This is a genomic window from Sphaerisporangium sp. NPDC049003, assembly GCF_043197795.1.
Taxonomy (GTDB): Bacteria; Actinomycetota; Actinomycetes; order Streptosporangiales; family Streptosporangiaceae; genus Sphaerisporangium.
Genome location: NZ_JBICTU010000004.1, coordinates 114728 through 171665, shown reverse-complemented (window position 1 = coordinate 171665; position 56938 = coordinate 114728). Strand labels below are relative to the sequence as shown.

Below are 56938 nucleotides of genomic sequence, written 5' to 3'. Positions count from 1 at the left end.
ATCACGGCCGTGTCGCCGGCCGCGGGAACCCCGCCGGGCCACGGCCGCGTGCCGCCGGGGGTGACCACATGGGTCGGGCGCAACTCCTCCAGCGTCGCCCGAAGGGCGTGATCGGGAAGATCGGGCGCGAGGGGAAGCACCGCGGGACCCGCACCGAGAACCGCCTCGCGAACCATGCCGAACAGGGCGGGACCGGGAGGGAGAACCACCGCGTGCACAGGACGCTCACTCACGGTCGTAAGGTTAGTCCCGGTGAGAGGCGCCCCCCGCCCGTGACCTCGGCGGGGCGACGTGCAGGCGAGTGAGGAGCGAGTGTGACCGTGCGCACTGCCGGCCGGAAACGGCCGGGTGACTGCGAGGACGTCGTCGACGAGACCGCCGAGGGCATCGCGAAGATCACGGTCGGTCGTCCCGGCTTCTCCCGCCGCCCCTAGATGAAGGCTCTCCGCGTTCCGACGAGCACGCGCGCCCTGGAGGGCGCGTCCGAGGAGGGCAGGTGAACCCCGCCACCGCGCTCTCCGGCGTCCTTGTGGACGAGCTGGCCCGCTGCGGTCTCACCGACGTGGTGCTGGCCCCCGGCTCACGGTCGGCGCCGCTGGCCATCGCCGTCCACGGCGACTCGCGGCTCCGCCTGCACGTGCGCGTCGACGAGCGGTCGGCGTCCTTCCTCGCGCTCGGCCTCGCCCGCAGGTCCGAGCGACCGGTCGCCCTGGTGTGCACCTCCGGCACCGCCGCCGCCAACTTCCACCCCGCGGTGATCGAGGCCCACGAGTCGGGCGTGCCGCTGCTGGTGCTCACCGCCGACCGCCCACCGGAGCTGCGCGCCACCGGGGCCAGCCAGACGATCGACCAGATCAAGCTGTACGGCTCGTCGGTCCGCTGGTTCGCCGAGGTCGGCGCGCCCGAGGAGCGGCCCGGCCAGGTCGCCTACTGGCGCTCGCTCGCCGCCCGCGCCTACCAGCGCGCACTCGGTCCGGGCGACCCCGGCCCCGTCCACCTTAACCTCGCCTTCCGCGAGCCGCTCATCCCCGACGGCGACTCCTCCTGGTGCGAGTCCCTCGACGGCGACGCGAGCGGCCCCTGGGTACGGGCCCGCGTGGCCCCGCCCTCGGCCGGCCTGCACGTCGCCCCCACCCGGCGCGGCGTGCTGGTGGTCGGCGACGGAGCGGCCAACGTGCGGCGGTACGTCGCCGCCGCCGGCATGGCGGGCTGGCCGGTGCTCTCGGAGCCCACCGGCGGCGCCAGGTACGGCGACCACGCCGTCTCGGCGTACCACTTCCTGCTGGGCACCCCCGAGTTCGCCGACGCCCACCGCCCCGACGTCGTGGTGACCCTGGGCCGGCCGAGCCTCTCCCGGCCGCTGCTGTCGTGGCTCAAGCGCGCCGACGAGCACATCGTCGTCACCCCTGACCTGTCCCGCTGGCCCGACCCCACCCGGTCGGCCACCCAGGTCGCCGAGGCCGTCGAGATCGCCGCCGCGGCCGGGGACGACACCTGGCTGCGGTCCTGGAGGGCGGCCGACACGGCGGCCCGCGCGGCCGTCGACGCCGTCCTCGACGACTCGGGGATGAGCGAGCCGCGCCTTGCCAGGGACCTCACCGAGGTGCTCCCCAACAACACCCTGCTGTTCTGCGGCTCCTCCATGCCCATCAGGGATCTCGACCAGGCCATGCGGCCACGTCGCGGCCTGCGGCTGCTCGCCAACCGGGGCGCGTCCGGCATCGACGGCCTGGTGTCCACCGCCATCGGCGCGGCGCTCGCACACAACGGCCCCTCCTACGCCCTGCTCGGCGACCTGACCCTGCTGCACGACCAGAACGGCCTGATACTCGGCCCCCGCGAGCCCAGGCCCGACCTGTGCCTGGTCGTGGTCAACAACGACGGCGGCGGCATCTTCTCCCTTCTGCCGCAGGCGGGGCTGCCCGAGTCCTTCGAACGGGTCTTCGGCACCCCGCACGGGGTGGACCTCTCGTACGTCGCCGCCGCCACGGGCACGCCGCACACCCTGCTGTCGTCCATCGACGACCTGCCCAAGGCGATCAGGGGTGAGGGGGTGCGCATCGTGGAGGCCCGCACCGACCGCGAGGAGAACGCCCGCGTGCACATCGCCATGCGCGAAGCCGCCCACGAAGCGCTGCGCTCCCTCCCCTAGCCGGGAAGGAGCACTGTGCTCGCTTAAGTAAAATCGGGGGCATGCCACAACATAGGGTGTGAGCCATGCATGTGGAGGAATGGCTTCAGGCGATCCCCCCGGTCTGGATCTGCGTGATCGTGGGCCTGGTGATCGGCCTTGAGAGCCTCGGCATCCCGCTCCCAGGTGAGGTCGTCCTCGTCAGCGCCGCACTGCTGTCGGCACAGCATGTCGTGAACCCCCTGTGGGTCGGGGTCTGCGCGAGCGTGGGCGCCATCGTCGGCGACTCGATCGGGTACCTCATCGGCCGCAAGGGCGGGCAGCCGATGTTCGACCGCCTCGGCAGGCGCTTCCCCAAGCACTTCGGCCCCGCCCACCTCGCCAAGGCGAGGAGCGTCTTCGACCGGTGGGGCATGTGGGCGGTCTTCTTCGGCCGCTTCGTCGCCCTGCTGCGCATCCTCGCCGGGCCGCTGGCCGGCGCCCTGCACATGCCCTACTGGCGGTTCCTGGTCGCCAACGTGCTCGGCGGCATCGCCTGGGCGGGCGGCACGACCACCGTGATCTACTACCTGGGCATCGTGGCCGACAAGTGGCTCAAGGGCTTCTCGTGGGTCGGCCTGGTGGTGGCGGTGCTGTTCGGCATCGGCACCACGCTCTACATCAAGCGCCGCGCCTCGAAGATCGAGGAGCCCGCGACCGAAGAGGTGGCCGGTCAGCGCTCGATGAGCGTGACCTCCAGCGAGTAGTGCGAGGCACGGTAGACATGGGAGCCGTGCTCCACGGCCCTGCCCTGGTCGTCGTAGGTCGTACGGATCATCGTGAGCAGCGGCGCGCCCCTGCGCTCGTCCAGCAGTCGCGCCTCGGCCGGGGTGGCCGACCGCGCGCCGATGCGCTGGTTCGCCACGCGCATCCGCACGCCGGCGGACCTCAGCAGCTCATAGAGGCCGCGCTCCTCCAGGGACTGCGGCGTGATCGACCCGAGCGCGGCCGGCAGCCAGTTGTGCAGCAGGGCCAAGGGCTCGCCCGCGGCGTAGCGCACCCGCTCGACGTGCAGCACCTCCGTGCCCGCGGCCACGCCGAGGACCGCGGCGATCTCCTCGTCGGCGGTCACGGACCGCAGGGACAGCACCCGGGTGGTGGGCTCCTGGCCCGCGCGGCGCAGGTCGTCGTACAGGCTGGTCAGCTCGACCGAGCGCTTGACCTGGCCGTGCACCACCTGGGTGCCGACGCCGCGTTTGCGCACCAGCAGGCCCTTGTCCACGAGGTACTGGATGGCCTGGCGGATCGTGGGGCGCGAGAGCCCGAGCCGGTCGGCGAGCAGGATCTCGTTGTCGAGCCGGGCGCCGGGCGTCAGGTCGCCGCGCCTGATCGCCTCGGCGATCTGCTCGGCCACCTGGAAGTAGAGCGGCACCGGGCTGGAACGATCGAGATCGATGTCGAGTCGAGTGCCCAATGTGCCTTCTCCCGGCTCAGTTCTGATCGCTAAGGGTCCAGGGTAGCGGACGTCAATATGTCCGTACAAAGACCACCGTCCCCCTCCGATCCCCCTCGTGGAGGCGGACCGCCCGCCGGATGAAAAGGTTTCACTTCTCGTGTTGAACGCGGCACTCAGAGTCACCGGAGGCGATACTTTTTCTCCAGGAGGTAATGACGATGTCAACAACCGACGTTGAAGGGCGTATGACCGAGCTCGAGAACCGGCTCGGCGTGCTGCGGGACCAGACCGTCGCGGCGACCTACCTGGCCGGCGAGGCGAAGAAGGAGTCAGAGACGGGGAAGCTGTTCTACCGTTACGCGCTCGACGACCTCAAGAGCATCCGCGCGCAGCAGGACGTGCACACGATGATCCTGAGCGGCCACTCCCAGCTCCTGGACGGTCTCACGTCGACCGTTGAGGGTCACACCGTGAAGCTGGACGGTCTCACGTCGACCGTTGAGGGTCACACCGTGAAGCTGGACGGTCTCACGTCGACCGTTGAGGGTCACACCGTGAAGCTGGACGGCCTGGCGACGACCGTCGGGGACCTCGCGACGACGGTCGGCGATCTCGCGACGACCGTCGAAGGGCACACGGCGAAGCTGGAGGAGCATACGCGGATACTGGGCGAGCACTCGAAGAGGTTCGACGAGCACACCGACATCCTGAACGGTCACACGGTCGCGTTGGACGAGATCCTGCGGATCGTGCGCAAGCTGGACTAGACGCCGACGTCCCCCCAAGCCCGGTGAGCACTCTCTTGCCGGGCCTTTTCGTGTCCGGCCGCAGGTCAGGGTATGGCCGTGCCGGGCTCGGCGGTGCCCGGGCACATCGCTGTTGAAAGTGGCCTGTACATCAGCATGTCACGACAAACAATTGACAGGGGGGTTACCTGAGGTTACAAACCTGGCAGGCGGCCGATCCCGTCCTCCGGGGCGGTGTGGGAGGTATCCATGAGGCGAGTCACACGGTTGATCACAGTGACGGTGCTGGGAGCGCTGGCGCTGAGCGGATGTTCGGGCGGTGACGGCGCGACGCCCTCGGCGGGCACGTCCGTCTCGCCGGCGGCCGGGGGGCAGGGCGGCGGAGCCTACGCCGTCATCACGCACGGTGCGCCCGGAGACTCCTTCTGGGACGTCGTCAAGAACGGCGCGGAGGCGGCCGGCAGGCAGTACGGCGCGAAGGTGACCTACCAGGGCGACGGGGACCCCGCCAAGCAGGCCCAGCTCATCGACCAGGCGGTCAGCGAGAAGGTCGACGGTGTGGTGGTCTCGATGGCCAATCCCGACGCGCTGAAGGAGTCCGTCACCACGGCCGTGGCCGCCGGCATCCCGGTCGTCACCATCAACTCCGGCGCCGACAGGTCCAAGGAGTTCGGCGCGATCACCCACGTCGGCCAGTCCGAGGAGGTGGCCGGGCGCGGGGCGGGCGAGAAGCTCAGGGCCGAGGGTGTCACCAAGCTGCTCTGCGTCATCCACGAGGCGGGTAACGTCGGCCTGGACCAGCGGTGCGGCGGCGCCACGGCCACCCTTGGCGGCACCGTGGAGCGGCTGCAGGTGGACGTCAGCAATCTCGCCGACGCCACCTCCAAGATCAAGGCGAAGCTCCAGTCCGACCGCTCGGTCAACGGGGTGCTCACCCTGAACCCGGCGGTCGCCGCCCGCGACGCGATCGCCGACGGGGGCTCCAAGGCCAAGCTCGCCACCTTCGATCTGTCGGCCGACGTCGTCGACGCGATCGAGGCCGGGGAGATCCTGTTCGCGGTCGACCAGCAGCAGTACCTCCAGGGTTGGTTGCCCATCACGTTCCTCTACCTGTACAAGAGCAACCTCAACACGGTCGGCGGCGGGCTGCCGGTCAACACGGGCCCGGGCTTCGTGACCAAGGAGAACGCGGCGCAGGTGGCCAAGCTCGCGCAGGGCGGCACCCGGTGACCAGCGTCGCCGCCGACGAGCGCGTCGCGGGCGCCGGGTGGCCGCGGCGCCTGCTGATCCGCCCCGAGCTCGGCTCGGTGGTCGGGGCCGTCGCGGTCTTCGCGTTCTTCTCCTCGCAGTCGGAGGTCTTCCGGTCTGCGGACGGCGTGGCCAACTGGCTGGACCCGGCGTCCACGCTCGGCATCATGGCCGTCGCCATCGCCCTGCTCATGATCGGTGGCGAGTTCGACCTGTCCGCCGGGGTGCTGACGGGCACCACGGGGCTGGTAATGGTCACCCTCGCCACCAAGTACGGCTGGAACGTGTGGGCCGCCATGCTCGCGGGGCTCGTCCTCGCCCTGGCGATCGGCTTCGCCAACGGCCTGCTGGTGGTCCGCACGAAGCTGCCCAGCTTCATCGTCACGCTCGGCACGTTCCTGATGCTGCAGGGGCTCAACCTCGGCGTCACCAAGGCGCTGACCGGCACCGTGCAGGTCGGCGGCCTGAGGAGGGCCGAGGGCTACGAGGGCGCGCGGGCGGTGCTGGCCGGCTCGGTCACGGCCGGCGGGGTGGACTACCGCGTGGCGATCTTCTGGTGGCTCGGGGTCACGGCCCTTGCCACCTGGGTCCTGATGCGGTCGAGGGCCGGGAACTGGATCTTCGCGGTCGGAGGGAACGAGCGGGCGGCACGCGCGGCCGGCATCCCCGCCGCCCGTACGAAGATCGCGCTGTTCATGACCACCGCGACCGCCGCCTGGCTGGTCGGATCGATCATGGCGCTGCGCTTCACCTCGGTCCAGGCCAACTCCGGCATCGGGCAGGAGTTCATCTACATCATCGCCGCCGTGATCGGCGGCTGCCTGCTCACCGGCGGGTACGGCTCGGCGATCGGGGCGTCCATCGGCGCGGTGATCTTCGGGATGGCCGACAAGGGCATCGTCTTCGCCGGATGGGACGCCGACTGGTTCAAGTTCTTCCTGGGCGCGATGCTCCTGATGGCGACCCTCGCCAACCGCCTGGTCCGCCGCTACGCCGAGGAGGTGCGGCGATGACCCCGCCGCTACTCGAAGCCCGCGACGTGGGCAAGGTCTTCGGCAGCGTGATCGCCCTGCGGGGGGTCTCGATGCTCGTACGGCAGGGCGAGGTGGCCTGCGTGCTCGGCGACAACGGGGCCGGCAAGTCGACGCTCATCAAGATCCTCGCGGGGGTGCACGTCCAGGACAGCGGCGAGTATCTCCTCGACGGCGTCCCGGTGCGGTTCGGCGGCCCGCGCGAGGCCCTGGACCGGGGGATCGCCACGGTCTATCAGGACCTCGCGCTGATCCCGCTGATGTCGGTCTGGCGGAACTTCTTCCTCGGGTCGGAGCCGGTCACCGGGCCGTTGCGCCGCTTCGACGTGGCACGGGCCAAGAGGGTCGCGCGCGAGGAGCTGCGCGCCATGGGCATCGACATCCGCGACGTGGACCAGCCGGTCGGCACGCTGTCGGGCGGCGAGCGCCAGTCGGTGGCCATCGCCCGCGCCGTGTACTTCGGGGCCCGGGTGCTGATCCTGGACGAGCCGACCTCGGCGCTCGGGGTCAGGCAGGCGGGCGTGGTGCTCCGCTACATCGCCCGGGCGCGCGACCGGGGTCTCGGGGTGGTCTTCATCACCCACAACCCCCACCACGCCTTCCCCGTGGGTGACCGGTTCCTGCTGCTCAACCGGGGCGCCAGCCTGGGGCAGTTCGACAAGGACGACATCACCCGCGACGAGCTGACGTCCCTGATGGCAGGGGGCGCCGAGCTCGACGAGCTGGCCCACGAGCTCGGCCGCGAGATACCGGCCGGGTCCGGCCGCGAGGTCCCCGCTGGGTCCGGTCCCGAGGTCCCCGCTGGGTCCGGTCCTGGGGAGACCGGCGGGCCGCCCGCCTCGGGCGTTCCGTAGGGGCGCGCCGGGGGAGGGCCGGCAGGAGATCAGCCCTCCAGGGCGTACCTCATCACGCGGAACTTGGCCTGGGCCTCGGCCAGCTCGGCGGCCGGGTCGGAGCCGCCCATGATGCCGCACCCGGCGAACAGCCGGGCCCGCCGCCCCTCGACGTAGGCGCAGCGCAGGGCGATGCCCCACTCGCCGTCGCCCCGCGCGTCGATCCAGCCGACCGGACCGGCGTACCCGGCGCGGTCCATGCCCTCCAGTTCGCGGATCACATCCAGGGCCACCCCGGTGGGCGTGCCGCCGACGGCCGCGGTGGGATGCATGGCCGCGACCACGTCGAGCACCGACGCGCCGTCGGCCAGCCGCCCCTGGACCCGGCTGGCGAGGTGCTGCACGTTGGGAAGAACCAGCAGCTCGGGCTCGCCGGGCACCGTGAGCGAGGCGCACAGCGGCGTGAGTGCCTCGCGCACCGAGGCCACCGCGCACGCGTGCTCGTGGCGGTCCTTGGCCGAGGCGAACAGCGCCGCGGCCTTGGCCTTGTCGTCGGCCGGGCCGGCCCCCCGGTAGGTGGTGCCGGCCAGCACCAGGGACTCGATGGCCGTGCCGGTGTGCCGCACCAGCAGCTCGGGTGTGGCGCCGACCAGGCCCGCGCAGGAGAAGGTGTAGCAGTCGGGGTAGGCCCGGGCCAGGCGGTCGAGCAGGACCCGTACGTCGATGTCGCGCTCGGCCCTGGCGAGCAGGTCGCGCGCGAGCACGACCTTCTCCAGCCGCCCCGACCTGATCTCGCCCACGGCGCGGGCCACGGCGTGCTGCCACTCGAGCGCGGTCAGCGAGCCGTCGCCGTACACGATGCGGCCGGGGGACGCGGCGGGCGCCATCAGCTCGATGGGGGCGTCACCCACCGTGGTCAGCCACGCGCGGCCGTTCCTGCGGCCGAGCACCACCCGGGGGACCACCAGCACCGAGCCGGCGACGTCGGGGTCGAAGGTGAACGAGCCGAACGCGACCGGGCCCGAGCCGGGCACGTGCACGTCGTCGTCGATGTGGGCCTCGCCGAACTGGGCGGCCAGCCACCGCCTGGCCCAGTCGAAGCGCCCCGGCCCCGGGGGGACGCTCACCCGTGCGGCCTCACCCCAGGCCACCAGGCCTTCGCCCTGGTGGACCCAGGCGTACGGCGGGGCCTGCGGCAGTCGCGCGATCAGGTCTTCGGGGTGATGGATGGGGATGCTGCGAACCAGCGGGGGGCGGGTTATCCCGAGCGCGACACTCACTCTGCCCACCTTATGCGGAAACTGAACGCGTTCGACATCGGGTGGCCTCATCACAGCCCCGCGCGCTCAGGGTGATTCGCCGTCATGGGCGCCTGCACACGCTCCGTGACCTGTCAAGCCGCGATAGGAACTTGGTCAACGGTAGCAACGCCTCGCCCGGAGGTAATAGAGCCCACCCTTCCCGATCTCTACCTTGGGTTCTCGATCTCCAACCCGGGATCGATCGTCCCAGGTGGAGGTGACCATGGTCAGAAGGATCGCGCTCGTTCTCGCCGCATCGGCCGTGCTGGTGCCCGGCACGGCCGTCGCGGCGGCGGCCGAGCCGGTGCCCGCGGTGATGGCGGCGCTCGGCGACTCGATCAGCGCGGGCTTCAACGCCTGCGGCTGGTACGTCTCCTGCACCTCCCGGTCGTGGTCGGCGGGTGACGCGGCGGACGTCGACAGCCACTACCTCCGCCTGCTCGCCGTCGGCCCGGCCGTCAAGGGGCACAACCTCAACTTCGCCGTGCCCGGATCCACCAGCGCCGAGCTGGCCGCCCAGGCCGAGAAGGCCGTGGCCGCCAGGGCCTCCTATGTCACGATCCTGATCGGCGCGCAGGACGCCTGCGTCGCGAGCGAGTCGCGGATGACCCCCGTGGCGACCTACCGTGCCCGCATCGACCGGGCCTTCGCCGTGCTCGCTTCGGCGGGGGTGAAGGTCTTCGCCGCCAGCATCCCCGACCTCAAGCGGCTCTGGCGCATCGGCAGGGAGAGCGTGCTGGCCAAGTCGTTCTGGACGATCGGCGGCATCTGCCCGACCATGCTGGCCAACGCCTCCTCCGACGCCAAGAAGGACCAGGCCCGCAGGGACCGCGTCAGGGAGCGCGTGCGGGACTACAACACCGCGATGGCGCAGGCGTGCGCGGCGTACGGCCCGGACTGCCGGTCCGACGGCGGCGCGGTCTTCTCCTACCCCTACACCCTCGACCACATCAGCAAGTGGGACTTCTTCCACCCCAACGCCGACGGCCAGCGGGCGCTGGCCAAGGTGACGTTCCGGATGGGCTTCCGGTGGGAGCAGCCCCTGATCCCCGAGCCGCTCGCCGTCGCCCCCCAGTGACATCGGCTCGGCGACGCACGGTGCGGGCGGGGGTCGGAGCCGGCCGAGCAAGGCCGCGGTCCCGCCGTGGGGGATGTCGACGGCCCATCTCTTGATCTACAAAGTAAAGGCGGCCGGATCGTCCGGTACGGCCGAGCCGTACACCATGGTGTCGACGATGGCCTCGACGGCGGGCCGGGTGACACTGCTGGGGGGCGCGCTGACCAGGGCGAACAGGGCGCTGCCGTAGAGCGCGATGAGCGCGGGGACCTTCTCACGCGCGATCTTCAGTCCCAGCTGGTCGTGATGCCCGGCGGTGACGCGCACCGCGACCTCCTGCAGCCCCGCCAGCGCTGCGGCCAACGCCGGGCGGCGCACCGCCTCCAGCTGTAGCTCGAAGATCGCGAGGTAGCGGTGGCGCAGCGTGGTCGCCGCCGAGAGCAACGACTCGGTCAGCATCTCCACCAGGTCGGCGCCGCCCGCAGGTTGGTGCCCGGCCGCCTGGTCCATGTCCGCCAGGTGGAGCTCGACCACCCGCTCGGCGGCGGCGACCAGCAGCGCCTCGCGGCTGCGGAAGTAGTTGGACGCCGTACCAGCCGGCAGCCCCGCCTCCTTCTCCACCGCACGATGGGTCACCCCGTGCACCCCCGAGGCCGCCAGCAGGTCGATAGCGGCGTCCGTCAGGGCCTGGCGGCGGGCAGGGTTGGTGGGCGGCACCGGGCCATGCTATCAATAGCCGTAGTAGTACGATCGTAGTGAATGGAGGATCGCCATGCGTGTCGCCGTGGTCGGTGCCGGGCTGGGCGGGGTGGCGGCCGCGGTGGGCCTGCACCGCCAGGGGCATCAGGTGACCCTCTACGAACGGGGCGCCGAGCTCCGCGAGGCGGGCACCGGCGTGGTGATCATGCCCAACGGGCTCCGGGCGCTGGAGGAGCTCGGCTACGACACGTCAGGGCGGTCCACCCCCGCCCGCAGCGCCGGGCTGCGCGACTGGCGCGGGAGGCCGCTGCTGATCACCGACGCCGTGCGGGCACAGCGCGAGGTCGGGTCGATGATCGTGGCCGACCGGGCGGAGCTGCACCGCTCGCTGCGCGCCCCACTGCCCGCCGAGACGGTGCGGACCGCGACACCGGTGGAGCGGCTGGAGCACGGAGTCAACGGAGTGGCGGTGTTCAGCGGCGGCGAGCGCGTCGAGGAGGCGGACGCGGTGATCGTGGCCGACGGGATCGGCAGCAGGCTGCGCGGGCAGCTGTTCCCCGGCCACGGCGGGTCGCGCAGGATCGGCCGCATGGACCTACGCGGCACCCTGCCCCGCCCTGCGGACCTGGACGTGGAGGAGTTGCTGGCCGCCATCCTGATCGACCGGCGCACCGGAGCGATGTTCGGGCTGTTCCCCATCGACGCGGACGGGCTGTACTGGTTCACCGACTCCGTGCTGCCGGAACCCGTCCCGGGGCCGGAGGAGGCGCGCGAGCGGATGCTGGCGCTGATGTCCGACTGGCATCCGGCCGTCCCCGCGCTGCTGGCTGCCACGCCTGCCGAGGACGTCTACGTCGACCCGATCGCCTGCCTGGCCAAGCCGCTGCCGACGTTCGCGACCGGCAGGATCGCGCTGCTCGGCGACGCCGCGCACGCCATGACGCCCGACCTCGGGCAGGGCGCCAGCCAGGCCTTCGAGGACGCCGCCGCGCTCGCCCGACACCTGTCGGGGACCGGGGCCGCCGAGGTGGCCGAGCGGCTGCTGCGCTACGACGCGCAGCGCCGCCCGCGCGCCAACCGGCTGATGCGGGCCGCGGAGCGGCAGTCGCGGCTGACCTCGCAGACCGGGGCCGCCGCCTGGGCGCGCGACACCCTGCTGCGCGCGATCCCGGCCCGCCTGGCCACCCGGCAGCTCGCCGCCATCTGGCACGCCTAGTGCGGCCCTCGGGCATTCCAGGGCGGATCTTTCTCAGTCGTCGAGCAGCCGCCAGGGGGTGAGGGCGAGCCGTACGGCCACTTGCGCGGTCACCACGGTGGTCACCGGCGTGGGGGCAGCAGCGGGGCGCCCAGACGGGGACGGTCGGCGGGGTTGGGGGTGTGCGCGGGATACTGCGCCAGCCGTTCCAGGGCCAGGTCGATCGCCCGCTCAAGCTGGGTGTCGATCCCCCGCGCGTAGTCCTGCGGAGTGATGTCGACCTCGATGTCCGGATCGGTGCCGTAGTTCTCCACCCGCCACCCGACGTCGTCGAAGGTGAAGGAGAACTCCGGCTGGGTGGTCACCGTGCCGTCGGCCAGCCGGTGGCGCGGCCAGATGCCGATCACCCCGCCCCACGTGCGCTTGCCGATCAGCGGCCCGAGCCCGAGCAGCTTGAAGGTGTGGCTGAAGATGTCGCCGTCGGAACCGGCCCACTCGTTGGTGATCGCCACCAGCGCGCCGCGCGGCGACTCGGCGGGATAGGGCTCGGGCACACCCCAGCGCGGGAAGTCGTAGCCGATGCGCCGCCGGGCGAGCTTCTGCAGCAGCAGCCCCGAGACATGGCCGCCGCCGTTGAAGCGGACGTCCACGACCAGCCCCTCCCGGTCGTACTCGGCGAGGAACCCCCGGTGGAACTCGGCGTAGCCGTCGGGGCCCATATCGGGGATGTGGATGTAGCCGATCTTGCCGCCGGTGCGTTCGTGGGTGCGCGCGCGGTTGGCCTCCACCCAGTCGCGGTAGCGGCCCGGCTCCTCGTCCGACAGGGCCTTGACCGTCACCGTCCTGGCCGGCCCGTCTCCGCGCCTTACGGTCAGCTCGACCTCCTGGCCGGCCTGGTTGACCAGGAGCCTGGCCGGGCCCGCCACCGCCCCGGCCGGCTGGCCGTTGATGGCCACCACCGCGTCGCCCGGCCGTACGTCCAGTCCCGGACGGTTGAGCGGGGAAGTGGCGTCGGGGTCCCAGGGGTCACCGGCGACGATGCGTGCGATCGTGTGGACGCCGTCGGCGTAGGACCAGTCGACGCCCAGCTTGCCCTGCCAGTACTGGGGCCGGGTGCGGTACTCGCCGCCGCTCTCGTAGGCGTGGGAGGTGCCGAGCTCGCCCAGCAGCTCCCACAGCAGGTCGGAGAACTCGCCCCGGGTGCCCACCCGGTCGACCAGGGGGAGGTAGCGCTCGTAGACGCCCTCCCAGTCGATGCCGGCCATGTCCTGCACCCAGAAGTTCTCCCGCTGGAGCCGCCACGCCTCGCGGAACATCTGCCGCCACTCGGCCGCCGGGCGGACCGAGACCTTCACCCGGTCGAGGTCGATCCACCCGCCGGCCCTGCCGGGGGCCTCCTCCTCGGCGGGCGCCTCGCCCGCGCGGATCACCCGCAGCCGCTGCCCGGACCGGTAGAGCAGCGTCGTGGCGTCCCGGCCCAGGTGGAAGTCGGTGACGTCGGAGACGACGATCTCGGACTTCTGCTTGACGAAGTCGTAGGCATGCAGGGTGCCGGAGGTCGACTCGGCGAACTCGTCGCCGCGGCTGCCCTCGACCGGGAAGGAGGTGAACAGCGCCTTGCCCTTCATGCCGGCGACGCGCTCGTAGCGGCCCTCGGGCACCGGGAAGGCGACGACGCGGCGCTCGATGCCCTCGAACTCGATCTCCAGCCCGTCGATGTCATCCTCGCTCGCGGACTCGCCGGCCGCGTCGTCGCCACCGGGCGCCCGCGTCCCGGCCGCGCCCGCGCCCGCGCCTGTGCCCTCGCCTGAGCTCTGGGCGCTCTCGCCCGAGGCGGGGAGCTCGGCCTCGCCGGCGCGGACGCCGTCCTTGCCCGGGGCGGTCGCGTCGGAGGCCTCCTTACCGGGGGCGGCGTCGTCGGGGGCGTCCTTGGCGGGAGGGTCGTCGCCGGTCAGCGGCCTCGGCTCGGGCACGAACGGCGAGCCGACGCCGGACCGCAGCACGACGGCGTACGGCCGGGTGCCGAGCGGGAAGCCCAGGTCGAACTGCAGCGAGTCGTAGACCGGGTTGAAGACGCGCTGCCCGATGAAGTACAGGTACCTGCCCTCGGGGTCGAAGGCGGGCCTGCTGTCGCGCAGCACCGGGCGGGTGGCCCGGTAGGTCTCCCCGGTGGCGACCCTGCAGAGCTTGATGGCCGTGGTCTGCGCGGTGTCGGGGAAGGTGTAGGCGAGCCAGTCACCCTCGGGGGACCAGACGGCGTCCTCCACGCGGCCGAACCTGCTGCTGTCGGCGACCTTCAGCGTCGCCTGTCCGCCGGTGTCCTCGGCCCCCGGCTCGGGCAGGGTGACGATGAGGAGCTCGTTGCGGTGGTTGGTCACCGCGACGCGGTCGGCGCCCGGCGACACCGACAGGTCGATCGCCCGCCCGGTGTCCAGGGCGGACAGGCGTACCGGGGGTGCGCTGCCGTCGGCGGTCAGCACGACCAGGACCTCGCGGTCGCCGTCGTCGCTGGCCGCCGCCACCAGCCGCTCGCGGTCGTTGAGCCAGGTCAGCAGGCGGTAGCGCACGCCGTCGGGCTCACCGTGCTGGCGGACCGGCCCCTCCCAGTTTCCGAAGGAGTACGCCTTGCCGCGCGTGGTGATCGCCAGGCCGCTGCCGTCGGGGGTGAGGGTGGCGCTGTCGAGGTAGCGTCCGGCGGGGACGAAGCGGCGGTTGCGCTGGGTGCGCGAGCTGCCCAGGCGCACCTCGACCGGGCGCGCCTCGCCCTCGGCCGGGTCGAGCACGTACAATTCGGCCGCCGCGTGGTAGACCAGCCGCCGCCCGTCGCTCGCGAGGTTGCGGGCGTAGTAGTCGCCGTGGTCGGTGTGGCGCTGGAGGTCCTCACCGGCGGGGGTGCAGGAATAGACGTTGCCGATGCCCTCGTGGTCGGACAGGAAGTAGATGCGCTCGCCCACCCAGCAGGGCGAGGCGAGGTTGCCCGCCAGGGAGATCAGCCGGGCGAACTCGCCCCTGCCCTCCCGGTCGACCCACAGGTCGCCGACGGTGCCTCCCCGGTAGCGCTTCCACCGCGCCGGGTCGGCGGTGTTGCGGCCGAGCACGATCGCCCCGCCGGGGCCGTAGGAGATGGAGTTGGCCGGCCCGTACGGCAGGCGTTGGGAGACGCCGCCGGGGTCGACCCGGTGGAGCCATCGGCGGCGGCCGAAGGGCTGGCCCTCGTCGCTCGCGTAGACCACCGCGCCGCCCGGGTCCCAGCCGGTGACCGTGCACAGGGCGCCGTCGTAGGTCATCCGCTGTCCGGCGCCGCCCTCGGCCGGCATGACGTAGACCTCCTCGGGCCCCTCCTCGCGGCCGACGAAGGCGATCTTGGTGCCGTCGGGGGAGAAGCGGGGATACCCGGCCTCGGCGACCCCGGCGGTCAGGCGGAAGGCCCTCCCGCCGTCGGCGGAGACCATCCACAGGTCGTCCTCGGCGGCGAAGACGACGACCTCGCCGAAGATCGTGGGGAAACGGAGGTAAGCGGACATCGATCCTCGCGTTCGGGGGCCGGGGTCTCCATGATCAGGCACCCGGGCCGCCGCGTCGAGACCGTGAACGCCCCCTCTTCGGCGCCGCGAAGGCCCGAAGGACCGTCGAGCGGGCCATGGGGAGCGGTCGCCGTACTTGACGGGCCGGATCCACAAGTCCACGCGGTGGCCGGAGGGAGAGTGCCTGATCATGCGCTGTTGCCGAGGCCCGGTTCGCGGGCTATGACGGCCCCGTCACACAGCTCGCCGGGATCGTCGCGTCATGACCCGCGTCACCGGGCCTCTTCGCGCTCCGCGGGTCGCTTGTCGTCGTCCTCGCGTTTGGTCTGCTTGGTCTCGCGCGTGGCCTTGATGGCCGCCTTCTTGGCCTTTCCTGTGGCCTTGGTGGATTTCTTTCGTGTTCCCGCCATGATTCCCCCTGTTCTCATGGACCGACCATTGACTGACAATGCGCCATATTCGGCGCATCACTCGCGTTAAATACCCAACAGCGGAGCGAATCACCCATAAGCGTCTTTCGCGGCTCGCAGTAGCGTGAGCCGCCCCGGCCCGCCGCCACCCGGGGCCGGGACGGGCGGACGTGGCGCGCGGCGGCGGGGGAGGGGACCCCGTCGAAGGTCGTGGGTCACCGCGCCACGGGGCGAAGAGAGGCACGGCGGGTGCCGGTCGGGAGCGCGTCGTCCCAGCGCATAGAACGAAAGTTCGACAAAGATCGCAACCTCAAAACTGGCGGTAAAAAGGACGGCATGGTATGGCTAAAGATCTTGGGGGCGGGCAGAACGTCGGCACACCGCTTGCGTTGCCGGGAGGTGCGGCGTGCCTTGGTCGCAGGACGAGGAGCGAATGCTTGCCCAGATCGAGAGTTATCTCATTGATGCCGATCCACGACTCGCCGCCCGGCTTGAGTCGTTCAACGAGCGCGTGCAGCGCAAGGCGGCCGGAGAACAGAAGCGGGCCGCCCGCGAGGCCCGTGGCCGGCGGCGTCTGAGCAGGTCGTCGATCATCATCCTGGTGAGCTGGCTGCTGATCGCCACCCTGGTGGCGACACTGCTGATCATGGTGTTCCACCACGACGCGGCGGCCGCGCTGCCGATGTGAGAGCAAGGCCGCGCGCCACCGTCCGCGCCTTCCGCCCTCTGCCGCGGCGGGTCTCCCGTTGTACGTACGGGCCGGCTCGCCGCGGAAGCGTGCGATGTCCAGGCCCGCGACACGACCGAGCCTGCAAGGATGGGAGAAAGCGCTCTCTTGGGGTATGGGAGCGTGCCCACGGGTGGCCGGAGCGCTGTATTGGGTCCCCTCAGGGATGTGGGGGTCGGCGTGCTTTTCGACGAGGCGGCGGGGTCCGTCTCATGGATGCACCAACGATTGAAGGTTGCCGCGATGAGCGCGAGTATTCTCGCGGCAAAGTTTACACCGAAAGTTCAACGATACCGTTGAAGGTATGGATATCAAGGACACGGCCCGGCCGCTCGATGGCGCGGGCGTCTCGGCGTTCCTCCGGTCGCTTCCCGCCAAGCCCCTGCTGCTCGGCCTGGGCGAGGCCAGGCACTTCGTGGGAGAGCTGGGCGAGTTGCGCAACGAGATCTTCCGGCATCTGGTCGAGCACGAGGGCTACCGCTCCTTCGCCATCGAGAGCGACTGCCTCAGGGGCCTGGTGGTGGACGACTACGTCACGACGGGCGCGGGCACGCTCGATGACGTCATGGAGCGTGGCTTCAGCCACGGCTTCGGCGCGCCCCCCGCCAACCGCGAGCTCGTGCGCTGGATGCGCGCGTACAACGAGGAGCATGACGAAAGGCTCCGGTTCTTCGGCTTCGACGGCCCGCTGGAGTACTGGGCCGAGAGCCCGCGCCAGGCGCTCACCGCCCTCTACGCCCTCCTCGAAGGCCCCCTCCCCTGCACCAGGGAAACGCTGGACGCGCTGCTCGGCCCGGACGACCGGTGGACGAACGAGGCCACGGTCATGGACCCGTCCCAGTCGATCGGCCGGTCCGCCGACGCCCAGCGGCTGCGGCTGCTCGCCGACGATCTGGTGGCGCTGCTCGACACCCAGGTGCCGCGGCTGAGCGCCAAGGACAGGGAGCGGGCGGCGCTGTACGGGCGCACCGCCGTCGGCCTGCTCCGCTACCACTCCTGGATGGCCGACACCTCCCCGGCGCGGATGACGCGGCTGTCGGCCCAGCGGGACGCGATGATGGCCGCCAACCTGCGCGCCGTCGCCGGGCAGGGCCCGGCCCTGGTCTTCTGCCACAACCTCCACCTGCAGCGGAACAAGAGCCTCATGCCTTTCGGCGACCACTTCGTGGAGTGGTGGAGCGCGGGGGCGATCACCGAAGCGCACCTGGGCGACCGGTACGCCTTCCTGGCCTCCGCCTTCGGCACGGCCGGCGAGGACACCCCGCCCCCGGACACCGTCGAGGGCATCCTGTCCACGCTCCCGTGGGACCACTCTCTCGTCGACGCCCGCCGCCTGGCCGAGGCCGTCACCAAGCCCGCCCCGCGCGTCTCGCACGATTTCGCCTATTTCCCGCTGGACCCGGCCCAGCTCGCCGCGATCGACGGCGTCGTCTTCCTCAAGCGGGCGGTCAGGCTGGGCTGACACGCGCGTGCGTGACCGCCATGGACCGATGCGTCGTACACGCGGGGTTCAGGCCCGGGGTGCCCGGCCGCCGGTCAGCCGAGACCGCGCAGGAAGTCGGCGGCGACCGGGGCGGCGACCGCGCCGCCCATGCCTCCGGCCTCGACCACCACGGCGAACGCCACCTCGCCGCGGAAGCCGATGAACCACGCGTGGGAGTCGAGCTTCGGGCCGGTGCCGAACTCCGCGGTTCCCGTCTTGCCCGCGGTGCTCTTGGGCAGCCCGGCCTTCTTGGCCGTGCCCTTGCTCACCACGGCGGCCATCATCGTGCGCAGGTTCCGTGCCACCGGTTCCGGCAGTCGCTGCGGCTGGGCTTTCTGCTTGAGCGAGGGCACCAGGGTCGGCGGGCGCCAGGTGCCGTCGGCCACCGCCGCGGCGACCGAGGCCATCACCAGCGGGCTGGCGGTGATGCGGCCCTGGCCGAAGGACTCGGCGGCGAGGTCGGCGTCGCTGGTGGGCTTCGGCATGCTTCCCTTGGTGGCGGGGACGCCGATGGCCAGCGGCTGGTTGAACCCCATCTTGGTGGCGATCTCGTACAGCTTGCCGCCGCTGAGGTGCTGGGCGGCGAGCGGCGCGAAGGTCGTGTTGCAGGAGTGGGCGTAGGAGTCCAGGAACGACAGCGAGCCGAACGCCTCGTGGTCGGAGTTGCGGATCGGCAGGCCGCCGATGGTGGCCTTGGCGGGGCAGGTGACCTTCTGCTCGGGGGTGAGCCCCTCGGCGAGCAGCCCGGCGGCGGTGACGGTCTTGAACGTCGACCCGGGAGGGTAGCGCCCGTCGAGGGCGCGGTTGAACCCGCCGCGGTTGTTGACGACGGCGAGGATCTCGCCGGTGGAGGGGCGGATCGCCACCAGGGAGGTGGGCTTGTCCAGGGTGCGCACCGCCTCGACCGCGGCCTTCTGCACCAAGGGGTCCAGGCTGGTGCGCACGGCCACGCCGGGGGTCCCCTCGAAGGTCTTCAGCGTCTGGACGGTCTTCTTGGATCCGTCGACGACCGTGACGCGGGTGGCGGGGACGCCCGCCAGGTCCTTCTGGAACGTCTCCTGCAGCCCGCCCCTGCCGACGGGGTCGCCGGTCGTGTAGGACGAGCCGAGCTTGGCCACGTCCTTGGCGGTCGCCTTGTCGAGGTAGCCGACGAGCTGCTGCACCGACCCGCCGACGTCGCCCTGGTCGATGCGGCGGCCGGAGGAGTCCTCCACGGCGGCCCGCTGCGGCCAGGTGGTCTTCAGGGCCAGGTGGGTGGAGCCGGTCAGCGCGGGATGCACGGCCCCGGGAGTCCAGGCGACCTTCCAGTAGTGGTCCTTGACCACCAACTCCAGGGAGCCGGTGTAGGTCCACTGCCCGACGTCCTTCAGCGACAGCGTGGCGGTGTAGGCGGCCCTGGCCCGGTCGTCACCGGCCGGGCTGACCGCGCCCAGCCTGACCGAGGTCTTCTGGACGCCGAGATTCTTGGCCGTTTCGGCGTAGGCGTCCTCGAACCCGGCCACCGGCGAGGCGAGGTCGGACCGCATGGCGGCCAGGTCGCCCCGGCTCCAGGCGCCGGCGAAGTGGCTCGCGGTCTGCGCCGCGCTGCCCCTGGTGTGCAGGACGTAGTAGGCGCCACCGGCGGCGGCCTCCGCCACCAGCACGGTCGTGACAGACGTGATCGCGATGATACGGCCGCGCGGCACGTGTTACCCCCGGGTGTGTCGACGTCGCCACGAGCCTAGCGCGGGGTGTTCGCCGGTGTTCGCCGCTTCGCCGCCGTGTGACCGGCTCAGGCGGCCTCCTTGGCCCGTTCCTTGTGGCTGGAGGCGTACGCCGGGACGTACTCCTGGCCCGACAGGCGCTGGATGGCCCGCATCACCTCGTCGGTGACCACGCGCCGGTCCCTGGCCCTGCCGGGGTCGCCGGTGAAGCTCATCGGCTCGCCGATGCGCACGCCGATCTTGGCGATCCTCGGGACCGAGGCGCCGGGCGGCAGCACGCGCTCGGTGTTGACCATCGCGACCGGGATCACCGGCACGCCCGCCGTCAGCGCCAGCCAGGCGACGCCGATCTTGCCCCGGTAGAGCCGCCCGTCGGGGGAGCGGGTGCCCTCGGGGTAGATGCCGAACAGCTCGCCGCCCTTGAGCACCTGGATGGCCGAGTCGAGCATGGCCTGCGCCGCCGAGGCGCTCTCCCTGTCGATCGCCACCTGGCCGGTGCTCCGCATGAACATGGCCATCAGGCGGTTGCCGGTGAAGTACTCGGACTTGGCGACGAAGGTCACCTGCCGGGGGAGCATGAGCGGCAGGAACACCGAGTCCAGGATGGACAGGTGGTTGGAGGCCAGGATCGCCGCCCCCGACCTCGGGACGTTGCGCGCCCCGGTCACCTGAGGGCGCCACAGCACGCGCAGCACAGGACTGCTGATGATCTTCGTCATGCGATACAGCACGGACTCTCCCGGTGTGCGGACGGCCAATGCCAACCATACGGCGCTGAGTGGAAACCTTGTGTTACGGCAGCCCACAAAGTGTTACATCGTCGTACAACGGAGCGCCCCGCAAGACGAGCCTGCGGGGCGCTCCGTTTTAGGCCGATGTGGCGGTCGCCTCCTCGGCGAGAGGCACAACACGGCTCCAGCCGAACGGTATTCCGTGAAGGCGGTAATTGCGGCCCGGGGGACACAAACCACATCGGCTACTCGACTCTAACCCACTCCCAGAGGTTCTTATTCCAGACCTGCCGTTCCGGGCACTCCCGGGCCGGGATACAGGGGCGTACTGGGGCCGGTCAGGGGTCACAATGGGGAACCATGCTGGAGACCGAGCGGCTGATCCCGCGCCCGTGGCGCGAGGAGGACCTGGCGCCCTGCACGTCCTGGGCGGCTCAGGGCCCGCCGGGGCGCAGGGGGCGGGCGTCGGGCATCCGCAGCCGGTCGACGGCCTCCCTGCGGCGGCTCTCGGGACGGCGGTCGTAGCGCGCGGTGGTGACGGGGGAGGCGTGGCCGACCAGCGCCTGGGTGGTGGCCAGGTCGACTCCGGCGTCGAGCAGTTCGCCGATGAACGTGCGCCGGAAGTCGTGCGGGGTCCGCTTGGTGGCCCCGGCGGCGGCGAGGCGCCGGGCCAGGATGTCGGCGATCGCCTGCCCGGTCATCGCCGCCGGCCTCCCCCCGGGGGCCCGGAGGCGCCCGGCCCTGCTGATGGGGGCGAACAGCGCGCCCGCCTCCCGCCCCCGTACGGCCAGCCAGGCCTCGGTGCGGGCCACCGCCTCGGCCGTCAGGTAGACCAGGCGTTCCTTGTCGCGCTTGCCGCGCACGCGCAGGGAGCGCGCGGCGACGTCGTAGTCGCTCAGCGCGAGCGCCGCGACCTCGGCGCGCCGGCAGCCGGTGGAGTACAGCACGGCCAGCAGCGCGCCGTCGCGCACCCCGGCGGGGGAGTCGTCGCGGTCGCAGACGGCCAGGGCGGCGCCGACCACCTCCGGCGGGACGTGCTGCCCGGTGGGCAGGCGGGTGTGCCGCAGGGTGGGCAGGTCGGCGGCGCGCTGGTAGTCCTCGGCGCTCATCTTGCCGAGGCGCCAGGCTTCGCGCATCACCCGGCGCAGCGCGACCAGGTGCTTGTTGACGTAGGCGGGCGACCATCCCTGCTCGGTGAGGATCGTGCGGATGCGCACGGTGTGCTCGTAGCGCAGCAGGTGCCAGGGCTGCCCGGCGCCGGTCGCGGCGGGGTCGCCGGAGATGACGCGGGCGACCCTGTCGAGGCACCCGCGCATCGTGCGCCGGGACTCGGCGCTGGCCAGGGCGTCGAGGTAGACCACGTAGGGGTCGCCGGCGGGCGTGACGGCGCCCAGGCCGGGGTCGGGTACGGCGGGCACGTCCACGGTGCGATCTTAGGCCGGTCCCGCCCCGGCCGTTGTTAATCTACATTGTAAAGGCCTCAGGTTGGGTGCGGAACGTCATGGACAGGTCGCTCAGCCTGCGGCTCTCCGCCATCAGAGCGGCGACCAGGCCGAGGTCGTCACACCTGCGCCGGACCAGGGGGTACCAGGCCTCGCGCAGCTCCCGGAGGGCCGGTTCCACGCGGGCCCGGTGGGCGACGCGGTCGGGGTGGACCAGGATCCGGTGGCTGTCGGCCTCGCGACGGCGTGCGGCGTAGCCGTCGTGTTCCAGGTGGCAGACCACCTCGGTGGCCTCCTCGTCGGTGAGCCCGGCCAGCGCGGCCAGGCAGCGGACGGACATGGGGCCCTGGCGGCACAGCACAGAAAGGCACCGAAAGTGGGTCGCGTCCAGCCCGACGCGCGCGGCCAGCGCCTCCACGAGCCGGTTGGCCTGCGCGAACAGGGAGGCGGTCTGGCGTTCGACCGCCTCAAGGACGTCGACGGTCTCGTCGTGCGGCATGGTGGTCACTCCAATCGCGGCGGCGGGGCCCGGGCGGAGTGCCGCGGGCCCCGGCTCGGCGGAGCGGCGAGCGCCGGTTCCGCCTCCCGCGGCCGATGTCACAGCCGGGTGGGGTGGGTCTCGCTGGACGACTGCGTGACGCACCGCATCATCGAGTTGCGGAAGAACGCGGCGAACCCCTCGGAGGTGGCGGTGTCGCGGGCGTCGGCCAGGAACGGCACGATCTCGTCCTCGATGATGTGGACGTGCCGCTGGCCGGCCAGGTGGCGGGCGATCCCGGCGAAGTCGCCCTCGTAGTGCACCAGCCGCACCAGGACGTCGTCCTTGACGAACACCCCGGTCCCGAGCAGGCGGGCGGTCTCCTCGCCGTTGTCGTCGGTGACGATCGGCGACTCCAGGGGCGGGGCGCCGCCGAACAGCTCGGCGAGCTCGTCCTCGTGTCCGGGTTTGATCCGGAAAGTGATCATCGCGTAGGGCATCGGTTACCTCCGTCGTCGTTCCGGTGCGTTCGCACCGGCATGGTGGCGGCCCGGGGGTGTTCACCGGGCGGGCCGGGGAACACCCCCGGGCCGCCGGTGGCCTCCCCGGGCGGCCGGTGCCGTCCGGGGAGGCGGGCGGGCCGGTCAGTAGGCGGCCACGACCTCGTAGGAGCCGAAGATCCCAAGGCCCTTGTCGTGGTACCTGGCCAGCGGCGAGGTGGTCGGCAGGTGCTCGGGGCTGCGCTCCCACTCGCGGTAGGTGGGCACGTCGTCCCACTCGCTCAGCACGGCGAACCGGCGCGGGTCGCGCAGCGAGCGCAGGAGCTCGTTGCCGCGCAGCCCGGTCCTGCCCGCGAGGGTCGTGCTGATCTGGTGGTAGGCGTTCTCGATGGAGCCTCTGTCGTTCTCCGGCTCGTTCAGGTAGAGCGCGACGCGCACCCGGCCGGGGCTGGGCTGGGCTCCCAGGCGCGAGGCCACGATCATGGGGGTCATCGAGGTGCCGGCCGAGTCGCGGTAGGGGTCCAGCCGCATGCGGTTGGCGGCGTGCTCGGCGCTGTGCTCGAACTCGTGGAACCGTTCCTCGCTCTCCCAGTCGCTGACGATGTAGTAGATGCCGTCCTCGTCGGGGCTCTTGGCCATCGACTGGCCGACGTTCGCCGGGTGGCGGGCGATGGTGGCGGCGACTTCGCGCCAGGTCTTCTCGAAGTCGCGCTCCATGCCCGGGTGGATCCGCATCCTGACCATGACGCGGTACACGCTGTCCTTGTGGTTCATGCCCACTCTCTTCTTTCCGTCGGACTTGCTGTCATCGAAGGGGGTGGTGGTGCGGGGAGGCCGGTCCGGGCGGAGCCGGGCCCGGACGTGTGGTGGCCCGGAGTGGGGTCACATCCGGACGGGGGACTGGTCGGCGGCCTCCTCGACGATCTGCCGGATCCGGTTCATCTGGATCACGGTGTTGTCGTTGAGCCGCTTGGTCATCTGCTTGTCGCTGAGCGGGGCGTCCGGCTTCATCTCGAAGTCCTGGACCCAGCGCATGCGCACCGCGTCGGGCACCTGGGTGTACTCCCAGAACAGGTTCATGTACTTGAACCAGCCCGGTTCGACCCGGTGGGCGCGTACGGTCCTGGTCGCCGGGTCGGGCGTGCGCTCCGACACCCAGCTCCACTCGTTGCCGTCGGCGTCCGGGTGCATGGTGAGCCGGAACCTGATGGTGGGCCCGCGCTGCTCCAGGATCTGCGAGGCGGAGTACTCGCTGAACAGCGTGGGCCACGACTCGACGTCGTTGGTCATGTTCCACAGAAGGTCCATGGGACTGGCGATGATGATCTCGTTGTCCGCGTGTCCTGCCATGACGTTCCTCCGGTGTCAGGCCGCGAGCCGGCGGTTGACGTAGTCGACCGCGGCCTGCGGGGTCTTCATCTCATCGACGGCGTCGTCGGGGATGCGGACGCCGAGCTGCTGCTGGATGCGGGCGGCCATCTCCAGCACCGCGAGCGAGTCGTAGCCGAGGTCGACGAACGACATCTCGCCGATGTCGTCGGCCAGGTCGACGGCGTCGGGCACTCCCGCGCAGCCGCCCATGATGCGTCTCATGTCGTCGAGGGTGAATTCGGTCATGTCGGTTCTCCGTTGTCGCGAGGTCGGGTGGGCTAGACATCCGTGACGAGCAGGGCCGCGTTGAACCCTCCGTGGCCGCGTGCGAGCACCAGCGCCCTGCGCACGGGCCCGTCCCTGGCCGCGCTGCGCACCAGGTCCAGCTCGTAGGCGGGCGCGGCGGCGCGCACCCCCACGGTCGGCGGGATCACGCCGTCGCGGATGGCGAGCAGCGCGGTGGCCACGTCGAGCGCCGCGCCGCCGGCGTACAGCCGCCCGGTCATGGTCTTGGGCGCGGTGACCGGCACCCCGTAGGGGCCGAAGACCGCGGAGATGGCCCGTGCCTCGGCCAGGTCGCGCTCGGGCACGCCGAGGGCGTCGGCGAACACCACGTCCACCTGGCCGGGGCTCACCTCGGCCTCTCGCAGCGCCAGCGTGATCGCCCGTTGCAGGTTGGACCTGTTCTCCTCGCCCTGCACGGGGCGGGGGTCGAAGGTCGCGCCGTATCCGGCGATCGCGCCGTAGGGCCGGGCGCCCCGGGCCAGGGCCGCGTCGTGGTCCTCGACGATGAGCATCGCCCCGCCCTCGCCGGGCACGTATCCGCAGGCGTCGTCGTCGAAGGGCAGGTAGGCGCGCTCGGGGTCGTCGCGCGGGCTGAGCAGGCCGGTGGAGATCTGCGCGACGAGCCCGTACGGGCACAGCGAGGCGTCGGTCCCGCCCGTCACCACCATGGTGGCGTCCTGGCGGAGCAGCCGCCTGGCCTGCGCGACCACGTCCAGCCCGCCCGCCTGCTCGGTGCACACCACCCCGCAGGGCCCGCGCATGCCGTACCGGATGGAGATCTGGCCGGTGGTGGCCGCGTAGAACCAGGCGATGGACTGGTACACCCCGACGTACTCGGGGCCCTGGCTCCACAGCTTCTCGATCTCGCGCTGGCCGAACTCGGTGCCGCCGGAGGAGCCGGCGGTGACGACGGCCATCTCGTACTCGGGCAGTTCGCCGGGTTCGATCCGCGCGTCGCGCAGCGCCATGTCGGCGGCGGTGAGGCCGAGGTGGCTCCAGTGGTCGGTCTGCACGGCCAGGCGGCTCGGCACGTGCTCGGTGTCGTCGAACTCCGACACCTCGCCCGCGACGCGCACCGGGTACCGCTCGGAGTCGAAGCGGGTGATCCGGCCGATGCCGCTCTTGCCGTCCAGCGTGGCCGACCAGTAGGCCTGCGTGCCGAGGCCGTTGGGCGCCGCGACGCCGATGCCGGTCACCACCGGGCGGGCGCCGCCCGCGCCGGTCCGCTCAGTCATGGCGGTCACCTCCCGGGCCGGTGAGCCCGCCCCTGTCGCGGGCGAGCAGCATGGCGGTCTGGAACCCGCCGAACCCGCTGCCCACGCTGAGGACCACCTCGACGTCGCGCTCCCTGGCGGTGAGCGGCACGTAGTCGAGGTCGCACTCGGGGTCGGCGGTGTGCAGGTTCGCGGTCGGGGGGACGACGTTGTTCCTGATGGCCAGCGCGCAGGCGGCGACCTCGATGGATCCGATGGCGCCGAGCGAGTGCCCGATCATGGATTTGATCGAGCTGACAGGGATCCGGTAGGCCCGGTCGCCCAGTGCGCTCTTGAACGCCGCGGTCTCGTGGCGGTCGTTCTGCCGGGTGCCCGACCCGTGGGCGTTGATGTAGTCGACGTCCTCGGGCCGCAGCCGCGCCTGGCGCATGGCGGCCCCGATGGCCTCGGCCATCTCGCGGCCGTCCGGTTTCAGGCCGGTCATGTGGTAGGCGTTGCTGCGGCTGGCGAAGCCGACGATCTCGGCGTACACCTGCGCGCCGCGCCGCAGCGCGGCCTCGCGCTCCTCCAGGATGAGCACCGCCGAGCCCTCGCCGAGCACGAAGCCGTTGCGGTTCATGTCGAAGGGGCGTGAGGCGTGTTCGGGTTCGTCGTTGCTCGGCGAGGTGGCCTTGATGGCGTCGAAGCAGGCGACGGTGATCGGTGAGATCGGCGCGTCGGCGGCTCCGGCGATCACGGCGGCGGCGGTGCCCTCCTTGACGAGCTGGTAGCCGTGGCCGACCGAGTCGAGTCCGGCCGTGCATCCGGTGGAGATGAGCGCGACCGGGCCTTCCGCTCCGCCGGCCCAGGCGATCTCGGTGGCGATGGTGCTCGGCACCATGTACCCGTATAGCTGGGGCACTCCGTAGGCCGGGTCGACGAGCCAGTTCCTGCCTCCGTCGCTGAGGACGACGTACTCCTCCTCCAGGCCCATGGTGCAGCCGACCGCGCTGCCGATGGTGACCCCGAGGCGCTCGGGCGGCACGTCCTGGCCGGTCAGGCCGCTGTCGGCCAGGGCCTCCCGCGCAGCGACCACGCCGAGCTGGGCGGCGCGGTCCATGCGGCGGATCTCCTGCGGGGACAGTCCGTGCGCGCCCGGGTCGAAGTCGCATTCGGCGGCGATCCGGGAGCGGAATCCGGTCGCGTCGAACAGTGTGATGGCGCGCGTCGCGGTGCGCCCGGCGGTGAGCAGGTCCCAGAAGGACTTCACTCCGATGCCGCCGGGTGCCGTGACGCCGATCCCGGTGATGACGACCCGGCGGTCGTGGCGCGTGCGCGAGGAGCGCCTGGCGCCACCTCGCGCCCGGGTGCGGCGCCGGGTGGTCGGACGGGTGTCCACGATGTTCACCGCGGGCTCCCTGCCGCGGCGTCGTTCGCTGCCGGCTCGGTGTCCACGTGGCCGAGGTCGGGCCGCGGGGCCAGGGGACTGGCGTGGAAGACCATGCAGGCCTCCTCCTCGCCGGTGTTCTGGATCCGGTGCCTGACCGTCTTGGGCACCATGAGCGCGTCGCCGGCGTGCAGGACGATCTCCTGCTCGCCGTCGACGCGGGCGAGGACCGTGCCGCGTACGAGGTACATGAACTCCTCGGAGTACGGGTGGTAGTGCTCGACGAAGTGCTCTCCGGGTTGCAGGAAGGCGACGCCCATGAAGCCGGAGGTGGAGCCGGTGGTCTTCGGGCTGAGCAGGACGCGGATGTCGCCGCCGCGGCGCCGGTTGGGCGCGACCTCGCTGACGGTGACCTTGGTGAGGCGGTTCTCAGTCATGGCCGTCCGCCTCCCAGGTGTAGAACGGTTCGGCCATGGCGTCCTTGGGCTCGCGCCAGTTCGGGTCGTAGGGCCGGATGTGCTCGCCGAGCCGCTGGTTGATCTCCCCGTACAGCGGGTGGCTGCGCGCCTTGTACAGGTTGGGCGTGATGTCGTGGTCGGCCTCGACCAGGTGGAAGTACAGGTCGTGGAAGCGGAACAGCGTTCGCCTCGACACCCCGATGAGATGCGGCAGGTCGCTCGCGTCCGAGTCGGCGAAGATCTTGGCAACCGCCTCCGTCTCGGAGGGTTCCATCTTCGCCACGATTAGCGTCCGATGCACCACACGTCTCCTTTCGTCCGTAGACGCAATGGTGTCCGGAACGCCTGGATTGCTGCTGATGCAGCGCTAGTGCCGGAATGAGGCCGCGCCGCACCACCGCGACCTCCCGCCGCGGCGCCCTTACGGGCCGAGCACGCGGGCCGCGCTCCCGTTGACGCACTCGGCGGGCGCCATCAGCAGCGAGAAGGACCGCTCCCCGGCGTCGTGGTCCTCGCGGGCGCCCACGTCGTGGTCGTCGCCGGACCCGGCGGGCGGCGGGGTCCCGGTGCCGGAGGGGATCCGCGCGGGCGCGGGGACGCTGGCCTGCGCGGGGGGCTCGGGCGTGAACTCGCCGCAGGTGTCCAGCTCCTTTTCCAGGCATTCCCTGGCGTACAGCCTGACCAGCTCGTGGATCGCGTACCGCAGCTCGCCGAGCGACCCGGCCCGCGCCTTCAGCAGCGAGCAGTCGGCGAGCCGGGCGAGCAGCCGTTCGGCGTGGTCGACCTCGCAGCCGAGCAGCGCGCACGCCTGCCGTACGGTGACGTAGGGCGTCTGCAGCAGCCCGAGTAGCCGGAACAGGCTGCGCTCCGGCTCGCCGAGCCGCTCGTAGGTGCCGCAGAAGGCCGCGCGCACGTCCAGGTCCGCGACCGACAGGTGGGAGAGGCGGGCGCGGGGGTCCTCCAGCCGTTCGGCGAACTTCGCCAGCGTCAGCCCCTGGCCGGCGGCCAGCCGGGAACCGGCGCACCTCAGGGCCAGGGGCAGCCGCCCGCACAGGCCGACGATCCGCTCGCCGGCCGCGCGCTCGCCGTCCAGTCGGGCCCGGCCGATGATCCTGGCGAGCAGTTCGAGGCCCTCGGCGGGGCTGAGCGGGTCCAGTTCGACCATCTGCGCGCCGGCGAACCCGTGCAGCCCGAACCGGCTGGTGACGATGACCGCGCACCCGGCCGACCCCGGCAGCAGTGGCTGGATCTGCGCGGGGCTGCTCGCGTCGTCGAGCACGATGAGGACCTGCCGGTCGCTGCACCAGGTGCGGAACAGCTTGCTGCGCTCGTCGCGGTCGGCGGGGATGTCGCCGGAGGGCACCCCGGCGGCGCGCAGGAACCCCGCGAGCACTTCGCCGGGGTCGGCCGGGGCGCTCGCGCCGCCGAGCTCGGCGAACAACTGGCCCGAGGGGAAGCCGCCCCGGGCGCGGTGCGCGGCGTGGACGGCCAGCGCCGTCTCGCCGACCCCGGGCATCCCGCTGACGCAGATCACCCGTACGGCGGTGCCGGACTCGGCGGGTCGCGACAGCACCGCGGCGATCCGCTCGCCCACCTCTTCGCGCCCGACGAAGTCGGCGATGTCGGCGGGCAGCTGCGCGGGTTTGACGGTGCCCGCCCGCGCGGCCGGCCGGGGCGGGTTCTCCGGCCCGGGTTCCAGGCCGGGCTGTTCCAGTCCCGGCTGCTCCAGGCCGGGGTCGGCCGACAGCAGGCGCCGCTGCAGGCGGCACAGGGCGGGGGAGGGCTCCAGCCCGAGCTGGCCTACCAGGATCTGGCGCAGGTTCTGGTACACCTCCAGTGCCTCGCCGCGCCGTCCGACCTGGTAGAGCGCGGTCATGAGCTTGGCGTAGAAGTCCTCGTCGAGGGGGTAGGTGGCGATGAGCTCCTTGAGCTCGCTGATCAGCTCGCGGTGCCTGCCCAGCCGCAGGTCGGCCGACAGGCGCAGCTGCAGGGCGCGCAGGCGGCTCTCCTCCAGCCGGGTGATCTGCGCCGACAGCAGCTCGCCCGCCGCCAGGTTGACCAGGGCGGGCCCCCGCCACAGGGCCAGGGCCTGGGAGAGGGCCTCGGTGGCGTGCTCGGGGTCCTGGCGCTCCAGCGCGTTCCATCCGTCGGCGACCAGCCGTTCGAAGCGGAACACGTCGATGGTCTCCGGCGAGGTCGCGAGCAGGTACCCGTACGGCTTGGTGACCACCGTGGCGGGGCCGGTGGTGCCGAGCATCTTGCGCAGCTTGTACACGTAGGTGTGCAGGGTGGGAAGGGCGGTCGCCGGCGGGCGCTCGCCCCACAGTTCGTCGATCAGCTCGCGGGTGGACACGATCTGGTTGTGGCGCAGGACGAGCATCGCCAGGACCGCCCGCACCTTGGCGGCGCTCGGCGTCAGGTCGGTGGTGTCGTCGACGACTTGCAGCGAACCCAGAACCCGGAATTCCATGTGATCTCCGCAGATGATCGGCAACGTCGTCCGAGCTGGCCGGCGCTCGGCGTCGGCGTGACCTCGACGCCTGGTGGACTTCTCGAATTTAGATGAACCCGCTTATCGGAACTTCCGGAAAAATGGCTCCTCAGGACAAAATCTCCGAAAAAGTCCTGGTCTAGTACTGTATTCTTTACCTCGCGTAGGATTTCCGAATGGTGAGTTCCCTTGTGTGGCCGGGGAATCCCGGTGCAGCCCCCGTCCGATTTGATATGAAATAGCACATAATTTCGGCATAAGGACGTTAGTTAGTGGGCGGGGAGCACCCCTCCACCCCGCCCCGACCAGAACGCCTCCAGCGCCCCTCAAGCGATCGACCAGCGCCCCGAGGGATGGTTCCGGACAGGGGGCCCGCCGCGCGTCGTGAACGGCCGGCGCACCTGCCGGGAGTCACAGGAGGAATGCCATGCGATCAGACGCCCGCCACGCGGCCACCCGGAAGGCCGCCGCGTGACCGCGACCACCGCCGTCCCCGCCTCCTCGCTGTGGATCCGCTGTCCCGGCTGCGAGGGGCCGACGTACGGCGAGCACTACCGGCGGAGACTGCGGGTGTGCCCCGGCTGCGGGCACCACGCCCGGCTCACCGCGCCCGAACGGCTGCGCCAGCTCCTGGACCCCGGCTCCACGACCCCGATCGGCGCCTCGCCCACCGTGGTCGACCCGCTCGGCTTCACCGACACCCGCCCCTACCTCGCCCGGCTGGAGCAGGCCCGCCGCGCCACCGGCCTGCGGGAGGCCGTCGTGTGCGCGACCGCCACCGTCCGCGGCCACCCGGTCGTCGCCGCCGTCATGGACTTCGGGTTCATGGGCGGCAGCCTCGGCTCCGCAGTCGGCGAGAGCATCACCGCCGCGGCCGAGCACGCCCTGGCCACCGCCACCCCCCTGGTCGTCGTCACCGCCTCGGGAGGCGCCCGCATGCAGGAGGGCGCCCTGGCCCTGATGCAGATGGCCAAGACCAGCCAGGCCCTGGCCGACCTGGACGACGCGGGCCTGCTCACCGTCTCGCTGGTCACCGACCCCACCTACGGAGGCGTCGCCGCCTCCTACGCCACCCTGGCCGACGTCATCGTCGCCGAGGCGGGCGCCCACATGGGCTTCGCCGGGCCCCGCGTCATCGCCGGCACCATCAAGCAGACCCTCCCCGAGGGCTTCCAGACCGCCGAGACGCTCCTCGCGGGCGGCCTGGTCGACGCCGTGCGCCGCCGCGCCGAGCTCAGGCCCCTGCTGGCCCACCTGCTGTCGGCCGCCGCCTGGGCCACCGGCGGCCGGGCCGTACCCGCCGCCTGGCGGGGCAGCGCGCCCCCGCTGGTGCTCGGCGCCGAACGCCTGCCCGAGCGCGACGCCTGGCAGACCGTCGCCCTGGCCCGAGACCCTGGACGCCCCACCACCCTGGACTACGCCTGCTACCTGCTGGAGGACTTCCAGGAACTGCACGGCGACCGCGTCTTTGGGGACTGCCCGGCGATCGTCGGCGGCATCGGGCGCCTCGACGACGTGCCCATCATGCTCATCGGCCACCAAAAGGGCCACGACACCCGCGAACTCGTCGCCCACGACTTCGGCATGGGCTCCCCGGCCGGATTCCGCAAGGCCGCCAGGCTGATGCGCCTGGCCGGCAAGCTCGGCCTGCCGATCCTCACCCTCATCGACACCCCCGGCGCGTACGCCGGCGTCGAGGCCGAGGCGGGCGGGCAGGCCCACGCCATCGCCGAGAACCTGCGCCTGATGTCCCGGCTGCGCGTCCCGGTGCTCGCCGTCGTGACCGGCGAGGGCGGCGAGGGCGGCAGCGGGGGAGCGCTCGCCCTGGGCGTCGCCGACCGGGTGCTCGCCCTCGGCAACGCCGTCTACTCGGTGATCAGCCCCGAAGGATGCGCGGCCATCCTGTGGCGCGACGCCGCCGCGGCCCCGCGGGCCGCCGCCGCCCTGCGCCTGGGCGCGCGCGAGCTGCTGCGCCACGGCATCGTCGACGCCGTCATCCCCGAACCGGACGGCGGCGCGCACCGCGACCCCTCGCTCACCGTCCGGCTGGTCAGGCAGGCCGTCACCGCGACGCTGTACGAGCTCGCGCGGACCGATCCCGACCGGCTGGTGGCCGAGCGCAGGCGGCGCTTCCGCCGCTTCGGAGCCCGCGCCTAGGCCCCTGCCGCCGACCACGCCGGCAGCCGTAGGAGGAACCCGTATGACAGCCGAACCCGCACACCTGGACGAGCGCGAGCAGGTACTGGACTGGGTCGTCCGGCACGCCGCCCGGCTCGGGCAGGCCGGCGCCGCCCCGCTGCGCAGGATCACCGTCTCGACCGCCACCCTGGCCGTCGACGTCGAGTGGTCGCCCACCGCGCCGCGCGACCCCGAGCCGCGCCCGCCCGGCACCGAGCTCCAACGGCGCGACGACCCGCCCGGCATCGACGCCGGTGTCGACGCCGGCACACCGGGCGCGGTCGTCGTCACCGCACCCATGGTCGGCACGTTCTACAGGTCCCAGGAGCCCGGCGCGCCGCCGTTCGTCGAGATCGGCGACGTCGTCGAGGCCGGCCAGCAGGTGGGCATCATCGAGGCCATGAAACTCATGAACGCCGTCCAGGCCGAGCACCCCGGCCGCGTCTGCGAGATCGTCGCCACCGACGGCTCACCGGTCCAGTACGAGGAGCCGCTGCTGGCACTCGTGCCCTGCGACGGCCACTGATCCTTTCTTCCTCGGAGCTTGGAGCCTGGCGCGATGTTCACCACAGTTCTGGTCGCCAACCGGGGCGAGATCGCCCTGCGCGTGCTTCGGACGTGCCGCGAGATGGGAATCCGCACGGTCGTCGCCCACTCCACGGCGGACCGCGACTCCGCCGCGGTGCGCCTGGCCGACGAGTCCGTCCAGATCGGACCCGCGGCACCCAGGCACAGCTACCTCAACGCGGCCGCGATCGTCACCGCCGCCCTGCAGACCGGAGCCGACGCCATCCACCCCGGATACGGCTTTCTGTCGGAGAGCGCGGAGTTCGCCGAGATCTGCGAGGCGCACGGGCTGACCCTGATCGGCCCGCCGTCGCACGTGATCGCCCGGCTCGGCGACAAGGTGTCCGCGCGCGAGTTCGCCGCCGAGGCCGGGCTGCCCGTGCTTCCCGGCGGCTCGGGTCCCGCCGCGGGGCCGGTCGAGGCCGCTCGTACGGCGGACGCGGTCGGCTACCCCGTCGTGATCAAGTCGTCGGCGGGGGGCGGCGGGAGGGCCATGACGGTGGTGCACGAGCCGGGCGACTTCGCCCGCGCGTTCGCCGCCACCCGGCGCGAGGCGGTCACCCTGTTCGGCGACCCCCGGGTGTACGTGGAGAAGTACCTGGACGCCGCCAGGCACGTCGAGGTGCAGATCCTCGCCGACGGCCACGGCAACGTCGTCCACCTGGGCGCCCGGGACTGCTCGGTGCAGCGGCGCCGGCAGAAGCTGATCGAGGAGACGCCTCCGCCCAACCTCCCCGAGGCGACGATCGAGCACCTCGGGGAGATCACCGTGCGCGCGGCCCTGCGGGCCGGGTACGTCGGCGCGGGCACGTTCGAGTACGTCCTGGACGAGCGCGGCGCGTGCCACTTCATCGAGGTCAACTGCCGGTTGCAGGTCGAGCACCCCATCACCGAGATGGTGACCGGGATCGACCTGGTGCGCGAGCAGCTGGTCATCGCCGCCGGGCGGCCCCTGGCCCACCGCCAGTGCGACATCGTGCCCACGGGGGTGTCGATCGAGTGCCGCGTGAACGCCGAGGACCCGGCGCGGGGGTTCGTGCCCACGCCGGGGATCATCGAGGAGTTCGTCCCGCCGGGCGGCCCGTTCACGCGGGTCGACACCCATGCCGCCGCCGGCCTTCGCATCACGGCCGACTACGACCCGCTGATCGCGAAGGTGTCGGTCTGGGCGCCGACCCGCGCGCAGGCCGTGGCCAGGGCGCACCGCGCGCTGGAGGAGTTCACCGTCAGGGGAGCGGGGCTCTGCACCGACCTGGCCTTCCTGCAGGAGGTGCTGACCCATCCGCTCTTCCGGTACGCCAAGCACACCACCTCGCTCGTCGACCAGATGATGTCCACCCCGATCACCTGACCCGGCCACCTTGGCCCCGCCCGTCCGACTTATGAATCTACAAAGTAAAGGTGTTGGGTGGATGAAGACCATAATCACCCACCCAACAAACCCTTCCTCAGGCAAGGTCAGCTGGCGGGCTTGCCGAACCAGCGGGAGAGGTGGTCGTCCAGGTCCTGCTGTTCGTCGCCGATCCAGGCGACGTGGCCGTCGGGGCGTAGCAGGACGCACGGAACATCCAGTGCCGCAGTGGGATCCGCGAGGTAATCGACCCGGTCCGACCAGCCGCCGACGGTCAGGCGTTCGGTGCGGTCCAGCAGCAGGCCGCGGCCGCGATGCAGCAGACCGTACAGGTGGCCCTGTTTCACGTCGATGTCGCGCAGGCGGCGGCCGAGCAGGTCGGGGCCTTCGCCGAAGTCGTAGCGGATGCCGATCGCGGTGATCTTCTCGATCAGATAGCGGTTCACCTCGTCGAAGTCCATCAGTTCGGTGAGCAGCCTGCGCACGGCCTGCGGGCCCGGTTCGGTGGACAGCAGTTCCATCTGGGCGCGGGTGTTGTCCAGCACGTCCTCGGCGACCGGATGACGTTCGGCCTGGTAGGTGTCCAGCAGTGTCTCCGGAGCCCAGCCGCGGATCTGTGCGGCCAGTTTCCAGCCGAGGTTGAAGGCGTCCTGAACGCCCAGGTTGAGGCCCTGTCCGCCGGTGGGTGGATGGATGTGTGCCGCATCGCCGGCCAGTAGCACCCGCCCGACCCGATAACGTTCGGCCAGCCGGGTGGCATCCCCGAAGCGGGACAACCAGCGCGGGGAGTGAACGCCGAAATCGGTTCCGGCGATGGTGCGCAACTGTTGTCTGAAATCTTCGAGGGTGGGCGGTTCCGCGCGGTCGCTGACTCCCGCGGCGGGGACTACGACGCTATAGACCCCTTCACCGAAGGGCCGGAGCCAGAATCGCTGATGGGTCTCGCTGATTTCGGTCATCTTGGTGGCGATCTCCTCCTGCGGTACACCCACTTTCATCTCGCCCATGAGCGTGTCGGTCCGTGAGGGCTCGCCGGGGAAGCCGACGCCGAGCAGTTTGCGCACCGTACTGCGCCCGCCGTCACAGCCGACGAGATAGCGCGAACGCAGTTGTTCCCCGTCGGCCAGCTCGACGGTCACGCCCTCGTCGTCCTGCTCGAAGCCTGTGACCGTGCAACCGCGCCGGACCTGCGCACCCAGTTCGATCGCGTGTTCTCCGAGCAGGTGATCGATGACCGGCTGTGGGATGCCCAGCAGATAGGCGTACGCGGAGTCCAGGCCCTTGGGCGCGGGTTTGGGGATGGCGGCGAAGAAACCGCCGGCCGGACGTTGTCTTCCATGCTGGAGAATGCGATCCAGCAGTCCGCGCATCGCCATCAGTTCGAGACTGCGAATATGCAGACCGACTATGCGGACGAACGACGCGGGCTCGGTTTCCTTCTCCAGAACGAGTACCCGCACATTGTGCAGCCGTAGTTCGGCGGCCAGCATCGCGCCGGTCGGCCCGCACCCGGCGATGATCACGTCGAAGATGAGGGGCGCGCGATCGGCGCCGGAGGCCGGCGACCAGGGCCTGGGGGCGTCGCCCACGGTGACGTGGCTCTCGACCCTGTCGTTCGGCGACGGCTCGGCGGTGGACTGCAGAGAGTGCATAGGTGTTGCCTTTCGGGAGTGCCTTGTTGGCGGGGCGCTCCCGGCGACACCTACGTCAATCGCCCGATCGTGACGGGAAGGGGGAGCACCCACATCGATACAGCGTTCATGGGTCTCACCTCCTTGGGCGGTGTCACGGTCAACTGCAAGCTACAAGCCCGAGCATCACCCCGTCCAACCCTTTTCCAGCCATGTGATTGCCCCGGCCCGTGGTCGCGGGCCGTGTTCGGGTTGCCAGGGAGTCGAGGAAGGCGTCGGGCGGCGGCTCGGGCGGAGTGTTGCGAGCTCACCGCAGGAGGTGCTCTGATAGGTGGCCGTGACGGCTACCGATGCACGTGGCGCGATCGACGCGGTCTGGAGGATCGAGTCGGCCAGGGTGATCGCCGGTCTCGCACGCATCGTGCGCGATGTCGGCCTCGCCGAGGAGCTCGCGCAGGACGCCCTGGTCGCCGCGCTGGAGCAGTGGCCCGAGTCCGGCGTCCCCCGCAATCCGGGCGCCTGGCTCATGACCGTCGGCAGACGCCGCGCCGTCGACCTCATCCGCCGCGAGCAGCGGTTCGAACGCAAGATCGAGGAGCTCGGTCACGAGTTGCTGACCGGCGGGGAGGGCGCCGAGCCGGATCTTCCCGCTGGCCTGGACGGCGACATCGAGGACGATCTGTTGCGCCTGGTGTTCACCGCCTGCCACCCGGTGCTGTCCACCGAGGCACGGGTGGCGCTCACGCTGAGGCTGCTCGGGGGGCTGAAGACCGAGGAGATCGCGCGGGCGTTCCTGGTGGGGGAGCCGACCGTCGCGCAGCGCATCGTGCGGGCCAAGCGCACGCTGGCCAAGGCGCGCGTGCCCTTCGAGGTGCCGGAGGCCGATGAGCTGGCCGAACGCCTGTCGTCGGTGCTGGAGGTCATCTACCTGGTGTTCAACGAGGGGTACACCGCGACCGCCGGGGACGACTGGATGCGGCCGGCGTTGTGCGAGGAGGCGCTGCGCCTGGGGCGGATCCTGGCCGAGCTGATGCCTGGGGAGCCGGAGGTGCATGGCCTGGTCGCGCTGCTGGAGATCCAGGCGTCTCGGTCGGCCGCGCGGGTGGGCCCGTCGGGGAAGCCGGTGCTGCTGCTCGACCAGGACCGCGCACGCTGGGATCAGCTGCTCATCCGCCGTGGCCTGGCGGCGCTTGCGCGCGCGGAGGTGCTGGGCGGGCCGGCCGGGCCGTACGAGGTGCAGGCGGCGATCGCGGCCTGTCACGCGCGGGCGCGCACCCCCGAGGAGACCGACTGGGAGCGCATCGCGGTGCTGTACGAGGGGTTGGCCCGGCTGGTGCCCTCTCCGGTCGTGGAGCTGAACCGGGCGGTCGCGCTGGGAATGGCGTTCGGGCCTGCGGCGGGGTTGCGGCTGGTGGACGAGCTGACCTCCGAGCCGTCGCTGAGGGGGTATCACCTGTTGCCGAGTGTGCGGGGTGATCTGCTGGCCAAGCTGGGGCGGTTCGACGAGGCGCGTGGGGAGTTCGAGCGCGCGGCGTCGCTCACGCGCAACGAGCGGGAGCGTGCGTTGCTGCTCGATCGGGCCGCGGCGTGCGTTACTGCTGTGACAGGGCCAGGCGCAGCCCGAAAGTGATCAGGATCGCTCCGGTGAGCCGGTCCACGGCCTGGCGTACCCGTGCTTTGGAGAGCCAGCCGCGTGCGAGCTCGGTGCCGAAGATGAGCAGTGTGAACCAGGCCATGCCCTCGATGTTGTGCACCAGTGCCAGCAGCACGCCTGTGAGCAGGTGGGGGGCGCCGTCGGGGATGAACTGGGGGAGCAGGGCGACGTAGAAGACGCCGACTTTCGGGTTGAGCAGGTTGGTGGCCAGGCCGCGGATCCAGGCTCGCCCCGCGCCGCTCGCCGTCTCGGGTTGCGGGGTGGGGTCTGTGGCCTGTCCCGCGCGGGCTCGCCACAGCATGGACGCTCCGAGCCACAGCATGTAGGCCGCGCCGATGTAGCGCAGGAGGGTGTAGGCGAGCGCGGAGGCGGTGAGCAGGGCGGAGATCCCCACTGCGGCGGCGGCTCCCCAGATCAGGACGCCGGTGTTGATCCCTAGGGCGGTGGCGAACGCCTGCCGCCGTCCGCCGGTGACGGCTGCCCGTAGGACCAGGGCGGTGTCGAGCCCGGGGATGATCGTCATCAATCCGGCCACCACCGCAAAAGACGCAAATGAGGAAATCACCCCCCTATCATCCACACCCACCACACCACCGAACGACCGGCCCTCACGCGGCGCGGCAGGGGTCACTCGCCGGAGGCGGGGCGGCGCAGCAGGGGATGGGCGCGCATCGCGACCTCCAGCTCACCGGGCAGCTCGTCACGGTAGCGGCCGAGGGTGGACAGGTCGCTGTGACCGAGCACCCTGCGCACGGCGTCCATGTCGACCGCGTCGGCGAGCAGGTGGGTGGCGGTGGTGTGCCGCAGCCCGTGCGGGGTCACCGAACGCCGCTGGGCGGGGTCGACCCGCCGCTGGACCCGGTCGATCACCGCCTGCACGTCACCCCGCGCCAGCCGCCTTCCGCGCCACGACAACAGCAGGGCCTTCTCGGAGGTGGCGGGCCGGCCACCCGACAGGTAGGCGTCGAGCACCTCGGCCACGTCGTGGGGGAGCGGCACGTCGCGTGTCTTGCCGCCTTTGCCGAAGATGCGCCAGTAGCGGACGCCGTCATTGGTGTAGAAGTCTTCGACGTTCGCCCGCACCAGCTCCGACACCCTCGGGCCGAGGGTGGACAGCAGGAGCACGATCAGCGCGTCGCGGACCTCGGTGCGCTGGTCGCGCCGCCCGCCCTCGGGCTCGGCCGCGGTCAGGGAGCGGGCGGCTCCGACGAGCCCCTGGGCCTGCTCGCGGGTCAGCGCCCGCCGCTCGGCTCGCAGCCCGCCGCGCTCCTTGGCGGTGACCGTCGCCGCCGTCATCGGGTCGACCTGCACCCAGCCGGCCACGGTGGCGTACTTGAAGAACGCCGACACCGACCGGCGGAACCGCGACTGCGAGGAGGGGCTCTGCGACTCGCCGCCGGGGGAGGACCGCCGCCCGTCGGGTTTGCGGGCGAACGCCAGCAGCACCGCGTCGACGTCCTCGCCGGTCAGGTCGTCGAGCACTCCCTCGGCCCCGGCCAGCCGCACGAACGTCGCCACGTCGCGCGCGTACACCTCGGCCGTCGCCGGGGACAGGGCCCCGGTGACGGTCTTGGCGCGGACCAGTTCGAGGTAACGGTCGGCGGACTCCTGGACGGTGAGTCGCTTCAGCTCAGCGGGTCGCATCGATCAGCTCAGTCCCTTCGGCCATGATCCTGCCGACCGTACCGGGTCCCACCGACATTTCCGCGGGGCCGTCCACGGCCCGGGTCCGCGGGACGTACCTCACCGGGCGCCGCGACCGGGCGGCGGCGGCGGCGGAAAACCATGTGACACCCGGCGACCGGCGTCGTCATGATGACCGGTCGTAGGAGACCCGTATCGTGAGGAGTTCACCGATGGTCCAGCGAACGACCGTGCCGAACCTGGTGCCGCCGCCCGGATACGCTCACGCGGCGGTGGTCGAGGCGGGGGAGAGGCTGGTGTTCATGGCGGGCGCCGTGCCCGTCGACGCCGACGGTGACCTCGTCGGACCGGGGGACCCGGTCGCCCAGGCGCGGCAGGTGCTGGCCAACCTGACCACGGCTCTGCGCGCGGTCGGCAGCGACCTGCGGCACGTGGTCGCCAGCACCGTCTATGTCGCGGCGTCCGAGCACCAGGATCTGATCCGGGTGTGGGATGTCGTGCGCGCTTCGGAGTTGTCGGACGGCCCGCACACCTCGACCCTGCTCGGGGTCTCCTACCTTGGGTATTCCGGGCAGCTCGTCGAGATCACCGCCACCGCCGTCGTCCCCTGAGGGGGGGGGCTGCCGGAAAACGCGGGGAAGGACGACCGCGGCGGGGTGGTCGATCACCTCGGCCGGCGTCACCAGGACCGGCTCAGAGCGGTCGTACTGGAACCCGATCGCCCGCTACGGGATCTTGCGCTTCACCACCGAACTGGCCGACGCGGGCGGGGCGGGCTGCATCCTGTCCGACCTGCCCGTCCAGGAATCCGCGACGTGGCGCGGCCATGCCGGCAGGCAGGGCCTGGCGACCGTCTTCATCGTCGCGCCCAGCACCAGGGACGAACGGCTGAGGCGGATCACCGCCGCCGGTTCCGGTTTCGTCTACGCGGCCTCGACCATGGGTCACCGGTGTCCGTGACACCGTCGGCGCCTCGGCCGCCGATCTCGTGCGGCGGACCAGGGCGACGACCGATCTGCCGGTCTGCGTCGGCGTGTCCACCCCCGACCAGGCCGCCGAGGTGGCGGGCTACGCCGACGGCGTGGCCGTCGGCACCGCTTTCGTCCAAGCCCTCCTCGACGCCCCCGACGAGACCACCGGCCTGGCGTCCCTGCGCGCCCTCACCACCGCGCTGGCCAGGGGCGTCCGCGGACTACCCGCCGCCCCGGCCGCCGGGTTATCGTGGACGTCACGCACGTAGATCTCCGCGATCTTTCAGATTTTCTGAAAGGTCACCTGCAGAACTCCTCGATGGACGCGTGCTCTCGCCCGCCAACAGACTCCCTTCCTGAGATCCAAGCAGCGGACCCGACCGATCGGGACCGCCTCACAGGAAGCGCGATCTATGGCGAACCGATCCCGGAGAGTGGTGCCCGCAGGGCTCGCGCTCGTCCTGGCCCTCGTGATGGCGGGCTGTAACGCGAACTCGCGGTCCACCGAGCCGGCGAAGGACAACAACACGACGGCGCTGGAGTCCCTGCCCCAGGGCGGGACCCTGCACTACCTCTCGCGGCGCGCGAACGAGTCCTTCGAGACCGCCAACGCGCAGATGGTGCCGACCAGCCGGCTGCGGTGGGTGCACCGCGGGCTGACGTCGTGGCAGACGCACCCGGACAAGGACACGGTCCTCGTGCCGGACCTCGCCACCGACACCGGTACGACGGACGACGGCGGCAAGACGTGGACCTTCACGCTGCGGGAGGGCCTGAAGTTCTCCGACGGCAACCCGATCACCGCGCAGGACGTGAAGTACGGCATCGAGCGGTCGTTCGCGCCGATGTTCCAAGGTGGCCTCGGCTACCACAAGACGCTGCTGGTCGGCGGCACCCACTACGACGGCCCGTACGACGGCAAGGAGCTCGACTCCATCGAGGTCGTCGGCGACCACAAGATCGTCTTCCACCTGACGCGTTCGTTCGGCAACTGGCCGTGGATCGTCAGCATGCCGGCGTTCGCGCCGGTGCCGGCCGCGGCCGACACCGAGCCGGAGACCTACGGCGAGCACCCGGTCGCCAGCGGCCCGTACCAGGTGACGAGCTTCCGCAAGGGCTCGCAGGCGGTACTGGACCGCAACCCGAACTGGAAGGCCGACACCGACCAGGCGCGGTCCGCCGGCCCGGACAAGATCGTCCTCGACATGGGCCTGAACAACGACACGATCGTGCAGCGCCTCATCGACGACAAGGGCGAGGACCAGACCGCGATCAGCAACGCGCTCATCTCCCCGTCGCAGTTCCAGCGGATCGAATCCGACCCGTCGATCTCCGGCCGCATGGCCAACAGCCCGTCGGGCTACTTCCGCTACCTCGCCATGAACGTCAAGCGCCCGGGCCTCTCCGACGTCCGCGTGCGGCAGGCGATCAACTACGCGATCAACAAGGCCGAGCTGCAGAGCGTGTACGGCGGCCCGAAATTCGGCGCCCAGATCACCTCGACCATCATGACGCCCGGCATCCCCGGCTACACCAAGTACAACCTGTACGACGGCGGTGACACCGGCAACGCCGACAAGGCGAAGCAGCTGCTCGCCGACGCCGGCGTCTCCGGCCTGAAGCTCACCCTGACCTACCCGACCGACGTGAGTGCGATCGAGGAGAAGGAAGCCCAGAGCATCAAGAACTCGCTGGCGCGGGCCGGCGTCAAGGTCGAGCTCAAGGGCCTCGACGGCGACACCTGGTACGAGCTCATCTCCTCCGCCGACGGCGACTACGACATGACGACGAACGGCTGGGGAGCGGACTTCCCGAGCGGCATGAGCACCGTCCAGCCGCTGTTCGCCTCAAGCGAGATCGGCAACGGCGGCGGCAACGCCTCGAAGTTCTCCAACCCCGAGGTGGACGCCGCGATCGACGCCGCGAGCGCGGAGCCGGACCTCGACAAGGCCGCCGAGATGTGGGCCGCGATCGACAAGCAGATCATGAAGGACGCCCCGGTCGTGCCGATCCTCGTGCAGCGCACGCAGGCCCTGGCCGGTTCGAAGATCCGGAACTACTTCATCCCCTCCTACCCTCCGTTCGCGAACGAGCTGGTCGTCGGTGTCGATCGCTGAGATCCAGCAGGCGGAGGGCCGGGGTACGCCGGTCCTCCGCCGCTTCCTGCGGAGGCGGTCCGGCGTCGCCGGCCTGCTCATGCTGGTCGTACCGCTCATCGCGGGGCTTTGCGCCCCGCTGCTCGTGCCGATCGAGGGACAGGACCCGAGCACCTTGCACACCGACCTGCTCGACCCGGACGGCGGCCGTCCGCTGGGCGCCTTCGGCGGCGTCAGCGCCGACCACTGGTTCGGCGTCGTCCCGGTGACGGGCGTCGACCTGTTCGCCCAGATCGTCTACGGCATCCGCTCCTCGCTGTTCATCGCGTTCGGGGCGAGCATCCTGTCGATCGCCTTCGCCGCCGTCCTCGGTACGGCGATCGGGTACTTCGGCGGCTGGCTCAACGCCGTCGCGGGGCGGGTGATCGACTTCATGTTCGGCTTCCCGGGCCTGATGTTCGTCATCGCGATCATGGCGATCGTGCCGCCGGAGATGCCCAGGGGCCTGGTCCTGGTGCTGGTACTGGCCTTCTTCGGCTGGACCGTCCCGGCCCGGATCATCGGCGTCCAGGCCGGCGCCATCAACGCCCGCGCCTTCGTCGAGGCGGCGCGCGCGACCGGGGCCCCGCCCTGGCAGATCATCCGCCGCGAGATGCTGCCGCACCTCTTCGGCCTGGTCGTCGTCCTGTTCGCGATGTCACTGCCCGGCAACGTCAGCGTCGTCGCGGGACTGTCGTTCCTCGGCGTCGGCCTGCGAGGCGACGTCCCCGACCTCGGCAAGCTGCTCTCGGACTCGCTGCCGTGGATCTACAGCGGCGCGGACGTCTGGTACATGCTCTTCCCGGGCGCCGTGGTGTTCCTGATCGTATTCGGCGCCACACTCGCAGGCGACGCGCTCCGCGACGTCCTCGACGTGCGCACGGAGGATGCCACATGATCGTCTACATCGCCCGCCGCATGGTCACCGCGGTGCTGATGCTCCTCGCGATCGCCTTCGTGACGATAGCCCTCTTCTTCGGGGCCTCCAAGGACCCGGCCCGCGCCATGTGCGGCAAGCCGTGCCCGCCCGAGACCCGGGCCAAGGTCAGCGCCTACATGCAGACCGACCAGAGCGCGGTGTGGCAGTACACCGAGTTCGTGAAGGGACTCTTCGTCGGCCGTACGTACGGCCAGGGCGCCCAGCAGGTCCACTGCAACGCACCCTGCTTCGGCTACTCGTTCCCCAACCGCAGCGACGTCACGACGCTCATCGCCGAGCGGCTGCCCGTCACGTTGTCGCTCGCGTTCGGCGCGGCCGTCCTGTGCCTCGTCGTGGGCATCGGCCTCGGCGCGTTGTCGGCGATACGCAAGGGCGGCACCCTCGACCGGTTCTCGACCGGCTTCGCGATGTTCGGGCTGTCGGTGCCGACCTTCCTCGTCGGCCTGCTCGTCGTCCAGGTCTTCGGCTTCATGCTCAACGCGCTGCCGTACTCCGGCTTCGTGTCCTTCTCGGAGTCACCGGCGAACTGGGCCTGGCACCTGATCGGCCCGTGGATGGTGCTGTCGTTCATCCTCGCCGCCGGCTACATCCGGGTCACCCGCACCCAGCTCCTCAACGAGCTCTCGGCCGACCACCTCGTCGCGATGACCGCGCGCGGCGCGTCGACCCGGCAGGTGAACCGGCACGCCGTCCGCGGCGTGATGGTGCCGGTCGTGGCCATGTTCGCGCTCGACGTCACCGCGCTTTTGGGCGGGTCGGTGATCGCGGAGAAGGTGTTCAGCCTGCACGGGCTCGGCGACCTGCTGCTGGCCGGGGTGAACGAGTCCGACCTGAGCATCGTCGTCGGGGTGACGCTCTTCTCCGCCTTCCTCATCATCATCGGCAACCTGATCGTCGACCTGCTGATGCCGCTTCTCGATCCGAGGATCCGCCGTGCCTGACCCCGTACTCCAGGTCGAGGACCTGTGCGTCTCGTTCACCAGCGGCGGCGTCACCGCCGATGTCGTCCAGGACCTGTCCATGAGGCTGGACGGCGGCCGCACGCTCGCCGTGGTCGGCGAGTCGGGGTCGGGCAAGACGATCACCGGCCGGGCGATCATGCGGCTGCTGCCGCGCGGGGCGAGCGCCCGGGGCCGGATCGTCGTCGCCGGCCGCGACATGCTCTGCGCCGACGATCGCGAGCTGCGCCGGGCCCGTGGCTCCGACGTGGCCATGGTGTTCCAGGACTCGATGTCCGCCCTCAGCCCGTACCTCGACATCGGCGCGCACATCGCCCAGGCGGTCCGCCTGCACGACCCGTCGGTCACCCGCCGCGCCGCGCGGGCCCGGGCGGTCGACATGCTCGACCGGGTCGGCATCCCCGAGCCCGCGGACGCCGTACGCCGCTTCCCGCACGAGTTCTCCGGCGGCATGCGGCAACGCGCGGTGATCGCGATGGCCCTGGTGAACCGGCCCGCGCTCCTCATCGCCGACGAGCCGACCACCGCGCTCGACGTGACGGTGCAGGCGCAGATCCTGGCCCTGCTCCGCGAACTCCAGCAGGAGTACGGCATGGCGATGCTCCTGATCAGCCACGACTTCGGGGTGGTGGGGAGCGCGGCGGACGAGGTCCTGGTGCTGTACGCCGGCCGCCAGGCCGAGTACGGCAGCCTCCGCGACATCTTCGATCAGCCCGCCCACCCGTACACCGCCGGTCTCCGCGCGGCCACGCCGCGGCTGGACGCCCGGCTCGACACGGCAGGGGAGCGGACCCGGCTCCGCGCCATCCCCGGCGCGCCCACGTCGCTGCGCGACGCCGGACCGGGTTGCGCCTTCGCGCCGCGTTGCGGCCTCGCCGACCAGGTCGGCGAGCGCTGTGTCGTGGAGGCACCGCTGCCCACCGTCCGCCCGACCAGCCAGGGCGGCGGGCCGCACCTGGCGGCCTGCCACCTCGATCGTCTCCCCGCACTGCAGGAGGTCACCCGGTGAGCGAGCCGATCCTGGAGATGACCGACGTCAGCAAGCGCTACCGCACCGCCGGTGGCTTCGGCCGCGGGCGCAAGGGCTTCCTGGCCGTCGACGGCGTCTCGCTCCACCTGGAGCGGGGCGAGGCGCTCGGCCTGGTCGGCGAGTCCGGCTCGGGCAAGTCCACGCTGGCGCGCATGGCCAACGGCCTGGTGGTGGCCACGTCCGGCACCGTCCGCACCGACGGGCAGGACGTCGCCCGCCTCAGCCGGCGAGGACTGCGGCGGCTGAGGCGCAACGTCGCCATGGTCTTCCAGGACCCGCTGGCGTCGCTGAACCCGCTGCAGACCGTGCGGCAGACGCTGGAGAACGTCTTTCGCGCGCACGGCGAGACGACGTCGACCGCCGAGCTGGTCGCGCTGCTGGAGTCGGTCGGCCTCGGCGCCGACTACCTGGGGCGTTACCCGCACGAGGCGTCCGGCGGGCAGCTCCAGCGCGTCGCCGTGGCGCGCGCGCTCGCCCTCAAGCCGGACCTGATCATCGCCGACGAGCCGACTTCGGCGCTCGACGTGTCGGTGCGTGCCCAGATCCTCAACCTGCTGGCCGACCTGCAGCGCGACCAGGGGATCTCGTTCCTCCACGTCAGCCACGACCTGGCGGTGATCCGCCTCTACAGCGACCGCGTCGCCGTCATGCAGCGCGGCCGCGTCGTCGAGACCGGCCCGTCCGATGAGATCTTCCGCTCTCCGCGGCACCCCTGCACGCGCGCGCTGGTCGAGGCGACACCGGAGGCGGAGCTGCCGGCCTGACCCGCGGGAGCGTTGCGCGACGCCGATCAGGCGTGTCACGATCATGACCATGACTCACCGAACGACCACCCCGTCGTGAGCCGGCCGGAGGCCGGCGCGACAGAGTACTGAATGAGGACACGTGGGAACCGACCTGTTCGTCCGAGAGTACGGGCGGGACGCAGCAGATGCGCCCGCCATCCTCATCCTGCACGGCGCCGTGGAGTCCGGCGCGTGCTACGGCGACGCCGTCGACCGCTGGTGCGGCGACTACCACATCGTGGCGCCGGACGCCCGGGGCCACGGGAAGTCGCCCAGCCGCCTGCCCGAGCACGCGGGCGTTCCGTCCACCGACGTGATGGTGCAGGACGCGATCGACATCCTCAAGGACATGCTCGACCAGACCGGGCGCAAGACGCTCGTCGTCGGGCACTCCATGGGCGCGCGGATCGCCGCCTTCGTCGCCGCCGACGCCCCGCACCTCGTGGCCGGCGTCGTGCTGGAGGACCCGCCGTGGTGGGTGCCGGAGGCCGGTCCCAACCCGTGGCTCAGCGTCGAGCAGACCGTCAAGGACCCCTTCGACTACGCCGACACCGCGTCGGTCGAGGAGCTCATGGACATGCAGCGCGAGCTCAAGCCCCACTGGGCGGAGCAGGAACTGCGCCCGCTCGCCGAGGCGATGAAGGCCGTCGACATCAACTACATGGAACAGCGGGTCCACGAAAAACGCCGGATCTGGACGCCGACCGCGCGGCAGATCACGGTCGGCCCGGCCGGCGTGCCGGCGCTGCTCATCACCGGCACCGGCGACGTCATCGTCGACAAACACTCCCGTGAGCGCCTCACGGCCGTCGCGCCCGGCTTCGACGTCGTCGTGATCGAGGGCGCCCACCACTGCGTGCGCCGCGACAAGCCGGAGGAGTACCACCGGCACGTCGACGCCTTCCTCCGCGAGAACGCGCCGTCGGCCCGAGCCGTCACTCGACGCTGAAGGTGTCGGACCGCGCGAGCGGGCCGTAGACCTCCGAGTCCGGCTCGGCGACCGCGGACCGCATCGCCTCCAGCCCCGCGCGTACGACGGGGTGGCCCTGGTTGTCGCGCCGCGTCGTCATGATCACCTTGCGCAGCGGCGCGATGCCGCGCGTCGGCAGGATCGTCACCCAGTCGGCGTCGCGGGCGGAGAGCGCGGACTCCGGCACCAGGCAGATCCCCGCCTCGGCGGCGACCAGCGCCAGCGCGGCGCGGTAGTCGTCGGAGACATGGGCGATCGGCGGGTGGAAGCCGAGCTCGGCGCACGCCTGCAGCACCATCGTGCGGCACGGGTTACCGGGCGAGGGCATGATCCAGCCCTCCTCGGTGAGCTGGGTGAGCCCGATGCCCTCCTCGCCGGACAGCGGGTGCGCGTGGGGCAGGACGGCCTTGAACCGCTCGATGTAAAGCGGGAACTTCACGATGTCGGGGGAGTCGCGCTCAGGGTCGGACTCGTACTCCAGGCTGACGGTCACGTCGATATCGCCGCGCATCAGCATCCGGTGGCTCATGTGCGCCTCCGCGTCGACGACCGTGACGTCGACGCCCGGCGCCTGGCGGCGCATCTCGACGATGGCGGGTGCCACCAACCAGCTGATCGCCGTGGGGAAGGCGCCGATCCGGAGCTGCCCGAGGACACCACCCGCGTGCGCGGCCAGATCGGCCTCGGCGATCTTCAGCCGGGAGCTGATCTCCTCGGCGTGCCCCGCGAGGATGCGCCCGGCCGGCGTGAGCGCCAGCTTGCGCCCCGTTCGTACGACCAGCGCGTGGCCGACCTCCCGCTCGAGGGCCGCGAGCTGCTGCGACACCGCGGACGGCGTCAGGTGCAGCGCCGCCGCGGTCGCGGTGACCGAGTCGGACAGCACGAAGGCACGGAGGACGAGGAGACGTCGGGGGTCGATCGTGGGCACGCGGGCTCCGTCGCGAGTCGGCCGGGCGTCCGTCGCGGTACGGGCATCCGCGAGGCGGGACCGGGGGACCCCGATGCTAGCGGGCGCCTCCGGATGCAAAGCACCCCGGCATGGGGTGACCTGCTCGCGGCATGCGGCGTCACTGATCGCCGCCGGCGACGCTCCTGCCGGGATGAGAGGTGCGGGGAGCCTGATATTCGGCGTCGGTGACCTTCTCGCCCCACACCGTCTCAGGGCCCGCGTCCGGGCCGGTGTCGAGCGTGGATCACGGTCCGGCGCGGCGGTCCCGGCCGCGGCACGGCGAGGGCCCGGCCGGCCCGGCGTTCTACGGGCGGACGAGGACCTTGAGCGCCTCACGGCGGTCCATGGCGCGGTAGCCGTCGGGCACCTGCTCCAGGCCGATCTCGCGGTCGAACACCTTGCCCGGCTGGACAGAGCCGTCAAGGACGGCGGGCATGAGCTCCTCGACGTAGGCGCGCGCCGGGGCGGGACCGCCGGTCAGGGTGATGTTCGGGCCGAACAGGGCGGCGAACCCGACCGGCGCCGCCTCGTACTGCGGCACCCCGACCCGCGAGATCACCCCGCCGGCCCGGACCACGCCGATCGCCTGCTCGTAGGCGGGCATGTGACCGACCGCCTCCAGCACCTTGCGGGCGCCGTGGCCGCCGGTCAGTTCCCGGACCTTCGCGATCCCCTCCTGGCCGCGCTCGGGCACCACGTCGGTGGCGCCGAACTCCCGGCCCAGGTCGGTGCGGTCCTTGTGCCGCCCCATCAACACGATGCGCTCGGCGCCCAGCCGCTTGGCCGACAGCACCGCCATCAGGCCCACCGCGCCGTCACCGATCACCACGACCGTGTCTCCCGGGCCGACGTGCGCCCTCCTGGCGGCGTGGTAGCCGGTCCCGTACACATCCGACAGCGTCAGCAGGTGCGGAAGGAGCTCGGAATCCTCGCCGACGGGCGCCTTGACCAGCGTCCCGTCCGCCAGCGGCACCCGGACGGCCTCGGCCTGGCCGCCGCCGATCCCGCCCGCGGCCCAGAAACCGCCGTGCAGGCATGAGGTCTGCAGGCCTTCCCGGCAGAACTCGCACGTGCCGTCCGACCACGCGAACGGCGCGATCACCAGATCACCCCGCCGTACGGTCGACACCTGCGCGCCGATCTCCTCCACCACGCCGACGAACTCGTGCCCCATCGGGGTGGCCTCGCCGGCGGGCATCGAGTGGTAGGGGTGCAGGTCCGACCCGCAGATGCAGGCCGTCACCACCCGCACCAGCGCGTCCGTCGGCCGCTGGAGCACCGGGTCCGGGACCGTGTCGATCCGCACATCACCCGCCCCGTACATGAATGCCGCTCGCATATCACTGTCCTCACGTCATCGCCGCTGGTCAGAGCCCTACCCGGCCCGGCCGGCCAGGGCCTGGCAGGGGGCTCACCCCCAGCAAACGCGCTTTCGTCCAGACGCGGCAGTGCCTGCCGTTCCAGGTAACGCCAGTACCTGCTTCAGCCGCACGGCGTCGCATACCGTGAGGTCCATGGACGACCGCTCCGAGATCCAGGAATTCCTCGCCTCCCGCCGCGCCCGCATCACCCCCGAACAGGCCGGGCTGCCCGCCTACGGCGGCAACCGGCGCGTCAAGGGGCTGCGCCGCGAAGAGGCCGCCATGCTCGCCGGCGTCTCGGTCGACTACTACGTCCGGCTGGAGCGCGGCAACCTGTCCGGCGCCTCCGACGGCGTCCTGGACGGCGTCGCCCGCGCCCTCCACCTCGACGACGCCGAACGCGAACACCTGTTCGACCTGGCGCGGCGGGCACCGGTCACCGCCATCGGCCGGCGCCGAACCCCCGCACGCAAGATCCGGCCCGTCCTCCAGCACATGCTGGACGCCATCAGCCACGCCCCCGCCTGGATCCGCAACGACCGCCACGACCTGCTGGCCGCCAACCCGCTCGCCCTCGCCCTGTACGCGCCCGTCCTGGCCGACCCCCGCCGCCCCGCCAACACCGCCCGCTTCATCTACCTCGACCCCGCCGCCAAGGACTTCTTCACCGACTGGGACACCGCCGCCGACGACATCGCCGCGATGCTCCGCGCCGAAGCCGGCCGCAACCCCCACGACAAGGACCTCACCGATCTCATCGGCGAACTGTCCACCCGCAGCGAGACCTTCCGCCGCCGCTGGGCCGACCACAACGTCCGCCACCACCGCACCGGCATCAAGAAACTCCACCACCCCGCGGTCGGCCACCTCGAACTCCACTTCGAGGCCATGACCCTGACCTCCGACCCCGGCCTCACCCTCCTGATCTACACCGCCGCCCCCGGCACCCCCAGCGCCGACAACCTGCGCCTCCTGGCCACCTTTGCCGCCACCCGGGACCAGCCCGCCGCCGGCCGCGCCGTGCACGAGGACCGGCCCTGATCCGGTGCCCTCTTCCCGGCCGCGAACCACCCCAGCGCGGACGACCGGGCCGAGACACCCCGCAGGCGTCCCCGCGGCACGGCGGCACTCACCGCCCGGAGGCGTCCCCACGCGGGCGCAACCGGTCCAGCACCCCGTACGCGGGGTTGCCCCGCGCCGCGCCGCGCACCTCACGAGCCGTCGAGGCGACGTACGCCTGCCCGGTGACGATCGAGGAGTGGCCGAGCAGTTCCATCAGCTCGTGCGCGGAGGCGCCGCGTTCGGCCAGCCGGGTGGCGAACTCGTGCCGCAACGCGTGCACCAGCGTGCCCTTCTGCACCCGGTCGTGGATCCCCGCGTACCGGTAACACTGGCGCACCAGATACTGCAGCCCGCCCCGCTGCAGGGGCTCGTTCCTGGTGTCGACGAGCAGCGCGGCCGAGCGGGGGAGCGTTGTCAGCCCGAACCGGCGCAGGCGGCTTTCCAGGTAGTCGCCGATCAGGTGCTCGATGGGCGGCTCGATCGGCAGTGAGCGGGTCTTTCCGCCCTTGCCGACCACCTGGATCCTCCGGTCGCCGGGGGACCCGCCGATCGCGCCGAGGGTGACGCTCAGCAGCTCGGCCGAGCGCATCCCGGTGACCAGGGCCAGCGCCAGGACCACCAGGTCACGTTCGACCCAGGGGTCGCGCGCCTGGCGGGCGCCGTCGGCGACGCGTTCCAGCAGGGTCGCGGACGCCGAGCCGTCACCGAGCAGGGGTTTGGGGGCCTTGGGGGGTTGTTTGGGCCGGGGGACCGCGGCCATCGGGTTGCCTTCGAGCATTCCTTCGGCGACGCAGAACGTCAGGAACTGGTTCCAGGCGCTCCACGCGCGGTTCACGCTGGCCGGTGAGCGGGGTTCGGCGAAGTCGGCGAACGCGGTGCGCACCAGGCGCCCGTTCAGGTGGCGCACCTCCAGGTCGCCTTCCGGTACGCCGGTGAGGCCGGCGGCGATCGCGGAGACGATGTGGAGGTCGCGCTGGTACCCGGCGATGGTGTGCGGGGACAGCTTCTTGGTGCGCAGCGAGGAGAGGAACTCGGTGACGGCTTCGGGCATGCGCATCAGCACCAAGGGGTCACGATCGCTCATGGCGCTCTCCGCGCCCGGTGCGGGGAGTAACCTCGAAAACCTCGAAAGCGTGGCATAAGTCCTGCGATCATGCATGAAATCAGTGAGAACGGCCTGGTGACACGCCGAACCGCCGAAGAGATCCTTGACCGGGCCACCTGGCACGAGAAGCGCCCGAACCGCCGCGCCGTCGCCCGGCCGGGGGATCGGCGTGGTCACCGAGCCACGCGGACCGGGAATTCCCTGGCCGCACGGCCCGCCCACACCGACCGGGGCCGCACCCCCGTACGCGGGTGCGGCCCCGATGCGCGGCCGGTGCCGTCACCAACCCCGGGACAGGGGGCTACGGCAGGGTGGCCAGGTGTGGCTTGACCGTGCGGGAGAAGTTCCAATTGGCGGCGGCGTCCCAGTTGATCGACCAGGTCATCGCGCCCCGGATGCCCGGGTAGGCGCGCGGCGGGACGAAGGTCCCGCAGTTCACCAGTTTGGCCAGGCAGTCCAGGGCGTTGTTGACCAGCGACGGCGTCACGACGCCGCCGCCCGCCGCGCCGGGCCCGGCCGGCAGGCCCAGCGCCACCTGGTCGGGACGCAGCCCGTTCTCCAGTTGGATGCACGCCAGCGCGGTCATGAAGTTGACGCTGCCCTGGCCGTAGGCCTGCGCCTGGTCACAGCCCAGCATCGCGCCGGAGTTGTAGAACTGGGTGTGGACCACGGTGAGGATGTCCTTGATGGCCAGCGCGAGCTGGAAGTACCCCATCCCGGTCGACTGCATGTCGATGGTCTGCGGCGCCATCGTGATGATGAGATCGGCTCCGGCCTTGGCCCGCAGCTTGCGCAGCGCATCGGCCATGTAGGTTGGGTTGAGCCCGTTCTCCAGGTCGATGTCCACCCCGTCGAACCCATAGCTCCCCATCAGGGCGTAGGCGCTGTCGGCGAACGCCGTCGCCGCCTGCGAACTGGACACCTGTACCCGGCCGAGTTCTCCGCCCACCGACAGGATGACCTTCTTGCCTCGGGCGTGCAGGGCCTGGATGTCGGCCTTGAACTGGTCCTCGGTGTAGCCGCCGACCGCCGCCGACAGTTCCGGGTCCAGGTGGAAGGAGACCTGGCCCGCGGTGGAGGTCGCCTCGGCGAAGGCCACGGCGATCAGGTCGTACTCGGCCGGCACCGCGCTGAGCTTCAGTTCGACGGCCGGGTTGACGAAGTTGTGCCAGTAGCCGGTGAGGAAGTGCTTGGGAAGGGGCCCGCCGCCGGCACACCCGGTGGTGGTGGCGGACACCGGGTCGCCGGCGGGGGACTCGCCCTGGGCGTTGTAGGCCCTGACCGTGTACGTGTGGCTCTCGCATGTGCCCAGCGAACCAATGGTCGCGGTGGTGCCGGTGACGGTGGACTTGACGGTGGTGCCCTCGTACACGCGGTATCCGGTGACGGTGCCGCTGGAGGCCGCCCAGGACAGCGCGATCGAGGAGGCCGTGGCCGTCGCGGCGGGCGTGCCGGGCTTGCCGGGGACGGTGGGGGTGGTCACGCCGCCGCAGGAGGCGCCGTTGAGCGTGCAGTTCGCCGGTACGGCCGAGCCGGGGGCGGCGATGAATCCGAAGGTGACCGAGGCGCCGGGCGCGATCGTGGCGTTCCAGCCGAGGCCCGTGAAGGTGAACCGCTGGCCGCTGCGGGACATCGAGGCGTCCCAGGAGGAGGTGACCGTGGCGCCGGAGGGCAGGTCGAAGGCGACCGACCAGCCGTTGATCGGGGTGGTGCCGCCGTTGTTGACCGTGTAGGCGCCCTGGAACGCCGACCCCCATTCGGAGGTCTTGACGAAGGTCGCGGTGGGGGACGCCGCGCTGGCGGTCCCGGGTGTGAGAAGTACGGTCGCCGTGGACACAAGGAGGGTGAGGAGCAGGACGAGGGGGTTTCGTTTGAGGCGCATGGGGGGGTCCTCAGCCTGGTGGGGGGAGGGGCGCGAGCAACCCTTTCTTTTAAGAAAGTTTCCTAAGAGTTGCCGTGATCGTAGCCTCGGCGCCGCCCCCTCACAAGGCCTAAGCCGGCGCGCCCCTACCGGTGCGGCGAAGCGTTCGCCTGCATATGTGCCATGTCAGCCCTGGACAGCGGCAGCCGGACAGCGGGCGGAAGCGGCCTGGAGACGGGGTTCGCCTGCAGCGACTGGATCACCATGGCCGCGAATCGACGCGACGCCGCCACCCTCATCTCGGGTGTCTCGGCGCGGATGCCCTCGTTCGCCATGAGCACCAGGGTGAGGTCTTCCAGTACGAAATCTCCCCGCAGGGCGCCCGCGTCCTTCGCCCGGCGCACCAGTTCGAGCAGCATGCGCAGCGTGCGATCGTGGTCCGCCGCCAAGCCGGCCGCCTGAGAAAGCTGCGAGGTGAACGCCCGGGCGAACCCCCGGTCGAGGGCATGGACCTCCATCAGCTTCTCGATCACCAGGCACAACCCCATCCACGCGTCGCCTGCCGCCGCACCCTCAGCCACGATCTCCGAGCATGAGGCCATCTGCTGGGCGAAGGCCTCGGTCAGCAACGCCTCCTTGGTCGGGAAGTGCCGGTAGACGGTCGCGACACCGACCTCGGCGCGACGGGCGATCTCCCGGATCGGCACGTCGACACCCTCGGCGGCGAAAGCCGCGCGAGCGACGATGAGGATGCGCTCACGGTTGTCGCGGGCGTCCGAACGCAGCGTCGCTACCACTTGGGCCCTCACCGCTCTCACTTTAATCAACCGGACGGGGTGCTCCGTTACGGTCGTCGAATGAGATCAATTCAATTCACCCGGTACGGCCCGCCCAGCGTTGTGCATCTCGCCGAGGTGCCGGAGCCGCACGCCGGGCCGGGTGAGATCCGCATCGCCGTGCGCGCCTCCGGAGTCGCGGCCGGGGAGGTGCGCATCCGTTCCGGGGCGCTGCGCGAGGTGGTGCCCGTGACGTTCCCGTTCCGGACCGGGTTCGACGCCTCGGGTGTGGTGGACGAGATCGGCGACGGCGTCACCGGTGTGGTCGTCGGCGACGAGGTGTTCGGCATGAGCACGTCGACCGCACGCGGTACCAATGCCGACTTCGCGGTCCTCGCCACCTGGGCATCCAAACCGGCCGGATGGAGTTGGGAGGAAGCCGGCGCCGCCGCCGGCAGCGCCGAGACGGCCACCCGGGTCCTCGACCGATTCATGGTCGAGGCCGGGAACACCGTGCTCATCCAGGGCGCGGCCGGCGCGGTGGGCACGATCGCCGTCCAGATGGCCGTCGCCCGCGGCGCCACCGTCATCGGTACCGCGAGCGAGCGCAACCACGACTTCCTGCGCTCCCTCGGCGCCGCACCGACGACGTACGGGGCGGCGCTCGTCGAACGGGTCCGCGCACTGGCGCCAAAGGGGGTGCACGCGGTGTTCGACTGCGCCGGAGGGTCGCTGCCCGACCTCATCGCCATCGCCGGGGACCGGGCCCGGGTGGTGACGATCGCCGACATGACGGCGGGGGCTCACGGTGTACACATGTCACACGGAGCGCCGGCCGACGACACCCGCGCGGCCGTGGGAGCCGCCGCCGACCCGTTAGCGGTGCACGGCCTCGCGATCGCGGTCACGCTCGCCGGCGAGGGCCGACTGAAGGTTCCGATCGCGGCGGCGTTCCCGCTCGCCGAGGCCGCAGCCGCACACCAACTGAGCGAAAGCCGCCACGCCCGCGGAAAGATCGTGCTGGTGAACTGATCCCTACCGCTTGGCCACCGGCTGACCATCAAAACCGGCAAGAACGCCGGCCGACACCCCTCAGTAGCCTCGCCCTACCGAGCACTGGCCGACAACGACGGGGGAGGCAGCGTGATCTCGGGGGAGTGACCTTCGGTCAACGCAGGTGACGCGGCGGATCACGGCCCGGCCGGGGGGAGCGGCTTGGGCGACCTGTTGGACGTGCTGGTTCCGGGCTCGGACCTGCTCGTCGACGAAGGACCCCGGCCGGTCCAGAGCGCTGATCGCGCGTGTCATCCGCCTCGGACACCGAAGTGGAGTGCCTGCCAGGTGACGTTCTCGCCGATTCTCACGCGACCGGCGGTCACTCCACCGAACACCCTTCTCCGACGAGACAGGACATTCCCTCGGGTGTGAGGCGGTCTCGCGCGGAGGAGAGGGTATCTCCCAAGTGATGCATAAGTGCGATTATGCATGAAACAGGTGAGGAAGGGCTGGTGGGACGCGTTCGGACGCCGACCATCGCCTGGATCTTTCCGGTGTGGATTCGCGGTTGGATCCGCAGTGGATCGCCGCCCGCTTACGGTCGGCCGCCCGGTCGGCGGCAGGTCGGCGCTTGAGGATCATCGCCGGTGACGGGCTGGTTTGCGGATCTTGACATGTGGATCTTGGTGGGCCCCGAAGAGCCGATCTTGGAATCGTCCCCTGCGAGAGCAGGACGAGGGTGATGGGCGCCGAGGCCCGGCGCCCATCACTTGTCGTTCGCCTCGGCCCGGCGCGGAGCGCGCGACCACCGCCATGACCCCCTGCTGGGACGGATCCGCACGTTCCTCTCTAACCGTTCAGAAGCTGCATTCTGTATGGTTACGGATTTGTCGGTATATACAGCCATTGTCAAGTCGCGTCCTGCGGTCACCTCGGTGTTGCGGTCACCTCGGTGTTGCGGTCACCTCGGTGGACGTCGGCGTCGGAGGCGTGCCGGACGGTGGCGATGGCGGTCGCAGTCACCTCCTGCACAGGCCTGTTAAGCGCGCAGGCCGCCACCACTCCCCTGGGCCGCCCGCACATCCCTTACGCGACTCCGTCACGCCATCGGCCGATTGCGAAAAGTGTTCGAAATCGTCCTAGGTGGGCTTCCCCCGGGTGTCGCGGCGGCCGTGTTCGGGGTTTGTCGTAGGGGGCCCGTAGCATCGGGCGTCATGCGGGTGCTGGTTTTGGGTGGAGGGTCGTTCGTCGGCCGGGCGATCGTGGACGATTTCCTGCAGGGCGGTCATGAGGTGACGCTGTTCAGCCGTGGTCGCACCGGGGCCGGGTTGTTCCCGGGGGTGCCGCGGCGGGTGGGTGATCGTGACTCCGGTGACTACGCGTCGCTGCGCGAGGGTGTCTGGGACGCGGTGGTCGACGTGAGCGCGTACGTGCCGCGCCATGTGCGGCAGGCCGGTGAGGTGCTCGGTGACCGGGCCGGGCGGTATGTGTTCATCTCCAGCAACGCGGTGTACCGGCCGGGTGGCGGGCCCGGGTCCGATGAGGACGCGCCGCGTCTGCCGCCGGAGCGCGATACCGAGGTGATCGATGGGGCGACCTATGGGCCGCTCAAGGTGGCTTGCGAGGACGAGGTGCTGGCCCGGTACGGGCGGCGGGCGACGATCGTCCGCCCGGGGATCGTGGCCGGTCCGTACGATCAGCAGGATCTGTTCACCTACTGGGTGCGGCGGGCGGCGCGCGGCGGGCGGGTGGCCCTGCCAGGGGATCCCGGGCAGCCGGTGCAGGTGCTCGACTCGCGTGATCTGGCCCGCCTGGTGGTGCTGTTGGTGACCGGTGACCGGCCGGGGGTGTTCAACGCGGTGGGGCCGGCCGAGCCGGTGACGCTGGGTGGGCTGATCCAGGTGTGCGCGGCGGCGGCGGGCAGCCGGGTCGAGGTGGTGCCGGTGCCGCCTGGTGCGGTGCCGGGCGGGTTTCCGCTGGTGCGGGCCGATCCGGTCTGGGCTTTGACGTTTCAGCGGAGTGCGGCGCGGGCGCGGGCGGCGGGCATGCCGGCGACCCCGCTTGAGGTCACGGCGGCCGATGTGCTGGCCTGGGATCGGGGGCGGGGCGAGCCGCCGTTGTCGGAGGGGCCGTCCGCGCAGGAGGAGGAACGGT

51 protein-coding genes and 1 pseudogene (2 of these 52 cut by a window edge) are annotated in these 56938 nt (G+C 71.4%); 25 read left to right on the top strand and 27 right to left on the bottom strand.

Annotation, left to right across the window (positions count from 1 at the left end; all coding sequences use genetic code 11):
- A protein-coding gene (locus ACGFIV_RS05825) for an AMP-binding protein (protein WP_358560494.1) crosses the window boundary here: on the bottom strand, positions 1-176 show its start. The gene continues 958 nt to the left of window position 1, outside the view; the window shows 176 of its 1134 coding nt (coding positions 1-176); its start codon is at positions 174-176; its stop codon lies off the left edge, out of view.
- A gap of 320 nt (positions 177-496) precedes the next feature.
- Between ACGFIV_RS05825 and menD the strand changes: the two genes are divergently transcribed.
- Both menD and ACGFIV_RS05815 read left to right on the top strand, forming a co-directional pair.
- Positions 497-2152: a 2-succinyl-5-enolpyruvyl-6-hydroxy-3-cyclohexene-1-carboxylic-acid synthase gene (gene menD / locus ACGFIV_RS05820; protein ID WP_358560484.1), complete on the top strand. Its 1656-nt coding sequence runs from the start codon at positions 497-499 to the stop codon at positions 2150-2152.
- Between the two features lie 65 nt (positions 2153-2217).
- Positions 2218-2877 carry a DedA family protein gene (locus ACGFIV_RS05815; RefSeq protein ID WP_358560486.1) on the top strand — a complete coding sequence of 220 codons (660 nt, stop codon included), beginning with the start codon at positions 2218-2220 and terminating at the stop codon, positions 2875-2877.
- On the opposite strand, the gene ACGFIV_RS05810 is transcribed toward ACGFIV_RS05815, so the two are convergent.
- Complete coding sequence (locus tag ACGFIV_RS05810) at positions 2844-3584, bottom strand: GntR family transcriptional regulator (protein ID WP_358560488.1); 741 nt, start codon at positions 3582-3584, stop codon at positions 2844-2846. The two genes, ACGFIV_RS05815 and ACGFIV_RS05810, sit on opposite strands and share 34 nt — an antisense overlap.
- 227 nt (positions 3585-3811) lie before the next feature.
- Here ACGFIV_RS05810 and ACGFIV_RS05805 point away from each other — a divergent pair, with 227 nt between their 5' ends.
- From ACGFIV_RS05805 to ACGFIV_RS05790, 4 genes are all read left to right on the top strand, one after another.
- Positions 3812-4333 carry a hypothetical protein gene (locus ACGFIV_RS05805; protein ID WP_392832355.1) on the top strand — a complete coding sequence of 174 codons (522 nt, stop codon included), beginning with the start codon at positions 3812-3814 and terminating at the stop codon, positions 4331-4333.
- Positions 4334-4561: 228 nt separating this feature from the next.
- Positions 4562-5542: a sugar ABC transporter substrate-binding protein gene (locus ACGFIV_RS05800; RefSeq protein WP_392832353.1), complete on the top strand. Its 981-nt coding sequence runs from the start codon at positions 4562-4564 to the stop codon at positions 5540-5542.
- Positions 5539-6573, top strand: a complete 1035-nt coding sequence (locus ACGFIV_RS05795) for an ABC transporter permease (protein WP_392832350.1) — start codon at positions 5539-5541, stop codon at positions 6571-6573. The genes ACGFIV_RS05800 and ACGFIV_RS05795 overlap by 4 nt, the downstream gene beginning before the upstream one ends.
- The gene (locus ACGFIV_RS05790) at positions 6570-7445 is read left to right on the top strand and encodes an ATP-binding cassette domain-containing protein (protein WP_358561397.1); all 876 of its coding nucleotides are present in this window, start codon (positions 6570-6572) and stop codon (positions 7443-7445) included. The genes ACGFIV_RS05795 and ACGFIV_RS05790 overlap by 4 nt, the downstream gene beginning before the upstream one ends.
- A 29-nt stretch (positions 7446-7474) precedes the next feature.
- Here the strand turns inward: ACGFIV_RS05790 and ACGFIV_RS05785 are convergent, their stop codons facing one another.
- Positions 7475-8704, bottom strand: coding sequence for an isochorismate synthase (locus ACGFIV_RS05785; RefSeq protein WP_358561400.1), 1230 nt, complete (start codon positions 8702-8704; stop codon positions 7475-7477).
- A 244-nt stretch (positions 8705-8948) separates the two neighbouring features.
- Between ACGFIV_RS05785 and ACGFIV_RS05780 the strand changes: the two genes are divergently transcribed.
- A complete protein-coding gene (locus tag ACGFIV_RS05780) occupies positions 8949-9803 on the top strand; it encodes a GDSL-type esterase/lipase family protein (protein ID WP_392832344.1) in 855 nt (284 codons plus the stop codon).
- Between the two features lie 96 nt (positions 9804-9899).
- Here ACGFIV_RS05780 and ACGFIV_RS05775 read toward each other — a convergent pair whose 3' ends face one another.
- Positions 9900-10499, bottom strand: a complete 600-nt coding sequence (locus tag ACGFIV_RS05775; RefSeq protein ID WP_392832341.1) for a TetR/AcrR family transcriptional regulator — start codon at positions 10497-10499, stop codon at positions 9900-9902.
- 55 nt (positions 10500-10554) lie between these two features.
- Between ACGFIV_RS05775 and ACGFIV_RS05770 the strand changes: the two genes are divergently transcribed.
- On the top strand, positions 10555-11697 hold the full coding sequence (locus ACGFIV_RS05770; RefSeq protein ID WP_392832338.1) for an FAD-dependent monooxygenase: 1143 nt from the start codon (positions 10555-10557) through the stop codon (positions 11695-11697).
- A 101-nt stretch (positions 11698-11798) separates the two neighbouring features.
- Here the strand turns inward: ACGFIV_RS05770 and ACGFIV_RS05765 are convergent, their stop codons facing one another.
- Positions 11799-15200: a PDZ domain-containing protein gene (locus ACGFIV_RS05765; protein ID WP_392832335.1), complete on the bottom strand. Its 3402-nt coding sequence runs from the start codon at positions 15198-15200 to the stop codon at positions 11799-11801.
- 272 nt (positions 15201-15472) lie between these two features.
- Positions 15473-15610 (bottom strand): hypothetical protein, encoded by a 138-nt coding sequence (locus ACGFIV_RS05760; RefSeq protein WP_358561998.1) that lies wholly within the window; start codon positions 15608-15610, stop codon positions 15473-15475.
- A 406-nt stretch (positions 15611-16016) separates the two neighbouring features.
- On the opposite strand from ACGFIV_RS05760, the gene ACGFIV_RS05755 reads away from it, so the two are divergent.
- Positions 16017-16298 carry a DUF3040 domain-containing protein gene (locus ACGFIV_RS05755; RefSeq protein ID WP_358562001.1) on the top strand — a complete coding sequence of 94 codons (282 nt, stop codon included), beginning with the start codon at positions 16017-16019 and terminating at the stop codon, positions 16296-16298.
- A 343-nt stretch (positions 16299-16641) separates the two neighbouring features.
- Entirely contained in the window at positions 16642-17799 is a 1158-nt protein-coding gene (locus ACGFIV_RS05750) for an erythromycin esterase family protein (protein WP_392832330.1), read from the top strand.
- Positions 17800-17873: 74 nt separating this feature from the next.
- Here ACGFIV_RS05750 and ACGFIV_RS05745 read toward each other — a convergent pair whose 3' ends face one another.
- The 13 genes from ACGFIV_RS05745 to ACGFIV_RS05685 form a co-directional block, all read right to left on the bottom strand.
- The gene (locus ACGFIV_RS05745; protein WP_392832328.1) at positions 17874-19505 is read right to left on the bottom strand and encodes a penicillin-binding transpeptidase domain-containing protein; all 1632 of its coding nucleotides are present in this window, start codon (positions 19503-19505) and stop codon (positions 17874-17876) included.
- 86 nt (positions 19506-19591) lie between these two features.
- The gene (locus ACGFIV_RS05740) at positions 19592-20242 is read right to left on the bottom strand and encodes a lysophospholipid acyltransferase family protein (protein ID WP_358559924.1); all 651 of its coding nucleotides are present in this window, start codon (positions 20240-20242) and stop codon (positions 19592-19594) included.
- A gap of 446 nt (positions 20243-20688) precedes the next feature.
- Positions 20689-21678, bottom strand: coding sequence for a tyrosine-type recombinase/integrase (locus ACGFIV_RS05735; RefSeq protein WP_358559277.1), 990 nt, complete (start codon positions 21676-21678; stop codon positions 20689-20691).
- Positions 21679-21718: 40 nt separating this feature from the next.
- On the bottom strand, positions 21719-22195 hold the full coding sequence (locus ACGFIV_RS05730; RefSeq protein ID WP_392832323.1) for a MarR family transcriptional regulator: 477 nt from the start codon (positions 22193-22195) through the stop codon (positions 21719-21721).
- Between the two features lie 98 nt (positions 22196-22293).
- Complete coding sequence (locus tag ACGFIV_RS05725) at positions 22294-22674, bottom strand: SchA/CurD-like domain-containing protein (protein ID WP_392832320.1); 381 nt, start codon at positions 22672-22674, stop codon at positions 22294-22296.
- A gap of 144 nt (positions 22675-22818) precedes the next feature.
- Entirely contained in the window at positions 22819-23448 is a 630-nt protein-coding gene (locus ACGFIV_RS05720; protein WP_358553557.1) for an antibiotic biosynthesis monooxygenase, read from the bottom strand.
- Positions 23449-23556: 108 nt separating this feature from the next.
- The gene (locus ACGFIV_RS05715; RefSeq protein ID WP_358553555.1) at positions 23557-24024 is read right to left on the bottom strand and encodes an SRPBCC family protein; all 468 of its coding nucleotides are present in this window, start codon (positions 24022-24024) and stop codon (positions 23557-23559) included.
- A 15-nt stretch (positions 24025-24039) separates the two neighbouring features.
- Positions 24040-24291 (bottom strand): acyl carrier protein, encoded by a 252-nt coding sequence (locus ACGFIV_RS05710; protein ID WP_358553553.1) that lies wholly within the window; start codon positions 24289-24291, stop codon positions 24040-24042.
- A 32-nt stretch (positions 24292-24323) separates the two neighbouring features.
- Positions 24324-25565: a ketosynthase chain-length factor gene (locus ACGFIV_RS05705; RefSeq protein WP_358553551.1), complete on the bottom strand. Its 1242-nt coding sequence runs from the start codon at positions 25563-25565 to the stop codon at positions 24324-24326.
- On the bottom strand, positions 25558-26931 hold the full coding sequence (locus ACGFIV_RS05700; protein WP_358553549.1) for a beta-ketoacyl-[acyl-carrier-protein] synthase family protein: 1374 nt from the start codon (positions 26929-26931) through the stop codon (positions 25558-25560). Before ACGFIV_RS05700 ends, ACGFIV_RS05705 begins: the two co-directional genes overlap by 8 nt.
- Complete coding sequence (locus ACGFIV_RS05695) at positions 26928-27347, bottom strand: cupin domain-containing protein (protein WP_358553547.1); 420 nt, start codon at positions 27345-27347, stop codon at positions 26928-26930. Before ACGFIV_RS05695 ends, ACGFIV_RS05700 begins: the two co-directional genes overlap by 4 nt.
- On the bottom strand, positions 27340-27669 hold the full coding sequence (locus tag ACGFIV_RS05690) for a TcmI family type II polyketide cyclase (protein WP_358553545.1): 330 nt from the start codon (positions 27667-27669) through the stop codon (positions 27340-27342). Before ACGFIV_RS05690 ends, ACGFIV_RS05695 begins: the two co-directional genes overlap by 8 nt.
- Before the next feature lie 120 nt (positions 27670-27789).
- Positions 27790-29838, bottom strand: coding sequence for a BTAD domain-containing putative transcriptional regulator (locus ACGFIV_RS05685; protein ID WP_358553543.1), 2049 nt, complete (start codon positions 29836-29838; stop codon positions 27790-27792).
- A 492-nt stretch (positions 29839-30330) separates the two neighbouring features.
- Here ACGFIV_RS05685 and ACGFIV_RS05680 point away from each other — a divergent pair, with 492 nt between their 5' ends.
- Genes ACGFIV_RS05680 through ACGFIV_RS05670 form a run of 3 tightly spaced genes read left to right on the top strand, consistent with a single transcriptional unit; the run spans position 30331 to position 33955 of the window.
- A complete protein-coding gene (locus ACGFIV_RS05680; protein ID WP_392832311.1) occupies positions 30331-32016 on the top strand; it encodes an acetyl-CoA carboxylase carboxyltransferase subunit alpha in 1686 nt (561 codons plus the stop codon).
- A 43-nt stretch (positions 32017-32059) separates the two neighbouring features.
- Positions 32060-32563, top strand: coding sequence for a biotin/lipoyl-containing protein (locus tag ACGFIV_RS05675; RefSeq protein ID WP_358553539.1), 504 nt, complete (start codon positions 32060-32062; stop codon positions 32561-32563).
- Between the two features lie 33 nt (positions 32564-32596).
- The gene (locus ACGFIV_RS05670; protein WP_392832308.1) at positions 32597-33955 is read left to right on the top strand and encodes an acetyl/propionyl/methylcrotonyl-CoA carboxylase subunit alpha; all 1359 of its coding nucleotides are present in this window, start codon (positions 32597-32599) and stop codon (positions 33953-33955) included.
- Between the two features lie 107 nt (positions 33956-34062).
- Here the strand turns inward: ACGFIV_RS05670 and rox are convergent, their stop codons facing one another.
- Positions 34063-35487 (bottom strand): rifampin monooxygenase, encoded by a 1425-nt coding sequence (rox, locus tag ACGFIV_RS05665; RefSeq protein ID WP_392832617.1) that lies wholly within the window; start codon positions 35485-35487, stop codon positions 34063-34065.
- A 436-nt stretch (positions 35488-35923) separates the two neighbouring features.
- On the opposite strand from rox, the gene ACGFIV_RS05660 reads away from it, so the two are divergent.
- Positions 35924-37216, top strand: a complete 1293-nt coding sequence (locus tag ACGFIV_RS05660; protein WP_358553535.1) for an RNA polymerase sigma factor — start codon at positions 35924-35926, stop codon at positions 37214-37216.
- On the opposite strand, the gene ACGFIV_RS05655 is transcribed toward ACGFIV_RS05660, so the two are convergent.
- Together ACGFIV_RS05655 and ACGFIV_RS05650 are read right to left on the bottom strand one after the other, a co-directional pair.
- A complete protein-coding gene (locus ACGFIV_RS05655; protein ID WP_358553533.1) occupies positions 37179-37763 on the bottom strand; it encodes a LysE family translocator in 585 nt (194 codons plus the stop codon). The genes ACGFIV_RS05660 and ACGFIV_RS05655 overlap by 38 nt on opposite strands.
- Before the next feature lie 104 nt (positions 37764-37867).
- Positions 37868-38884 (bottom strand): tyrosine-type recombinase/integrase, encoded by a 1017-nt coding sequence (locus ACGFIV_RS05650; protein ID WP_392832303.1) that lies wholly within the window; start codon positions 38882-38884, stop codon positions 37868-37870.
- A 212-nt stretch (positions 38885-39096) separates the two neighbouring features.
- On the opposite strand from ACGFIV_RS05650, the gene ACGFIV_RS05645 reads away from it, so the two are divergent.
- From ACGFIV_RS05645 to ACGFIV_RS05610, 8 genes and pseudogenes are all read left to right on the top strand, one after another.
- Entirely contained in the window at positions 39097-39495 is a 399-nt protein-coding gene (locus ACGFIV_RS05645) for a RidA family protein (protein ID WP_358553529.1), read from the top strand.
- Positions 39377-40124 (top strand): annotated as a pseudogene (gene trpA, locus ACGFIV_RS05640) (tryptophan synthase subunit alpha). The gene ACGFIV_RS05645 and the pseudogene trpA overlap by 119 nt, the downstream one beginning before the upstream one ends.
- Before the next feature lie 144 nt (positions 40125-40268).
- Positions 40269-41972, top strand: coding sequence for an ABC transporter substrate-binding protein (locus ACGFIV_RS05635; RefSeq protein ID WP_392832299.1), 1704 nt, complete (start codon positions 40269-40271; stop codon positions 41970-41972).
- Entirely contained in the window at positions 41959-42888 is a 930-nt protein-coding gene (locus tag ACGFIV_RS05630) for an ABC transporter permease (RefSeq protein WP_358553525.1), read from the top strand. The genes ACGFIV_RS05635 and ACGFIV_RS05630 overlap by 14 nt, the downstream gene beginning before the upstream one ends.
- Positions 42885-43871 carry an ABC transporter permease gene (locus ACGFIV_RS05625; protein WP_358553523.1) on the top strand — a complete coding sequence of 329 codons (987 nt, stop codon included), beginning with the start codon at positions 42885-42887 and terminating at the stop codon, positions 43869-43871. The genes ACGFIV_RS05630 and ACGFIV_RS05625 overlap by 4 nt, the downstream gene beginning before the upstream one ends.
- The gene (locus ACGFIV_RS05620; RefSeq protein ID WP_358553521.1) at positions 43864-44898 is read left to right on the top strand and encodes an ABC transporter ATP-binding protein; all 1035 of its coding nucleotides are present in this window, start codon (positions 43864-43866) and stop codon (positions 44896-44898) included. The genes ACGFIV_RS05625 and ACGFIV_RS05620 overlap by 8 nt, the downstream gene beginning before the upstream one ends.
- Complete coding sequence (locus ACGFIV_RS05615; RefSeq protein ID WP_392832294.1) at positions 44895-45683, top strand: ATP-binding cassette domain-containing protein; 789 nt, start codon at positions 44895-44897, stop codon at positions 45681-45683. The genes ACGFIV_RS05620 and ACGFIV_RS05615 overlap by 4 nt, the downstream gene beginning before the upstream one ends.
- A 121-nt stretch (positions 45684-45804) precedes the next feature.
- Entirely contained in the window at positions 45805-46653 is an 849-nt protein-coding gene (locus ACGFIV_RS05610) for an alpha/beta fold hydrolase (RefSeq protein ID WP_358553517.1), read from the top strand.
- Here the strand turns inward: ACGFIV_RS05610 and ACGFIV_RS05605 are convergent.
- Together ACGFIV_RS05605 and ACGFIV_RS05600 are read right to left on the bottom strand one after the other, a co-directional pair.
- Positions 46640-47602 carry a LysR family transcriptional regulator gene (locus ACGFIV_RS05605; protein ID WP_358553516.1) on the bottom strand — a complete coding sequence of 321 codons (963 nt, stop codon included), beginning with the start codon at positions 47600-47602 and terminating at the stop codon, positions 46640-46642. The genes ACGFIV_RS05610 and ACGFIV_RS05605 overlap by 14 nt on opposite strands.
- 325 nt (positions 47603-47927) lie before the next feature.
- Positions 47928-48962, bottom strand: coding sequence for an alcohol dehydrogenase catalytic domain-containing protein (locus ACGFIV_RS05600; RefSeq protein WP_358553514.1), 1035 nt, complete (start codon positions 48960-48962; stop codon positions 47928-47930).
- Positions 48963-49137: 175 nt separating this feature from the next.
- Between ACGFIV_RS05600 and ACGFIV_RS05595 the strand changes: the two genes are divergently transcribed.
- Positions 49138-50025, top strand: a complete 888-nt coding sequence (locus tag ACGFIV_RS05595; protein WP_358553512.1) for a helix-turn-helix transcriptional regulator — start codon at positions 49138-49140, stop codon at positions 50023-50025.
- An 88-nt stretch (positions 50026-50113) separates the two neighbouring features.
- On the opposite strand, the gene ACGFIV_RS05590 is transcribed toward ACGFIV_RS05595, so the two are convergent.
- The 3 genes from ACGFIV_RS05590 to ACGFIV_RS05580 all read right to left on the bottom strand — a co-directional run bounded on the left by ACGFIV_RS05590 (position 50114) and on the right by ACGFIV_RS05580 (position 53821).
- The gene (locus tag ACGFIV_RS05590) at positions 50114-51130 is read right to left on the bottom strand and encodes a tyrosine-type recombinase/integrase (protein ID WP_358553510.1); all 1017 of its coding nucleotides are present in this window, start codon (positions 51128-51130) and stop codon (positions 50114-50116) included.
- Between the two features lie 322 nt (positions 51131-51452).
- On the bottom strand, positions 51453-53033 hold the full coding sequence (locus tag ACGFIV_RS05585) for a chitinase (RefSeq protein WP_392832288.1): 1581 nt from the start codon (positions 53031-53033) through the stop codon (positions 51453-51455).
- A gap of 125 nt (positions 53034-53158) precedes the next feature.
- Positions 53159-53821 carry a helix-turn-helix domain-containing protein gene (locus ACGFIV_RS05580; protein WP_358554656.1) on the bottom strand — a complete coding sequence of 221 codons (663 nt, stop codon included), beginning with the start codon at positions 53819-53821 and terminating at the stop codon, positions 53159-53161.
- Between the two features lie 48 nt (positions 53822-53869).
- Between ACGFIV_RS05580 and ACGFIV_RS05575 the strand changes: the two genes are divergently transcribed.
- Entirely contained in the window at positions 53870-54820 is a 951-nt protein-coding gene (locus tag ACGFIV_RS05575) for an NADP-dependent oxidoreductase (RefSeq protein ID WP_358554659.1), read from the top strand.
- Between the two features lie 1178 nt (positions 54821-55998).
- Positions 55999-56938: the 5' portion of an NAD-dependent epimerase/dehydratase family protein gene (locus tag ACGFIV_RS05570; protein WP_392832283.1), read on the top strand. 35 nt of this gene lie beyond the right edge of the window; only the first 940 of its 975 coding nucleotides appear in the window; it begins with the start codon at positions 55999-56001; its stop codon lies beyond the right edge, outside the window.

Coding starts and splice junctions, on each gene's coding strand:
- ACGFIV_RS05815 (WP_358560486.1), top strand. CDS start 2,218: ATGCATGTGGAGGAATGGCTTCAGGCGATCCCCCCGGTCTGGATCTGC.
- ACGFIV_RS05805 (WP_392832355.1), top strand. CDS start 3,812: ATGACCGAGCTCGAGAACCGGCTCGGCGTGCTGCGGGACCAGACCGTC.
- ACGFIV_RS05800 (WP_392832353.1), top strand. CDS start 4,562: ATGAGGCGAGTCACACGGTTGATCACAGTGACGGTGCTGGGAGCGCTG.
- ACGFIV_RS05790 (WP_358561397.1), top strand. CDS start 6,570: ATGACCCCGCCGCTACTCGAAGCCCGCGACGTGGGCAAGGTCTTCGGC.
- ACGFIV_RS05780 (WP_392832344.1), top strand. CDS start 8,949: ATGGTCAGAAGGATCGCGCTCGTTCTCGCCGCATCGGCCGTGCTGGTG.
- ACGFIV_RS05770 (WP_392832338.1), top strand. CDS start 10,555: ATGCGTGTCGCCGTGGTCGGTGCCGGGCTGGGCGGGGTGGCGGCCGCG.
- ACGFIV_RS05765 (WP_392832335.1), bottom strand. CDS start 15,200: ATGTCCGCTTACCTCCGTTTCCCCACGATCTTCGGCGAGGTCGTCGTC.
- ACGFIV_RS05760 (WP_358561998.1), bottom strand. CDS start 15,610: ATGGCGGGAACACGAAAGAAATCCACCAAGGCCACAGGAAAGGCCAAG.
- ACGFIV_RS05750 (WP_392832330.1), top strand. CDS start 16,642: ATGGATATCAAGGACACGGCCCGGCCGCTCGATGGCGCGGGCGTCTCG.
- ACGFIV_RS05740 (WP_358559924.1), bottom strand. CDS start 20,242: ATGACGAAGATCATCAGCAGTCCTGTGCTGCGCGTGCTGTGGCGCCCT.
- ACGFIV_RS05730 (WP_392832323.1), bottom strand. CDS start 22,195: ATGCCGCACGACGAGACCGTCGACGTCCTTGAGGCGGTCGAACGCCAG.
- ACGFIV_RS05725 (WP_392832320.1), bottom strand. CDS start 22,674: ATGCCCTACGCGATGATCACTTTCCGGATCAAACCCGGACACGAGGAC.
- ACGFIV_RS05720 (WP_358553557.1), bottom strand. CDS start 23,448: ATGAACCACAAGGACAGCGTGTACCGCGTCATGGTCAGGATGCGGATC.
- ACGFIV_RS05715 (WP_358553555.1), bottom strand. CDS start 24,024: ATGGCAGGACACGCGGACAACGAGATCATCATCGCCAGTCCCATGGAC.
- ACGFIV_RS05710 (WP_358553553.1), bottom strand. CDS start 24,291: ATGACCGAATTCACCCTCGACGACATGAGACGCATCATGGGCGGCTGC.
- ACGFIV_RS05705 (WP_358553551.1), bottom strand. CDS start 25,565: ATGACTGAGCGGACCGGCGCGGGCGGCGCCCGCCCGGTGGTGACCGGC.
- ACGFIV_RS05695 (WP_358553547.1), bottom strand. CDS start 27,347: ATGACTGAGAACCGCCTCACCAAGGTCACCGTCAGCGAGGTCGCGCCC.
- ACGFIV_RS05685 (WP_358553543.1), bottom strand. CDS start 29,838: ATGGAATTCCGGGTTCTGGGTTCGCTGCAAGTCGTCGACGACACCACC.
- ACGFIV_RS05675 (WP_358553539.1), top strand. CDS start 32,060: ATGACAGCCGAACCCGCACACCTGGACGAGCGCGAGCAGGTACTGGAC.
- ACGFIV_RS05670 (WP_392832308.1), top strand. CDS start 32,597: ATGTTCACCACAGTTCTGGTCGCCAACCGGGGCGAGATCGCCCTGCGC.
- ACGFIV_RS05655 (WP_358553533.1), bottom strand. CDS start 37,763: ATGACGATCATCCCCGGGCTCGACACCGCCCTGGTCCTACGGGCAGCC.
- ACGFIV_RS05650 (WP_392832303.1), bottom strand. CDS start 38,884: ATGCGACCCGCTGAGCTGAAGCGACTCACCGTCCAGGAGTCCGCCGAC.
- ACGFIV_RS05645 (WP_358553529.1), top strand. CDS start 39,097: ATGGTCCAGCGAACGACCGTGCCGAACCTGGTGCCGCCGCCCGGATAC.
- ACGFIV_RS05635 (WP_392832299.1), top strand. CDS start 40,269: ATGGCGAACCGATCCCGGAGAGTGGTGCCCGCAGGGCTCGCGCTCGTC.
- ACGFIV_RS05625 (WP_358553523.1), top strand. CDS start 42,885: ATGATCGTCTACATCGCCCGCCGCATGGTCACCGCGGTGCTGATGCTC.
- ACGFIV_RS05600 (WP_358553514.1), bottom strand. CDS start 48,962: ATGCGAGCGGCATTCATGTACGGGGCGGGTGATGTGCGGATCGACACG.
- ACGFIV_RS05595 (WP_358553512.1), top strand. CDS start 49,138: ATGGACGACCGCTCCGAGATCCAGGAATTCCTCGCCTCCCGCCGCGCC.
- ACGFIV_RS05590 (WP_358553510.1), bottom strand. CDS start 51,130: ATGAGCGATCGTGACCCCTTGGTGCTGATGCGCATGCCCGAAGCCGTC.
- ACGFIV_RS05585 (WP_392832288.1), bottom strand. CDS start 53,033: ATGCGCCTCAAACGAAACCCCCTCGTCCTGCTCCTCACCCTCCTTGTG.
- ACGFIV_RS05575 (WP_358554659.1), top strand. CDS start 53,870: ATGAGATCAATTCAATTCACCCGGTACGGCCCGCCCAGCGTTGTGCAT.